This is a genomic window from Bradyrhizobium sp. th-b2 (assembly GCF_000426785.1).
Lineage (GTDB): Bacteria > Pseudomonadota > Alphaproteobacteria > Rhizobiales > Xanthobacteraceae > Bradyrhizobium > Bradyrhizobium septentrionale.
This window is the reverse complement of record NZ_AUGA01000015.1, coordinates 1-56,538: the sequence shown is the minus strand read 5'-3', so window position 1 is coordinate 56,538 and position 56,538 is coordinate 1. Positions and strand designations below refer to the sequence as shown.

The following is a 56,538-nucleotide window of genomic DNA, read 5'->3' as shown; positions in this document are numbered from 1 at the left end:
GTCGGCGAGAACGGCGCCGGCAAGAGCACGCTGATGAAGATCATCGCCGGCGTGCATCCGGAGTTCTCCGGCCGCTTCATGCTGGACGGCAAGGAGACCCGCTTCCGCTCGACCCGCGACGCGCACGCCGCCGGCATCGGCATGGTGCATCAGGAGCTCAGCGTCGCGCCCGATCTCACGGTCGCCGAGAACGTCTTCCTCGGCAACCAGCCGACCAACCGCCTCGGCGTCGTGCAATGGCGACGGATGGCGCGCGAGGCCGGCGAGCAGCTGTCGCGGTTTGGCATCGACGTCGATCCGATGACGCGGCTCGGCGACCTGCCGATCGGCCTCCAGCAACTGATCGAGATCGCCCGCGTGCTGTTTTCCGGCGCGCGCATCATCATCCTGGACGAGCCGACCTCCGCCCTCTCTCCGCCCGAGGTCGAACGCCTGTTCACGACGCTGCATAGGCTCCGCGACGAAGGCACCAGCATCGTCTTCATCTCGCATTTCATCGAGGACATCCTGCGCGTCTCCGACGTCGTGACCGTGTTCCGCAATGGACGGAAGATCGCCGAGACCGCGTCTGCCGACACCACCAAGGGCGCCCTGATCGAGGCCATGATCGGCCGCGGCGGCGAGGCGCTGGAGCACAGCTACACTGACGACCTGATGCTCCCGCAATCGAATGGCGGCGCAGTGGTGCTGAAGGTCGATCAACTCTCGCTCGGCCGCAGCCTGAATGACGTCTCGTTCGAGGTCCGCTCCGGCGAGGTGCTCGGCATCTACGGCTTCATGGGCTGCGGACAATTGGAGCTGTCGCGCATCCTGTTCGGCAAGCTGAGGCCGGACGGCGGCACGCTTGCGGTTGATGGCTCGGCCAAAACCTTCCGCAGCACCGCGGCGGCGCGGCGCGCCGGCGTCGCGCTGGTGCCGGAAAGCCGCCGCGCCATGCTGTTCCACCAGGAGCCGGTCTACAAGAACATCTCGATCAGCGTCCTCGAGCGGATCTCGGCGCTGCTGCTCAGGCCGATGCGTGAGCGTGCGATCGCGCAGCGCCAGGTCGAGCAATTGCAGATCCGGCCGCCGGTCGTCGGCCTCGACCTCGGCATGCTCTCGGGCGGCAACCAGCAGAAGGTGGCGCTGGCGAAGTGGCTGACCTATCCGCCGCGTTTGCTGGTGCTGTGCGAGCCGACCCGCGGCATGGATGTCGGCGCCAAGAACGACGTGATCAACATCGTGCGCGATCTCCGCGCCAAGGGACTGGCGATCATCGTGCTGTCGACCGAGCCGGAGACGGTGCTGTCGCTGGCCGACCGGATCCTGGTGCTGAAGCGCGGCGCGGTGGTGCGCGAATTCGCTGGCGAGGCGGTCAGCAAGGACCGCCTGCTGGAAGCGGCTTAGAGCATGGTCCGGAAAAGTGCGAAGCGATTTTCCGATTAGACCATGCTCAAATAACTGGAGAAAGCGCGATGACCAAGTCATCGCGCTTGATGGAGTGGGATAATGGCAAGCAGCGATAGCGCGACGAGCCCCGCCGATCACAAGCGGCCGCGCGGGCTGGGGCCGTTCCTGCGCTCGCAGATGCGCAACATCGCACCGTTCCTGACGCTGATCTTCCTCAGCGCCTTCTTCGCGATCGCGAGCCCGTCGTTTGCGACCATCGACAATCTCGGCAACATCCTCACCCAGGTGTCCGTCACCGGCATCATCGCCGTCGGCCTCACCTTCGTGATCCTGTGCGCCGAGATCGATCTGTCGATCGCCAGCATCGCCAATGTCACCGGCATTGCGGTGGCGTACTTCACGCTGCAGGAATCCTACGTCAACATCGCCAACGTCCCGATGCCCGGCTTCGCCGCGATCCTGCTGGCGCTGGTGCTGTGCGCGCTGCTCGGCCTCGTCAACGCGCTCGGGCTGACGGTGATTGGCATACCCTCCTTCATCATGACGCTGGCCATGATGCAGATCGCGGCCGGCGTCTCCGCGCTGCTGGTGCGCGGACAGATCGCCTACAAGGTGCCGGGCCTGATCACGACGCTTGGCTCGGGCTCGATCGGCGGCATCCCCTGGATCGTGATCGTCGCCGCCGTGATGCTGCTCGGCGGCCATCTGGTGCTGACCTACACCCGGTTCGGCCGCTACGTCTACATGGTCGGCGGCAACCGCGAGGCCGCGGAATTTGCCGGCCTCAACGTCAAGCTCATCCTCGGCAGCGTGATGGTGATCTCGGCGGTGTGCTCGGGGATCGGCGGCATGCTCGGCGTCGCGCATTTCGGCAGCGCGCAGCAGAACGAGTTCGACACCTATCTCTTGGATTCGATCGCAGCCGTGGTGGTCGGTGGCACCAGCCTGTTCGGCGGCCGCGGCGGCATCGGCAACACCATCGTCGGCCTGTTCGTGCTCGGCGTGCTCAACAACGGCCTCGACCATGTCAATATCGACAGCTTCCTGAAGATCCTGATCCGCGGCCTGATCCTGCTCGCCGCGCTGATCATCAACGTCTATGCGCAGCGGCTGCGGGAGCGGACGGCGGAGTAGGCGCGCGGCGTCGGTTTGTCCGACTTCGTCAGTGCATGCGCGATGAGGTTGCACGCGCCCTCTCCGCTTGTCGTCCCTGCGAAAGCAGGGACCCATAACCACAGGCTCGTGTTGTTGAAGCGAGTTGTGGCCGCAGCCCTGCAAGCCAAATCGCATTTGTGGTTATGGGTCCCGGCTCAAGGCCGGGACGACACTGAATTTGTTGCACGGTCAGTGAGACATACGTCTTCATTCTCGCGGCGCCTTTCGCCCGAGTTTTGCATCTCGTTCCGCCCTCTCCTTGAACGGAGGGCGCAGGGAAAGCCGGGTGCCGATCGCACTCATGGGCCCCGAGCAAAAGGTAGAAAGCTCGGGGGTAGGACCACAGGTGTAACCGGAGCAATCCGGCTTTCCCTGCGCGATGGTTTTACGGCTTACTTCGTGCTCTCCCCGGCGAGACTGGGCTTGTTTGTCACCGCCTGCGCAACACGCGTTCGCATCTTGCGAGAGGACACCTGCCGCTAGCTAGGGCGTCAGGACCACACGACTTCGCCGTCCGCTTCATGCGCACTCGTCAGTTGCGCACCAAAGCGTCCACCGCATCTCACCGCACACCCGTGACGATCGCGAAGCGCCCCTCGATCGGGTGAAACGGCTGGATTCATAGCACTGAGTTGCGCTTCTGATAAAGCGAAATATTTTTGCTGCGGGGGCTTGCGCCGTCGGGCAACTCAGTGGCATGGGCACCTTCGGCGTACCAGGGCCCGGACGCCATAAAAACGTGCGGTGCCGACGGCTCGCCCGAGTCCGCTGTCCCCTCTAAAGCCGACGGATTGTTGCATAGCACCGAAACGACGCGATGGGGCCACAAGCGGCCATCAGCGACCTCCAAAGATGCAATGCTTTCGCCTCTGACAATTACCACTCCGGAGGCCGTATCGTCGGCCCGATGTCCCCAGGACCCGGCAGGCCCGGAGTCGGCGGTTGCGGCCCGTTCGGAGGCGGAAGCAAATTACCCCAGTCCGTTCGCGCACGCATCTGGTCAACCGTTGCCGTGCTGACGAAGTTGCCACCCTCACGTATCTGCCACCCGCCCCCGAGCGCCCGAAACACCGCAGTGAGGCCAAGCGGAACGTTGGCCGAGGCGCCGGCCAGGCTGTTCTGCGCTTGAAGGAGATTCTGTTCAGCGGTCAGTACGGTGGTAAATGACGTCGCGCCCTGCTCATACTGCTCAAGTGCGATCCTGAGGGCACCATTTGCCGCCTCAACGCTGCGGCGGAGATACGCGGCCTGGTTCCGGGATTGCAGATATGTTGCAAGACCGTTGTCCACCTCCTGCTGGGCACTCAACACGATGTTCTGATAGTCGATCAGCAATTGCTGGAGCTTGGCATCCTGCAAACGAATGTTGTTGGTGATTTGCCCGTAGTTGAGGAGATTCCATTGAAACGACGGGCCCGCAGCATACGCCACGCCCTTCCAACTGACGACCTGACCAAGGTTATGGCCATTGGCGGTGCTGGCCGAGCCGCCGAATGTGCCCGTAATGCTGATTGCCGGATAGAGTTGCGTCGTGGCGATTCCAATCTGCGCACTCTGCGCCAGCGCGGCGAGTTCGGCGGCGCGGACGTCCGGTCTCCGGCGCAGCAGATCCGCAGGTATGCCAACAACGACGGAGGCGGGCGGCAACGGTATCCTGCCGACTGATCGTGAAAGCAACATGCCGAGCGACTGCGGCGGAACGCCGAGCAGGACGCAGAGCGCGTTTTGTCCCTGCCGCAATTGTATCGTCAACTGGGGTATTGCCGCACGAGTCTGTTCGAGGACGTTCGTCGCCTGGAAAACATCAAGCTCCGACGTCCCGCCGCCCGTGAACTTTGCCTTTGCGATACTAAGGGCCTGCTCCTGCCTGCGGACATTTGCCCGTGCAATTCCGATCAGCTGCTCTGTGGTGCGGATACCGATATAGGTTGCGGTCACATCGGCCAGGAGCGAGACCAGAACGCCGTCGTAGTTCGCAATCGACGCCAGATACGCACCGTCGGCGGATTCGACACCGCGGCGAAACTTGCCCCAAAAATCCAGCTCCCAGGCTGCTTGCGCAGCCAACGCATCGGTCCAGAAGTACTGAGGTGTCGCATTTGGACCCGCCAGCGGTGTCGCGGCGCTGGTTCGGTTGTAGATGACCGAACCGACGCCCTGCTGCACCTGCGGATAGGTTATGCCGACGGCTATTCCCAGCACCGCACGTGCTTGCAGCACCCGAGTCCCTGCGCTCTCCAACGTCAGATTCTGGGCGTACGCAATCTGGATCAGCCTGTTGAGGGACGGGTCACGGAAGGTCGTCCACCAATGTTCGTACTCACGCGGGCCGGACTTAACCGAGCGATTGTCTGCGCCACGAAACTTTTCGGCAACCGGAGCGACAGGCGCTGTAAAATCCGGCCCGATCGTACATGCCATGGTCGGCAGGAGAAGCGTAGCAACAAGCAACCAATCAGTTGACCAACCAAGCGCGGCGCCGACATTGTGCCGCACAAACGGTGATTGGTACTGCGTCTCCAAGGCTTTCGCTCCCAACGCACGTACTCCCAACTGGATTGTATCCCTTCGTCCTTGATCTGCACGCTACGATGGCGGCTTTTCCACAGAGGGCATGACGTACAACAACCATTTCTTCATCCGGATCGTGACCTTCGAAATAACGTGCGTGGCCTTGCCCTTCTGCGTGTAGATCGCCGCCGATCCGCCTGACCCGATGGACAGCTTGCGGGCTACGGCATCGTCGGTGAAATTGATCCGTACTGCATAAAGCCCGTCAGATCCGATCCGGGCCGCGTTCGGGATTGTGCCGCTGGTTGTGAATTGCCCTCCCCCGGTTGCCGGGATCACATAGTCCACTTTTCCAAAGAACAGGCGGCCGGGATATGGGTTAAGCACCATTTCCACATCATCGCCCGGCTCCACATTCGAGAGCCAATTCTGGGGAAACACAGCGGCGACGGCGGTATCGGACACGTTGACGAATGTTCCCGCCGCAGCAAGCGGCATCGGCACAAGCATGGTGCCGATCTGCACCTGCCAATTCGTGACGTATCCATCAGCCGGCGCCGTCATCTTGCACTGTGCGAGGTTAAAGCGCGCGTCGTCCAATTGAGCTTCGATGGCAGGAACATTGCTCTGGGCCGTCTGCAAGGCCGCGGCCGCCTGTTGAGCCGAGGCTTGCGCTTGCGCGAGACCCGCTTCAGCCTGCTGAACGGCGGCGTCCGCCTCCTGACGTTCTTGCGCCGCCTTGGCTACATTGAGCTGGCTAATGGCAGCTTTGTCCGCACGCTGAATGTTGAGGGCGATTTGTTCCTGGGTCTTGGCCAGTTCGTCCGCGGCCTTCGCCTTCGCGAGGATGGCCTGCGCATTCGGTATGGCCGTTTTTGCGGTCGTCAGCGCGGCTTCGGCCTGCAATACGTTCGCCTTCGACGCGGCCAACTGCGCCTCGACCTGGTTCACCGTGTACTGGTACGGCGCCGGGTCAATTTCCAGCAGCAAGTCACCTTTCTTCACCCGTTGATTTGCCTCGGCGTGGATCGTCTTGACCTGCCCTTTGACATAAGGAACGAGCTGCACCACGTACTGGCTGGTCACCATCTTGTCCGTAATCGGTGCCGACTGCGTCCAGACCACCACGACGCCACCGATCATGAATACGCCCGCGACGATCAAGGCCGCGATGATATAGGCCGTGGGCTTGATGCGCAGGACCTTGAACAGCACGAGAACGATCGCAACGTAGACGATGATCAGCATTGCGATCACGGTCGCATCTCCTTGTCCCCTGAGAGCTGACGCGATGCGGTCGCACCGTCACCCGTGTCGGGTGCTACGCCGTGGGGCTGGAAATCGCTTTTTGCTGATTTAACTCCGAACGGCGTAGTGAACGCCCATATGAACGCAACCGGCCATAGCAAGCCGCCTGTCGCGATCCCGACCCAGCTCATGGCATTGATTGCACTGGCCTGCGGATGATTCCATTTGCGCGCGAGTTGACCCGGAAGTTTGCCCAGATTGACGACAATGATGACGCCAGCAAAAATCAGAACCGCGAACACGACAAACGCGAACGCATCCAAAGCGCCGAATGAAGAATCCACTGCCGACACTCCCTTCTATGCGCGATGATATTTCGCGCAGGGCTTTCGAAGCGGGCCGGAACGATTTCTTAGCGAAGAAGAATAAGTCGTGGCGTTGGGTCCGACACGAATCGCCACGACTTATCGCGCTCAGTCTCTCGCTTTTTCAAGCGCGTGCCGCATCAGCTTTTGTTCATCACTTGACATCTGTACGGGACCAAGTTTGTAAGTGAGCTTGTCGATCTTGCCGGTGAAGCGGAAAGGAAGTTTGTAACTGTCGTCCACCGTCGTGCGGGTGTCGCTCCCGATGTCAAACGTTTCGTCGATGGCCATAAGAAACGGAATCGTGTGCGGGATCGTCTTTGCGGCCACCAGCTTGCCATCGGCCGTCAGTACACCGGTGCCACCCTTGCCCGGGCCGGGTCCGTTGTACTTGAAGTCGAATACTATCGTGTGCTTGCCGGGTTTGAGGGCATCGCTAAACAAGTCGCGACCACCAATGCCGCCTTCCCAGCGGTACCGTTCGAGATCGAGCAGGTTATAGACGAAGACTGGTTTGCCTTTGAGCAAGTAGAGGGCGTATCCGCCAAAGCGACCGCCAAGAGTGGCGATCATTCCCTCCGCGCCGCCTTGAGGAACAGTAACCTCAGCGGTGATGGTGTAATCCTTATTGAGGATGCTCGGAGCGCTACTGTCGGGGATTCCAGCAATCTCACCAGAATAGGTGAAAACCGTTCGCCCTGCAGTCGCGCTCGGGCGCGGTGTCACAATGCGGGGCAGCACCGAGTTGTCCAGCGGAAAGACCTGGTATTTCGCCGCCTCCGACAGGAACAACGCTTGCAACTCCTTTAGCTTGTCGGGATTCTTGGCTGCGAGGTCGTTGTTTTGCGAGTAGTCGTCAGCGATGTTGTAGAGTTCCCATTTGTAGTCGTTAATCTCAGGCAGCTTGGCCGTTCCCAAGAGCCAAGGCGGCTCGGGGGGCGTTGTGCAAGCGTACCAACCATCGTGGTAGATTCCACGGTTCGCGAACATTTCGAAATACTGCGTGTCGCGCTTCGAGAGTGCGTTGGCGTTGGCCTTGTCGAACGTATAGGCCATGCTCACGCCTTCGATGGGCTTTTGCGTGATGCCATTGACCGTGGCGGGAGCCTGGATGCCCGCGGCTTCGAGGATCGTCGGCACGATGTCGATCATGTGATGGAATTGGGTGCGGATGCCACCAGCGTCCGTGATGTGGCCGGGCCATGAGATGACCATGCCTTGCCGGGTGCCGCCGAAGTGCGATGCCACCTGCTTGGTCCATTTGAACGGGGTATCGAAGGCCCACGACCACGCCACCGACATATGCGGGTAAGTCTTGTCGGAGCCCCAATTCTCGTAATGCAGCATCAGCTCGGCTTCGGGCAGCTGCAAAATGCCGTTGTAGGCGGTCATCTGGTTCGGCGTGCCCTCAAGCGTGCCTTCGGCGCTCGTGCCGTTGTCGCCGCTGATGTAGATGATCAGCGTGTTGTCGAGTTTGCCCATGTCCTCGACCGCCTGGATGACGCGGCCGATTTCGTAGTCGGTATACGCCGCATAGCCGGCAAACACCTCGGCTTCGCGCGCGTATAATTTCTTTCGGATGAATGAGAGCGAGTCCCACTTCGGCAGGGTATCCGGCCAAGCGGTGAGCTGGGTGTTCGCCGGGATCACCCCGAGGCGCTTCTGGTTGGCGAAGATCTGCTCGCGCAACTTCTCCCAGCCCATGTCGAACTTGCCCTTGAACTTGTCGATCCATTCCTTCTTCGGCTGATGCGGCGAATGCGTGCCGCCGGGCACGTAGTAGAGGAAGAACGGCTTGTCGGGTGCGGCCGCGTTCAGTCCGTTCATGTAGTTGATGGCATCATCCGCCATGTCGGTTATGAGGTTGTAGCCGGTCTTGCCGATCCACGGAAAAATCTGGGTCGTGTTCTTATAAAGATACGGCGTCCACTGGTCGGTCTCGCCGCCCATGAAGCCGTAGAAGTATTGGAAGCCCATGCCGACCGGCCATTGGTCGAATGGCCCCGCCGCGCTGTAAAGATAGGTGGGAGTGTTGTGGTTCTTGCCAAACCACGACGTGGCATATCCGTTGTCGCGAAGAATAGTTCCGATCGTGGCGCTCTCGGGGCCGATTACGGAATCGTAGCCCGGATAGCCGGTGGACATTTCACCGATGACACCGTAGCCGACCGAATGGTGGTTGCGGCCAGTGATGAGCGCTGCCCGCGTCGGCGAGCAGAGCGCTGTCGAATGAAACTGCGTATAACGCAGACCCGCCTTGGCGACGCGATCCATGTTCGGCGTCGGGATCACCCCACCGAAGGTGCCGGACACGCCATAACCCTGGTCGTCAGTCATGATCAACAGGACGTTCGGCGCACCCTTGGGCGGCACGACGGACGGTGGCCAGTATGGCTTGGAGGCCGTGGCATCTTCCTTGATCACGCCGCCGAACTTAGGTGGCTCCGGCGGAAGCTGCTTGCCATCGATGGTTGTCGTGGCGCTCGGCGAACCCGGCGCGCCGGTGGTTTGCTGCGCGAGGCTGGTTGTCCCCAGCGCGCACAGCAAATAAGCGGCGGTGAGGGTGGTGCCGCAAAGCAGCAAGTTGCGGCGGTTTTGTAAGCGGCCTTCCGGCTTTGAACTATCGTCATCGTGACGAGTACCGGTCATTGAAAGCTCCCTCTTGGAGACGACAGAACCCATGGACGCCTATCCGAGACACAAAGCCGCAACGCTTAAGTTGATCTAGATCAACCTACCGCCCACGGGTCCGAAACGTCGGGTTCGGGTCTTGAGCGGAAGTTGTGCCCCTCCCCGCCCGCGTCCGTTCGTACCCTGAAAGCAGACGTCGAGGCGGCCGGGCCGAAGGTCCGCACATGGCCACTTCCGAACTCATGCGCCGTAGCAGTTGCGCTAAAATTTCCGAAGAAGCCCGGCCGAGTCAGCGCTATCCTCTGGTGGACGGCGGAGGGTTACTCTTTTGTCAGCGTCTACGGCACATCGCGAGATAACTGGGAGGATTGGCTGGAAAATCGCCGTTGCAGTCGGACTTGCTCTCAGTCAGGCCGCGGTAGCAGCACCGCCCGATAGCCCAAATCCCGCGCTTGCCCCATGGTTTGAGAGCCTGAAGCAACCAGGCACCGGTGCGTCGTGCTGCTCGATTGCGGATTGCCGAACGGTAGAGTTCCGACAGGACCGCGACGGCTACGAGGTATTGATCGATGATCGCTGGAAGATGTCGGCTCCATTCTGGCTGCGGGTCCCACCGAACAGGATCATCGACAGAACCGACAACCCGACGAACCGCGCCGTGGTCTGCTTCACGCCTGAGGCCGGCATTCTCTGTTTCGTGCGTCCGGCCGAAAGTTAGGTCTCTCCTCCGCGCAAGTCCCTGTGGGACGGAGATGGTGGGTTACGCTTCGCTAACCCACCCTACGCGCTATCTGGCAAAAGCGGGCTGCCAGTGGCGCAGTTCGCGTGCTGCGTAAGTGACTGCGCCGATCGTCGTGTAGGACCCGGCCTCCAGCATCATGCCGCGTGCGAGCTTGAGGGCCCGTGCCTCGCAGATCGCGCGCTGCTTCTCGTCCGCGATCCACTCGAAATCGATGTTGTGCGCGAGGCCGAGGATTCGCCGGATGGTCTTGGCCGCGGCGAAGCCGACCGTGTCCCGGAACAGCCGCGCCATGTAGGCCTGCCGCTCGGCCTCCAGCCGCGCGGCGCCCGCCTCGCCCGTAAACAGCGACAACGGATAGCCGTCGCCATCAGCCTCGCTGCCCCACAGCGCGAGAAATTTTCGGGAGAACCCGGTCCAGACGCCCTCGATGGTTTCCAGCAGCCACGCTTCGAACGAGGCGCGCTCGCCTTGTGTGCGCTCGTGCCCTGCGGAGGCCAGATAGGCCATCAGGAGGTTACCGATGACGGCGCCGATGTCGAACCCCATCGGGCCGTAGAAGGCGAACTCGGGGTCGATCACCTTGGTCTCGCTCTCGGTGACCATGATCGAGCCGGTGTGCAGGTCGCCGTGCAGCAGCGCCTCCGGGCTCGCCATGAATTTCAGCTTGAGCCTGGAGATCGCGACATGCAGGTCGAGATCCTCGCGGAACGCCGCGGCGGTCGCGTCGAGATAAGGCGCGGTCCAGCGGTTCTGCTCGGCGATCCGGTAGGGATCGGTGAAGATCAGATCCTCGGTGATCTTGCAGAGCGCATGGTTGCCGGCGAAATCGGCGATCCCCTGCTTCTTCGCCGCGGCCGACAACGCCAGATCGGACGAGAAGAACAGCGTCTGCGCCAGATATCATCGACAAAGCGCGGATAGCGCGTGGCCTCGATCAAGCCCTTGCGCATGATGATGTGCGGCTCGAGCAGCTCCATCGCGGTGAGCGCAAGCTCCGCATCGTGATGCAGCACGGCCGGCACAAGCTCCGACGCCAGCCGCGCCTGATGCACCAGCGCCATGTGTTCGTAGTGCGCGCGCGAGAGCGGCAGCGGCCAGCTCTCGCCGACCAGCCGTACATAGGGCAGCGCCTGCTTGACGGCGATGCCGCCGGTCCTGCCCTTGACGATGAAGACGAGGTTGAGATTGCCGTCGCCGACCTCGCTGATCGACCAGTCGGCCGGGGCGCCGCCAAGTTGCGTGACGATGGCAGGAACTCCGGCCAGATAGTCCCGGAGGTCAGCTTCCCGCAGGATTCGATACTGGCTGGCCCCGGAGGAGCCTGGTTGCGCCTGCAGGTTCATCTGGTCGCCTCCTCCCACATCGGCCTTTTTGAGCATAATCTTTTCGGAAAACCGCTACGCACTTTTCCGGATCATGCTTTGGGGCGAGGTTGATCCTCACTCCCGTTCCAGGAAGCTCGAGCCGATGTCGGCCTTCTTCCTGATCGGATCATAGTCGCAATAGACGCTGTCGGCGACCAGCGTGTAACTCGCGCTGACGGCGCTCTTCTCGACCTTCACCGAATGCAGTCCGATCACCGCGGTGGACTGTCCGCCGTTCCACTTGAACGGTGTCGTGCTCTGGGTCCTCTCGCAGGCCGCCACCGCGTCCGCGAATACCGAACTTTCGACGAAGGCCTGCACCGTCTGCAGCCGTTTCAACGTCTTCCAGTTGAGATAGAACGATCCGGCGAGGCCGGCGGCGAGCAACACGAAAAGTACGATCGCGATCCGCTGGAAATTCATTCGCCTCCCCTAACTGGCTCTTTGTTTGGAGCATGATCTTTTCGGAAAACCGCTGGGCACTCTTCCGGATCATGCTCCAGCTTCTAGAACGGCATCCCCATCAATTTCGACAGCCGCTCGATCGAGAGATAGCCGGCGTAATAGGCCCACATCGCGATCGCGAAGATCACGGCCGAGATCACCGTGGTCCACAACAGCTTGCGGCCCATCCGCGCCATGATCGGCGCGCCGGGATCGGTGCCGGGCGCGCCGACGCCGTCCTCATGCTGGCTGCGCACGCCGAAAGGCAGCGTCAGGAACAGCACGAGCCACCAAAGGACGAAGTAGATCGCAAGCCCGGTGGAGATCTGGTACGCCATTTGGCCTCAAGCCTGTTCGATCTCGACCAAGGCGCCGGAAAAGTCCTTGGGGTGGAAGAACAGCACCGGCTTGCCGTGCGCGCCGATCTTCGGCTGGCCGTCGCCGAGCACCCGTGCGCCCTCGGCAATCATGCGGTCGCGGGCCGCGATGATGTCGGGCACGTCGTAGCAGACATGGTGGATGCCGCCGTCGACGTTGCGCTCGACAAATTTTGCGATCGGCGAGGCCTCGCCGAGCGGCTCGATGAACTCGATCTTGGTGTTGGGCAGCGTCACGAACACGGTGATGACGCCATGCTCCGGCAGCGGCACCGCATCGGAAATCTCGGCATTGAAGGCGGTGCCGTAGATCTTCGCGGCCTGTTTGGCGTCCTTGACCGCGATCGCGACATGATTGAGCCGGCCCAGCATGATCCTCTCCCTTGTCGTTACGCGCGCCTCGAAAGGATGCTGCGCGTCAAACCGTCAGAACGTGCACGATGCAGATCGGCTTCTTGCCCCACTGCTCGTTCAGCGCGGCCCGCACCGCGCGGCGCACCGATTCCCCGAGCGCGTCCGGATCGCGCCGCCGCGGCTTCGGCAGGCCCTCGATCGTCGATACCACCACATCGAACACGATGTCGTCGAGCAGCTCGCCCGCGGCATTGTTCTCCGGCATGCCGACGAGATCAACCTCGGGATCGTCGACGAGCTCGCCCTGCGCCGTCATGGCAATGGCGACGAAGGCGCAGCCGGCAAAGCCCATCCGCCGCCGCTCCACCACGGCACGCGACTTGGAATCCTCAAGGATGGTTCCATCCTTGTAGAGCCGCCCGGCCGGCACTTCGCCGATGATGCCGGGGTCGCCGGGCCCGAGCTTGACCAGGTCGCCGTTGCGGCAGGTCAGGACCTTGGGGACGCCGGCGGCGCGCGCCAGCTTGGCGTGCTCGGCGAGATGCAGCGCCTCGCCATGCACGGGGATCAAAAGCTGCGGCCGCACCCAGGAGATCATGTCGCGCAACTCGTCGCGGCGCGGATGGCCGGAGACATGCACCAGATGCTCGCGGTCGGTGATGACCTCGACGCCTTGCGTCACCAGCCCGTTGATGATGCCGCCGACCGCCTTCTCGTTGCCGGGAATGGTGCGGGAGGAGAAGATCACGGTGTCGCCTTTGTTCAGGGTCACCTGCGGATGGTCGTCATTGGCGATCCGTGCCAGCGCCGCGCGCGGCTCGCCCTGGCTGCCGGTGCACAGCGCCAGCACCTTGTCGGCCGGGAAATGGCCGTAGACGTCGGTGCTGCGGAACTTGTGCGAGCCGTCGAGATAGCCGCATTCGCGCGCGACCTGCACCACACGCTCCATCGCGCGGCCGACCACCACGACCTCGCGATCGGCGGCGATTGCGGCGTCCACCACGGCCCGGACGCGAGCGACATTGGAGGCGAAGGTCGTGACGGCGACCCGGCCCTTGGCCGCCTTGACCAGCTTCTTGATCGTGGCGGCCACCTCGGTCTCCGACGGCGAACGCCCGTCGCGCACCGCGTTGGTGGAATCGCCGACCAGCGCCAGCACGCCTTCGTCGCCGAGCTCGCGCAGCCGCCGCTCGTCGGTCGGCAGGCCGATCACCGGGGTCGGATCGATCTTCCAGTCGCCGGTGTGCAGCACGGTGCCGACATCTGTCCTGATCGCCAGCGCGTGCGATTCCGGAATCGAATGCGCGACCGGGATGAACTCGACATTGAACGGGCCGATATCGACCTTGCCGCCCGACGGGATCACAGTGATCGGGATTTTGGGCGGATTGCGCTCGGCTGCGCATTTGGCTTCGAATAGCGCAGCGCTGAACTGCGTCGCGTAGATCTTGCAGCCGAGTTTTGGCCAGAGATCGATGATCGCGCCGAAATGGTCCTCATGCGCGTGCGTCAGCACGAGCCCCATCAGATTGTTGCGCTCTTTCTCGAGGAAGCGGACATCCGGCATGATCAGGTCGATGCCCGGCAGATGCTCCTCATCACCGAAGGAGACGCCGAGATCGACCGCGAGGAATGAGCGCTGCTGGCGGTTGCCGAGGCCATAGACCGACAGGTTCATGCCGATCTCGCCGACGCCGCCGAGCGGCGCAAAGGTGAGTTCGTCCGGACGCGCCATCAGTTAACCCTCACCGAGGCCGCTGTGCCGAAATAGACCTCGCCGGCGGTCACCGGCATGCGCTCGCCATCAGCGGTGCGGACGATCAAGCAGCCGGTCTCGTCGATGGTGTCGAAGATGCCCTCGACCGTCGCGGTGCCGGTCTGCACCGCGACCCTCTCGCCGAGGCCGGCGGCACGCTCCAGCCACAGCCGGCGGATTTCAGGGAAGCCGCGGCCGTCATCCCAGATGCCGCGATACTCGACCCAGGCGTCCGACAATGCGGCAAACAGCTCTTCCGCACCGATCTGGATGCCGAGCGCGGCAAGCGAGACTGCAGGTGTCGGCGTCCCCTCGGGCGCGGCGACGACATTGGTACCGATGCCGACGACGACCGCCAGCCGGTGACCGACCGCCTCGGCTTCCAGCAGGATGCCCGACAGCTTCTTGCCGTTGGCCAGGACGTCGTTCGGCCATTTCAGGGTGTATTTCGGGCTGTCCGGCCCAAGCCGCAGCGCCGCCTCGATACTGACCTTCTGCAGCGCGGCTTCGAGCGACAGGCCGGCGGCGAAGCCAAGCGTGGCAGCGACGGCCGGCTGAACGTCGGTCACCTCGAGGATGCTGCTGGCGAGATTGCCGCGCGGCGCGACCCAGACCCGCTGGCGCCGGCCGCGGCCCGCGGTCTGCTCAGGCGTCACGAACCACATCGGCCCGCGCTCGCCGTCACGGGCGCGCAGCATCGCCTCGGCATTGGTCGAGCCGATCTGGTCGAAGGCGGCGAGCCGGTAGCCCGCCGCTATGGCTCGGGGTCCGAGCGTGAATGTCATGTCGGAGTTATGCGCAGGATTGGTTCCGAAAGCCAGCATCCTGTTTTCGGAACCATGCGCGCTAGAACAACGACTTCGCCGCCGCCGTTGCCACGCTGACCAGCGGGCCCGGATAGGCGAAGAAGAAGATGTTGAAGATGCCTGCGACCGCCAGCACGGTGCGCAGCTCGACGCGGACCGGGTCGAGCTTGCCGAGCGGCTGGTCGAAATACATCACCTTGACGATCGACAGATAGTAGAAGGCGCCCACCACGCTGGTCAGCACGCCGATCACCGCGAGCGTGAACAGATTGGCCTTGATGGCTGCGACGAACACGTACCATTTGCCGAAGAAGCCCGCGAGCGGCGGAACGCCGGCCAGCGAGAACAGCAGCATCGCGAAGACGAAAGCGATCAGCGGGTTGGTGCGGGACAGGCCGGCAAAATCGCTGATCTGCTCCAGCGCCTGGCCATTCCGCTTCATGGCCAGGATGATCGAGAAGGTGCCGAGCGTCATCGCGACATAAATCGCGATGTAGATCAGGACGCCCTGCGCCCCCTCGACCGTGCCGGAGGCCAGGCCAACCAGCGCAAACCCCATATGGCCGATCGAGGAATAGGCCATCAGCCGCTTGATGTTGCTCTGTCCGATCGCCGCAAACGAACCCAGCGCCATCGAGGCGATCGCCACGAACACCAGGATCTGCTGCCACTGGGTGACGATGCCGGGGAACGCGGTCAGCGTCGCCCGGGTGAACACGGCGAGTGCTGCGACCTTCGGGGCGGAGGCGAAGAAGGCGGTCACCGGGGTCGGCGCGCCCTCATAGACGTCGGGCGTCCACATGTGGAACGGCACCGCCGAGACCTTGAAGCAGAGGCCGGCGAGCAGGAACACCAGGCCGAACACGATGCCGATGCTCCCCGTGGTCGCAGCCGCCGCGATGCCGGCGAAGCTGACGGTCCCGGTGAAGCCGTAGATCAGCGAGGCGCCATAGAGCAGCATGCCGGACGACAGCGCGCCGAGCACGAAATACTTCAGGCCGGCCTCGCTCGACTTGGCATTGTCGCGCTGGCTGGCGGCGACGACGTAGAGCGCAAGGCTCATCAGCTCGAGGCCGAGATAGAGCGAGATCAGGTCGCCGGCCGAGATCAGCACCATCATGCCGAGCGTCGACAGCAGCACCAGGATCGAGAACTCGAAGTTGCGGCTCGACGGCTGGGACAGGTACTCGGTCGACAGGATCAGCGTCGCTGCGGAAGCGATTAAAGCGAGGATCTTCAGGAAGCGGGCGAAGTCGTCGACGATGAAGCTGCCGCCGAAGGTCACGAGCTTGCCGGCCGGCAGCCAGAGCTCCAGCACGCCGGTCAGGACCAAGAGGCACACTGCAAGCGCCGTGATCAGCCGCGTCGTCCCCTGCCCGCGATAGGCTCCGATCATCAACAGCACCATGGCGCCGACTGCGAGCACCAGCTCGGGCAGCACCGGCTGCAACTGATAACCTGCACTGGAAAAGCTCATGGGCTAAGGCCTTACTGCGTAACCAGCGCGGCTGCCTTCACGGCAGTCACTGCGGTGTTGTAATTGTTGACGAGCTGCTGCACCGAGGCCGCCGACATGTCGAGCACAGGCTTCGGATAGACGCCGAACAGGATGGTCAGCGCGATCAGCGGGAACAGCGTCACGCATTCGCGGAAGGTCAGATCCTTGATCGACATCAGCGACGGCTTGACCAGCGCGCCGAACACCACCTTGCGGTAGAGCCAGAGCGCATAGCAGGCCGACAGGATCACGCCGGTGGTGGCGAAGAACGCGGTCGGCAGCGATATCTTGAAGGTGCCGAGCAGCGTCATGAACTCGCCGACGAATCCGCTCGTGCCGGGCAGACCGACATTGGCCATGGTGAAGACCATGAATGTCATCGCATAGAGCGGCATCCGGTTGACGAGGCCGCCATAGGCGGCGATCTCGCGGGTGTGCATGCGGTCGTAGACGATGCCGACGCAGAGGAACAGCGCGCCGGAGACGATGCCGTGCGAGATCATCTGGAACATGCCGCCGGCGACGCCCTGCGTCGTCACCGCGAAGATGCCCATGGTGACGAAGCCCATATGCGCGACCGAGGAGTACGCGATCAGCTTCTTCATGTCCTCCTGCATCATCGCCACCAGCGAGGTGTAGATGATGGCGATAACGGACAGTGTGAACACGAACGGCGCGAAGTCGTGCGAGGCCAACGGGAACATCGGCAGCGAGAAGCGCAGGAAGCCGTAGCCGCCCATCTTCAGGAGGATCGCGGCCAGGATCACCGAGCCTGCCGTCGGCGCCTCGACATGCGCGTCAGGCAGCCAGGTGTGCACCGGCCACATCGGCATCTTCACCGCGAACGAGGCGAAGAATGCCAGCCACGCCCAGGTCTGCAGCGACCGCGGCACCGCGGTGTGCATCAGGGTCGGGATGTCGGTGGTGCCGGCGTTCCAGTACAGCGCCATGATGGCGAGCAGCATCAGCACTGAGCCGAGGAAGGTGTAGAGGAAGAACTTGAACGAGGCGTAGACCCGGCGCGGGCCGCCCCAGACGCCGATGATCAGGAACATCGGGATCAGGCCGCCCTCGAAGAACAGGTAGAACAGCACGAGGTCGAGCGCCGAGAAGGTACCGACCATCAGCGTTTCCAGGATCAGGAACGCCATCATGTATTCGCCGACGCGGCTTGTGATCGCCCTCCAGCTCGCGATGATGCACAGCGGCATGATCGCCGTGGTGAGGATCAGGAGCGGCAGCGAGATGCCGTCGATACCCATGTGATAGGTGATGCCGGTGGCGAGCCAGGACGCCTTCTCGACGAACTGGAAGTCGGTCTGCGCCGGATCGAAGCGCGCCACCAGGATCATCGACATCGCGAAGGTGATCAGCGTGGTCCAAAGCGCGATCCAGCGCGCCGTGCGGCCCGCGGTCTCGTCGCCGCCGCGCGCCAACAGATAGACCAGGATCGCGCCGACCGCCGGCAGGAAGGTCGTGACGGAAAGGATAGGCCAGGTTGTCATTTTACTGGCCTCCCAAGCCGAACATGAACCAGGTGATCAATCCGGCGGCACCGATCAGCATCGCAAAAGCGTAGTGATAGAGATAGCCGGTCTGCAATTTGACGACGTTGCGGGTGACGTCGAGCACACGGGCCGAGACGCCGTCCGGACCGAAGCCGTCGATGACGAGGCCGTCGCCTTTCTTCCAGAGCGTGTAACCGAGCCACTTGGCCGGGCGCACGAGGATCCAGTCGTACAGCTCGTCAAAATACCATTTGTTGAGCAGGAACTGGTACAGCATCGGCTGCTGACGAGCGAGCTCGACCGGCAGATAGGGCCGGCGGATGTAGAACATGTAGGAGACGAACAGGCCGAGGGCCATCATGACGGTCGGCAGCGGCGCGAGCCAGCCCGGCATGTGCTCCATATCCTCGAGGATGTGCGGGTTCATCTTCACCGATTCGCGGAAGAACTCCTCGACGCCGTGCGGACTGGCGAACACTTCCTTGAACGGCAGACCCGCCAGGATCGAGCCTGCGGCGAGCACGCCGATCGGCACCAGCATCCACACCGGGCTCTCATGCGCCGCCTCGTAGTGCTTCTGGTCGTGCGGCTCGCCGAAGAAGGTCTTGAAGATCAGACGCCAGGAGTAGAACGAGGTCAGGCCGGCGGCCGCGATCGTCAGCCCGTAGGCATACGTCGCGAACGGGTTGTGCGCTGCATAGGCCGCTTCGATGATCGCATCCTTGGAGAAGTAGCCGGCGAACAGCGGGAAGCCGGTCAGGGCCAGGGTGCCGATGCACATCACCGCGAACGTGTACGGAATCTTGCGCCACAGGCCGCCCATGTTGCGGATGTCCTGCTCGTGATGCATCGCGTAGATCACCGAGCCGGAGCCTAGGAACAGCAGCGCCTTGAAGAAGGCGTGCGTGAACAAATGGAACATGCCGACTGAATAGGCCCCTGCTCCCATCGCTACGAACATGTAGCCGAGCTGCGAACAGGTCGAGTAGGCGACGATGCGCTTGATGTCGTTCTGCACCAGGCCGATGGTGGCGGCGAAGAACGCCGTGGTGGCGCCGAAGAACATCACCACCGCCTGCGCATTCGGCGCCAGCTCGAACAAGGGCGACAGCCGCGCCACCATGAAGACGCCGGCGGTAACCATGGTCGCGGCGTGGATCAGCGCCGACACCGGGGTCGGGCCTTCCATGGCGTCCGGCAACCAGGTGTGCAGCAGAAACTGCGCCGATTTGCCCATCGCACCCATGAACAGGAATATGCAGGTCAGTGTCAGCGCGTCGGCGTGCCAGCCGAAGAAGTTGATGGTCTTGCCGGTCAACCCCGGCGCGGCATGGAAGATGGTCTCGAAATCGATCGAGCCGACCAGCATGAAGATCGAGAAGATGCCGAGCAGGAACCCGAAATCGCCGACCCGGTTGACCACAAAGGCCTTGATCGCCGCCGCGTTCGCCGACGGCTTCTGGTACCAGAAGCCGATCAGGAGGTAGCTCGCCAGACCGACGCCTTCCCAGCCGAAGAACATCTGCACCAGATTGTCCGCGGTCACCAGCATCAGCATCGCGAAGGTGAACAGCGACAGATAGGCAAAGAACCGCGGCCGGTACGGATCCTCGTCCATGTAGCCGATGGAATAGAGGTGCACGAGCGCGGACACCGTGTTGACCACGACCAGCATCACCGCCGTCAGCGTATCGATCCGCAGCGACCAGGCGACCTGCAGATCGCCCGAGGTGATCCAGGGCAACAGCGCGATCCGCGCGTCGTGATGCATGAATCCGACATCGACCAGCGCGAACCAGGACAGCGCCGCCGAGACGAACAGCAGGCCGGTGGTGATCAGTTCGGCCAGCCGGGAGCCCGCCGCCGCCGGCTCGGAGACGTGGTGGTCGTCATGGCCATGGTCGTCCTGGCCGTGATCGTCGTGCGCAGCGGAGGCATGGGCGTCGCCATGCGCATCGTCGTGATGCTCGACGGTGTCACCGCTCGGATTGCGGGCATGCGCGCCGAATATCGAGATCAGCCCCGCGAGAATGGCGCCCAGCAGCGGCAGAAAGACAATTGCCTGGTACATCTGCGCGCTAGCCCTTCATCAGATTGACGTCTTCAACCGCGATCGAACCGCGGTTGCGGAAATACACCACCAGCACGGCAAGCCCGATCGCGGCCTCGGCCGCCGCCACCGTCAGCACCAGCAGCGCGAACACCTGGCCGACGATGTCGCCGAGAAAGGTCGAGAACGCCACCAGATTGATGTTGACCGACAGCAGGATCAGCTCGATCGACATCAGGATGACGATGATGTTCTTGCGGTTGAGGAAGATGCCGAGGATCCCGAGCGTGAACAGGATCGCGCCGACCGCGAGATAGTGCCCGAGCCCGATGGTCATTTCACCCACTCCGCCGCGTCGGCATCCTGCAGGCCCTGCCCCGACGCCACCTTGCGCATCGCCATCGCCATCTCCGGCGTGCGCGCGTTCTGCACGTTGATGTTCTGCCGCTTGACGTTCGCCTTGTGGCGCAGCGTCAGCACGATGGCGCCGATCATCGCGACCAAGAGCACCATGCCGGCGAGCTGGAAGTAATGGATGTACTTCGTATAGAGCACGAGGCCGAGCGCCTCGGTGTTGCTGATATTGGTCGGGATCGCCGCGGTGATCGTCTTGGTCACGGACGGGTTGATCACCCAGGCGCCGACGACAAGCAGTAGCTCGAACAGGAAGATGCCACCGATCACGATGCCGATCGGGAGGTACTGGATGAAGCCCTCGCGCAGTTCGACGAAATCGACGTCGAGCATCATGATGACAAACAGGAACAGCACCGCGACCGCGCCGACATAGACCACGATCAGCATCATCCCGAGGAACTCGGCGCCCATCAGGATGAACAGCCCCGAGGCGTTGACGAAGGCCAGGATCAGATACAGCACGGAGTGCACGGGATTGCGCGAGACAATCACCATGACCGCCGAGGCCACGCAGGCAGCAGCAAACAGATAGAAGAACAACGCCGGAAGGATCATGCCCTCACCTCACCGGTACGGCGCGTCGAGCGCCATCGACTTCGCAATCTCGCGCTCCCAGCGGTCGCCATTGGCGAGCAGCTTCGCCTTGTCATAGTAGAGTTCCTCGCGTGTCTCGGTCGCGAATTCGAAATTCGGTCCCTCGACGATGGCGTCCACCGGGCATGCCTCCTGGCACAGGCCGCAATAGATGCACTTCACCATGTCGATGTCGTAGCGCACCGTGCGGCGGGTGCCGTCGTTGCGGCGCGGGCCGGCCTCGATCGTGATCGCCTGCGCCGGGCAGATCGCCTCGCACAGCTTGCAGGCGATGCAGCGCTCCTCGCCGTTCGGATAGCGGCGCAGCGCGTGCTCGCCACGGAAGCGGGGCGAGATCGGGCCCTTCTCGAAGGGATAGTTCAGCGTCGGCTTCGGCTTGAAGAAATAACGCATGGCGAGAACGAACGCCGAGACGAATTCCGACAAGAGGAGCGAACGGGCGGTTGCGTTGATGTTGACACTCATGACGGCCTCACTTCGGCGCGATGCCGGCGAACTGCAGCACACCGGCCACGATCACCACCATCGCCAGCGACAGCGGCAGGAACACCTTCCAGCCGAGCCGCATCAGTTGATCGTAGCGGTAGCGCGGCACGATCGCCTTCGCCATCGCGAACATGAAGAACATGAAGAACACTTTGAGGGCGAACCAGATGATGCCCGGAATCCAGGTGAACGGCGGCAGGTTGACTGGCGGCAGCCAGCCGCCCAGGAACAGGATCGACGCCAGCGCGCACATCGTGGTGATCGCGACATACTCGCCGAGCATGAACAAGAGATACGGGGTCGAGCCGTATTCGGTCATGAAACCCGCGACCAGCTCGGATTCCGCTTCCACGAGGTCGAACGGCGGGCGATTGGTTTCCGCCAGCGCCGAGACGTAGAACACCACGAACATCGGAAACAGCGGCCACACATACCAGTTCAGGATGGTGAGCTGCGGCAGACCGATCAAATGCGCGAGCCCGCGAGAGTTCTGCGCCTCGACCACCGCCGACAAGTTCAGCGAGCCGACGCAGAGCAGCACGGTGATGATGACGAAGCCGATCGAGACCTCATAGGACACCATCTGCGCCGCCGAGCGCAGCGCCGCCAGGAACGGGTACTTCGAGTTCGACGACCAGCCGGCCATGATGATGCCGTAGATCGACAGCGACGAGATCGCGAAGATATAGAGCACGCCGACATTGATGTCGGAAATCACCCAGCCGAGATTGAACGGGATCACGGCCCACGCGGCCAGCGCCAGCACGCAGGAGACCAGCGGCGCCAGCAGGAACACGCCCTTGTTCGAGCCGGACGGAATCACCGGTTCCTTGAGCACGAATTTCAGCAAGTCCGCGAAGGATTGCAGCAGGCCGAACGGCCCGACCACGTTGGGGCCGCGGCGGATCTGCACCGCCGCCCAGATCTTGCGGTCGGCGAGCAGGATGTAGGCGATCGCGATCAGGAGCACGACGAGCAGCAACAGGCTCTCTGCGACCATGATGATCAGCGGCCAGAGGAAGCCGGTCCAGAACGAGCTTGCGAAGAAATCAGCCATCAGGTCACGCTCACTCCGCTGCCGTCAGCATTCGGCCCGACGCCAACCGCGAGCATTCCGCCATCACGGCAGAGGCCCGCGCGATCGGGTTGGTCAGATAGAAATCCTCGACGGTCGGCTTGAACGCCGCCTTGTCGACGCTGCCGCCCTTGCCCGCTAGCGCCTTGACGTCATCAGCCTTGCCGGCCTCGATCTGGTCCAGCCGCATCAGATGCGGATAGGTCTTGAACATCGCCTGGCGGAGCGCCTGCAGCGAGTCGAACGGCAGCTTCTTGCCGAGCACGTCGGACAGCGCGCGGATGATCGCCCAGTCCTCGCGGGCCTCGCCCGGCGGGAATGCGGCGCGGTTGGCGATCTGCGCCCGGCCCTCGGTGTTGACGTAGATGCCGGATTTCTCGGTGTAGGCCGCGCCCGGCAGGATGACGTCGGCGCGATGCGCGCCCTTGTCGCCATGGGTGCCGATATAGACCACGAAGGTGCCGTCCGGCGCCTTGATCTCGTCGGCGCCGAGCAGGAACAGCACGTCGAGCGTGCCGAAGGTGGTCATCTGCGCCGTGGTCAGGCCGCCGGTCGCCGGCGAGAAGCCGATATCGAGCGCACCGGCGCGCGAGGCGGTATCCTGCAGCACGGCAAAACCGTTCCAGCCGTCCTTCAGCGCGCCGACATCGACGGCGAGCTTGGCGGCCTGCGTCAGCACCGCGGCGCCGTCATGCCTGGTGTAGGCACCGGCGCCGACCAGGATGATCGGGTGCGTGGCGTTCTTCAGCACATCGGCAAAGGAGTGCTTGCCGGCCACGAGATCGGCCAGCGTGTCGGTGCCCGCACCGAGATAGTCGTGGTCATAGGTGAAATCGGCCTTGGCGCCGATCATGCCGACCTTGAGGGCGCCGGTGCGCCAGCGCTTGCGGATCCGCGCGTTCAGCACCGCGGCCTCCTTGCGCGGATGCGAGCCGATGATCAGGATCGCGTCGGCCTGGTCGATGCCTGCAATGGTCGGGTTGAAGATGTAGGAGCCGCGGCCGGCCTTGGCGTCGAACGCGTCGCCGCCCTGCACCGCCAGATTGACCGAGCCGAACTTCGCCAGCAGTTCCTTCAGCGCATACATTTCATCGACCGCGGCGAGATCGCCCGCGATCGCGCCGATCCGCTTGCCGTCAATGCGGCCGGCCTTGGCAGCAATGGCCGCAAAGGCTTCCTGCCAGGTCGCCGGCCTGAGCTGGCCGTTCTCGCGGACATAGGGCCGATCGAGCCGCTGGGTGCGCAGGCCGTCGACGACGTGGCGGGTCTTGTCGGAAATCCACTCCTCGTTCACCGCCTCGTTGATGCGCGGCAGGATGCGCATCACCTCGCGGCCGCGGGTGTCGACGCGGATCGCGGAGCCAACGCCGTCCATGACGTCGACCGACTGCGTCTTGCCGAGCTCCCAAGGCCGCGCCGCGAACGCATAGGGCTTCGAGGTCAGCGCGCCGACCGGGCAGATGTCGACGAGATTGCCCTGCAGCTCCGAGCTCAGCGCCTGCTCCAGATAGGTGGTGATCTCCATGTCCTCGCCGCGCCCGGTCGCGCCCATTTCCGGCGCGCCGCAAACTTCGGCGGAGAAGCGGACGCAGCGCGTGCACTGGATGCAGCGGTTCATCGAGGTCTTGACCAGCGCGCCGAGATATTTGTCCTCGACCGCGCGCTTGTTCTCGGCGAAACGGCTGGTGTCGACGCCGTAGCCCATCGCCTGGTCCTGCAGGTCGCACTCGCCGCCCTGGTCGCAGATCGGGCAGTCCAGCGGATGGTTGATCAGCAGGAACTCCATCACGCCTTCGCGCGCCTTCTTGACCATCGGCGAGCGGGTCGTGATCTCCGGTGGCTCGCCCTTCGGACCCGGACGGCAGTCGCGCACGGCCCAAGCGCAGCTTGCGACCGGCTTCGGGCCGCCCTTCACCTCGACCAGGCACATCCGGCAATTGCCGGCGATCGACAGCCGCTCGTGGTAGCAGAAGCGCGGAATCTCGGCACCGGCCGCCTCACACGCCTGCAGCAGCGTGTACTCCGGCGGCACATCGATCTCTTTGCCATCGATGATGATCTTGCTCATGTCTGTCTCAGGTCTTTCCGAGCTTGCAGTCGGGCGGTGCGACGCTGGCGGTTTTCAGTGAGGTCTTCACCCATTGCTGGGTGTCGGTGCCGTAGGTCGCGAGATAGGCGGGCTGCGCCTGGTTCTTCTCGCAAAGAAACGGCAAATGCGGCTTCAGATCGTAGTCACAGGACGCCTGCCATTCGCGCTTGTCCGCGAATGCAGCAAAGGTCTCCTCGCAGGCATAGAGGAAGTACGAGACGAAGCTCTCATACTGCGACCGCTCTTCGCGACCGCCGGCCTTGATAGCCTCGTAATCGGGCTGCGCGAATTTCGGGTTCTTGAAGGCGAGATCGGTGTAACCCAGAAACGCCGTGCGCGCAGCGGAGGCGCGGCTCGACCAACGGATCTCGTTGATCTGCAGCAGGACGGCGCAAAAGCCGAGCAGCGCCACGGTCGCGTGCGCCATCTGCGCAAACGTCCCGTATCTCTGCCACCATGCGGCCTTTTGCGTCATCGCCGTCATTACTCCGCAGCTACCATGTGCACGGGATCGCGAACGCCCTGATCGTCGAGATCGGCCTTGTGCGAATACTGATCGATCCGCTCTTCAATCTCATGACGGAAATGCGCGATCAGGCCCTGGATCGGCCAGGCGGCGGCGTCACCGAGCGCGCAGATGGTGTGGCCCTCGACCTGCTTGGTGACCTCGAGCAGCATGTCGATCTCGCGCTTGTGGGCGCGGCCGTCGGCCATGCGGGTCAGGACGCGCCACATCCACCCTGTGCCCTCGCGGCACGGCGTGCACTGGCCGCAGCTCTCATGCTTGTAGAAATAGGAAATGCGCGCGATCGCCCGGATCAGGTCGGTCGACTTGTCCATCACGATCACGGCCGCGGTGCCGAGGCCCGAGCGCAGCTTGCTCAAGCTGTCGAAATCCATCGGCGTGTCGATGATCTGCTCGGCCGGCACCATGCGCACCGACGAGCCGCCGGGGATCACGGCCTTCAGATTGTCCCAGCCGCCGCGGATCCCGCCGCAATGCTTCTCGATCAGTTCGCGGAACGGAATCCCCATCGCCTCTTCGACGTTGCAGGGCCGCTCGACATGGCCGGAGATGCAGAACAGCTTGGTGCCGACATTGTTCGGACGGCCGATGGCGGCGAACCAGGCGGCGCCGCGGCGCAGGATGTCGGGCGCGACCGCGATCGACTCGACGTTGTTGACCGTGGTCGGGCAGCCATAGAGGCCGACATTGGCCGGGAACGGCGGCTTCAGCCGCGGCTGGCCCTTCTTGCCCTCGAGGCTCTCGAGCAGCGCGGTTTCCTCGCCGCAGATATAGGCGCCGGCACCGTGGGCGACATAGATGTCGAACGGCCAGCCGTTGATGTTGTCCTTGCCGACCAGCTTGGCCTCATAGGCCTGGTCGATCGCCGCCTGCAGGTGTTCGCGCTCGCGGATGAATTCGCCGCGGATATAGACGTAACAGGCGTGCGCGCCCATCGCGAAGCTCGCGAGCAGGCAGCCCTCGACCAACAGATGCGGATCGTGCCGCATGATCTCGCGGTCCTTGCAGGTGCCGGGCTCCGACTCGTCCGCGTTGACGACGAGATAGCTCGGACGGCCGTCCTTGGACTCCTTCGGCATGAAGGACCACTTCATGCCGGTCGGGAAGCCCGCGCCGCCGCGGCCGCGCAGACCCGAGGCCTTCATCTCGTTGATGATCCAGTCGCGGCCCTTGTCGATGATCCCCTTGGTACCATCCCAGGCGCCTCTGCGGCGCGCGCCCTCCAGGCCCCAATCATGCAGGCCGTAGAGGTTCTTGAAGATGCGGTCCTTGTCGTCGAGCATGCTCAAAACTTTCCGAACATCACCGATTGGCTTGGGAGTAAGCGAGCCCGGCGGCGCAGCCGCCGAACACGATGGCCCACAACAGGCTGGATTCCAGCGTCGCGCTCAGGCCGTAACGTTGCAGCAGGAACATGAAGCCGGCCGCGACAGAAGTATGGAGGGCGATCGTGCGCCAAGCCTTCATCGCAGCCCTCCCCGTCCCGTTTGCCTGCACCTGAGTGGCCGCCATCAGGTCGTTTCCTTCAGCGTGGTCGGACCGCCCGCGGGGGCCGAGAACTGACGGTCGACCTGCGGGCCCGGCTTCGGCGGATTGCCGGCGGCAAAACCGTCGAGCACCTTGCCGAAGCTTTCCTTGGTCAGGTCCTCATAGGTGTCCTTCCAGATCAGCACCATCGGCGCGTTCACGCAGGCGCCGAGACACTCGACCTCTTCCCAGGAGAAGTTGCCGTCCTTCGACAGCTGGAACGGATCATGATGGATGCGATGCTGGCAGACCTCGATCAGGTCGGCGGCGCCGCGCAGCCGGCACGGCGTGGTGCCGCACACCTGCACATGCGCCTTCTTGCCGACCGGCGAGAGCTGGAACATGGTGTAGAAGGTCGCGATCTCCAGCATGCGGATATGCGGCATCTCGAGCAGGTCGGCGACGGCGCGGATCGCGGCTTCCGACACCCAGCCGTCATGCTGCTCCTGGACGCGCCACAGGATCGCGATCGCAGCCGAAGCCTGGCGGCCCGGCGGATATTTCTCGATCTGCTTCTTGGCCCAGGCGAGATTCTCGTCCGTGAACGTGAAGCTCGCGGGCTGCAATTCCTTCGGGGCAAGGCGGCGGACGGACATCGATCAAACTCTCATTGCGGGCGGTGCGGATGCGGACATCATCACCGGTCGACTTCGCCGAACACGATGTCCAGCGAGCCAAGGATGGCGGAAACGTCGGCCAGCAGATGGCCCTTGCAGATGTGATCCATCGCCTGCAGATGGGCGAAGCCCGGCGCGCGGATCTTGCACTTGTAGGGCTTGTTGGTGCCGTCGGCGACCAGATAGACGCCGAACTCGCCCTTCGGCGCCTCGACCGCGGCATAAACCTCGCCGGCCGGCACGTGCACGCCTTCAGTGTAGAGCTTGAAGTGATGGATCAGCGCTTCCATCGAGCGCTTCATGTCTCCGCGGCGCGGCGGCGCGATCTTGTTGTCCTCGACCACGACCGGGCCCTGCCCGTCCGGCGCCTTCAGCTTCTGGACGCACTGCTTCATGATGCGCACCGACTGACGCATCTCTTCCATGCGGATCAGATAGCGGTCGTAGCAGTCGCCGTTCTTGCCGATCGGAATGTCGAAATCCATCTCGGCGTAGCACTCGTAAGGCTGCGATTTGCGCAGGTCCCAGGCCGCGCCCGAACCGCGCACCATCACGCCGGAGAAACCCCACTCCCAGGATTCCTTCAGCGGCACCACGCCGATGTCGACGTTGCGCTGCTTGAAGATGCGGTTGCCGGTCAGCAGCGTATCGAGATCGTCGACGACTTTCAGGAACGGATCGCACCATGCATCGATATCGTCGATCAGCTTCGGCGGCAGGTCCTGGTGCACGCCGCCGACGCGGAAGAACGCCGCGTGCATGCGCGAGCCCGAGGCGCGCTCATAGAACACCATCAGCTTTTCGCGCTCTTCGAAACCCCACAGCGGCGGGGTCAGCGCGCCGACGTCCATCGCCTGGGTGGTGACGTTGAGCAGATGCGACAGGATGCGGCCGATCTCGCAATACAGCACGCGGATCAACTGGCCGCGACGCGGCACCGTGATGCCGAGCAGCTTTTCCGCCGCGAGGCAGAACGCATGCTCCTGATTCATCGGCGCGACGTAGTCGAGCCGGTCGAAATACGGAATCGCCTGCAGATAGGTCTTGTGCTCGATCAGCTTCTCGGTGCCGCGATGAAGCAGGCCGATATGCGGATCGACGCGCTCGACAACTTCGCCGTCGAGCTCCAGCACGAGGCGCAACACGCCGTGCGCCGCCGGATGCTGCGGACCGAAATTGATGGTGAAGTTGCGAAGATTTTGCGGTTGCTCGTTCATGGCTTCGGCTCCGCCTTGGCCTTCTCGTCACCGGGCAGCGGATAGTCCGCGCCTTCCCAGGGCGAAAGGAAATCGAACTTGCGGAATTCCTGGTTGAGCCGGACAGGCTCGTACAGCACCCGCTTCTCCTGGTCGTCGTAGCGGACCTCGACGAAGCCGGTGAGCGGGAAGTCCTTGCGCAGCGGATGGCCGTCGAAGCCGTAATCCGTCAGCAGGCGGCGCATGTCCGGATGACCGGTGAAGATCACGCCGTAGAGATCGTAGGTCTCGCGCTCGAACCAGTCGGCGCCCGGGAACACGCCGATGATCGACGGCACCTGCGTGGTCTCGTCGGCCTGCCCGCGCAGCCGGATGCGGGCGTTCAGTGTCGGCGATAGCAGATGGTACACGACGTCGAAGCGCTTTTCGCGGCTCGGATAGTCGACCGCGGTCGCGTCGGTGAAGTTGACGAAGCGGCAGTTCGGATCGTCACGCAGAAAAGTGACGACGTCCACGATTCTGCCAATCTCGACGTCGATAGTGAGTTGATTGAAGGCGACCGAGTGCGCGGTGGCGGCGCCCGGAAGCGCGCTCACGATCGTCTGCCCAAGGGCGTCGAGCTTGCCGTCGTCCATGCCTGAAACCTTAGCGTTCGATGGTGCCGATACGGCGAATCTTCTTCTGCAGCAGCAGCACGCCGTAAAGCAGCGCTTCCGCCGTGGGCGGGCAGCCCGGCACGTAGATGTCGATCGGCACGATGCGGTCGCAGCCGCGCACCACCGAGTAGGAATAGTGGTAGTAGCCGCCGCCATTGGCGCAGGAGCCCATCGAGATGACGTAGCGCGGCTCCGGCATCTGGTCGTAGACCTTGCGCAGCGCGGGCGCCATCTTGTTGGTCAGGGTGCCCGCGACGATCATCACGTCGGACTGCCGCGGCGAGGCACGCGGCGCAAAGCCGAAGCGCTCGACGTCGTAGCGCGGCATCGAGACCTGCATCATCTCGACTGCGCAGCACGCGAGACCGAAGGTCATCCACATCAACGAGCCGGTACGCGCCCAGGTGATGAGGTCGTCGGCCGCGGCGACGAAGAAGCCCTTGTCGGACAGCTCGTGATTGACCTCAAGGAAGAACGGATCATTGGCGCCGACCGGCCTGCCGGTCGACGGATCGATGATTCCTTTCGGAGCCTGCGCGATCGCCGGCTGCGAGGATGCGGCGGTGGGGCTCAATCCCATTCGAGCGCGCCTTTCTTCCATTCATATGCAAACCCGACCGTCAGCACGGCCAAGAAGACCATCATCGACCAGAAGCCGGTCGCGCCGAGCTTTCCGAACGCCACCGCCCAGGGGAACAGGAACGCCACTTCGAGGTCGAAGATGATGAAGAGGATCGCCACCAGATAGAAGCGGACGTCGAACTTCATGCGGGCGTCGTCAAAAGCGTTGAATCCGCATTCATAGGCGGACAGCTTTTCCGGGTCGGGCGACTGGAACGCGACCAGGAACGGCGCGATCAGAAGCGCCAGACCGATCAGGCTGGCGACTCCGATAAAGACCACAAGTGGGAGGTAATTCTGCAGGATGCCGGTCATCGGCGAGGCCTTCTTGCTGCGGTTTCGGACGCGCCGCAGATTCGTTGATTGGAATTGTTCTTGAGGCTTTAGCGCAGCGCAACAGGGGGCGCAAGACAAGCTATTTTGACGCTTTTACCGTCCTTCCCGCGGGCCCTCGGCCCGATCAGGCGGCAGCACTTGCCTCAATCGACAACGCTGCGTCGGCCATCTGGTGCCCTGCGCGCTCGCCATATCAGCCCAGCTCGCGCTCGGCGGTGAGCATCTCGGCGGCGATCTCCGTCAGCCGGTCGACATGTCCGAGCAGCAGCGCAAGTTCCTGTGGGGTAAGCTGTTCCAGCAGGAGCCGGTTTCGCTCCTGCGCACCGGCCACGATCGCGTCATGGGCGGCGAGGCCCGACTTGGTCAGCGAGACCAGGGTTTCGCGGTTGTCGCGCGGGTTGGCCGCCTTGGCCACCAGCTTGCGCGCGACGAGCTCGGCGAGCGCCCGGCTGATCTGCCCCTTGTCCATGCCGACCGCTTCGGCCAACCGCACCACGCTCATCGGCGGCCGCCGGCCGAGCGAGGCGACCAGACCGAACTCGACCGAGGACAGCCCCGCGAGCCGCTTGTAACGCAGCATCGCACCGCGCTTGAGCAAATTCGCCAGCACCATCAGCCGCGACGACATCATCGCGGTGATCGGCGCCAGCTCGGCGTCGACCACGGCTTCCGGCGGCAACGCCCTCTCCGTCCTGAGCTTCTCGGTCATCGCCAACCTCTGCCAACAAAGCCGCGCGCTGCCAAGCTAGTCGAGATCGTTGACATTGTCATCGATATATCGTTGACTTCATCAACGACAGCACGACCGCGGGCACCAGACCAGCGGCGGGAGGAACAACATGACGATCACCCAGCGGGACCGCGATCTCGGCACGGCCTATGCGATGAAGCCGCCCACCACCCGGACCGAGCTCACCTCGGTCGTCCGCGGCACGCCGATGGGTGAGCTGCTGCGGCGCTACTGGCATCCGGTCGGCCTCGCCGGCGACGCCACCGATATCCCCAGAAAAGTCCGTGCGCTCGGTGAGGATTTGATCCTGTTCCGCGACCGGCATGACCGGATCGGACTGCTGCATGGCCGTTGCTGCCATCGCGGCACCACTCTCTATTACGGCAAGGTCGAGGAAGACGGCATTCGCTGCTGCTATCACGGCTGGAAGTTCGACACCGAAGGCCGCTGCCTCGAGCAGCCCTGCGAGCCCGAAGGCGGCCTGTTCAAGGACAAGGTGCGCCAACCCTGGTATCCGGTGCAGGAACGCTACGGCCTGATCTTCGCCTATATGGGACCGGCCGAGAAGAAGCCGGTGCTGCCGCGCTACGAATGCCTCGAGACCATGGATGATGGCGAGTTCGTCGAGGCCGACGATTCCTCGATCGGCGGCGGCGGCCCGGCCGTGATCCCCTGCAACTGGTTGCAGCATTTCGAGAACGTCGCCGACCCCTACCACGTGCCGGTGCTGCACGGCTCGTTCTCAGGGCCGCAGTTCACCACCATGATGGCCTCGATGCCCGAGGTGAAGTTCGAGATGTCGCCGCGCGGCGTCGCGGTGCGCTCGATCCGCCGGCAGGACGACGGCAGGGTGTTTTATCGCGTCACCGAGGTCGCCCTCCCCACGCTGCGCGTCGTGCCCAATCCGCGGGTCGCGCAATTCGCCCGCGTCGAATCGATCGGCTGGACCTTGCCGATCGACGACACCTCGTTCCGCATCTATGTCGCCGGCCGGGTCAAGAACGCGGGCGATATCAGCCGCATGCGCTCGAGGTTCAACGACAAGTTCTGGTGGGACATGACCGAGCAGGAGCACCAGCAATTCCCCGGCGACTACGAGGCGCAGGTCGGCCAGGGAGCGGTGACGGTCCATTCGGAGGAGCATTTCGGCCAGAGCGACCGCGGCATCCTGATGATCCGGCGGATGCTTGGCGAGCAGCTCGAGGCGCTCGCCGCCGGCCGCGACCCGATCGGCGTGTCGTTCGACGCCGAGGCCGGGCCGGTCGAATTCGAAGCGGGGAATTACATCCGAGAGGCGTAAGGGCCGCGTGCGACCAAGCAACAACAAAGTTCATCAGGGGGAAGCATGGTCGATCTCGCACCGCAGGCGGCTGCGCAAGCGCAAGCCGGCGCCAGGCCTGCCGGGCGCCGCTACTACGTCCTCGCTCTGCTGACGATCATCTACGCCCTCAACTTCCTCGACCGCACGATCTTCAACGTGCTGATCGAGCCGATCAAGAAGGAGTTTTTCCTCAGCGACACCACGATGGGCCTGCTCGCCGGGTTCGGTTTCGTGCTGTTCTACTCGCTGCTCGGCATTCCCATCGCGCGGATGGCCGATCGCCTCAACCGCCGTAACATCGTCGCTTGCGCCTTCGCGTTCTGGAGCGCGATGACCTATCTGTGCGGCCTCGCCTCCAGCGTCACGACGCTGGCGCTGGCGCGGATCGGCGTCGGCATCGGGGAATCCGCGGGCACGCCGGCCTCGCAATCGATGATCGCCGATCTGTTCGACAAGAACGAACGGCCGCGCGCGCTCGGCATCTATGCGATCGGCACCTATCTGGGCGTCTTCCTCGGCTATTTCATCGGCGGCTATGTCAACCAGCACTATGGCTGGCGGATGGCCTTTTTCACCGCGGGCCTGCCGGGCATCGCGCTCGCCGCCGTGCTGTGGCTGACGATTTCAGAGCCTGCGCGCGGCGCGATGGCCGAGACCTTCAAGGCCGAGCCGATCGGGCCGACGCTGCGTTTCCTGATATCGCAGCCGAGCTTCGTCATCGTCTTGGTCGGCTTTTGTCTCACGACCTACACCAACTACGCCACCGCAGTGTGGATCCCGCCGTTCCTGGCGCGTATCCATCATCTCACCAGCGCCGAGATCGGCACCTATGCCGGCACCTTCAAGGGTCTTTCCGGCATGGCGGGCACCTCGTGGTGGCGCAGATCAGCCGCCGCGACGACCGCTGGAAACTGTGGGCGCCTGCGATCATGTCCGGCCTCGCCGGCCCGGTGTTCGCGCTGTGCATGCTGACGCCGAGCTTCGCGCTGATGGTCGCTACGCTGGCGCTGACCTCGTTCCTGGTCGGCTTCCATCTCGGCCCGATCTTCGCCATTGCCCAGACCGTGGCAAAGCCCAGCATGCGCGCGCTGGCCTCCGCGATCGTGCTGCTCACCGCGACCTGCTTCGGCCAGGGCATAGGCCCCCTCGCCGTCGGCATGATCAACGACGCCCTGAAGGGCGCGTACGGCGCGGACGCCGTTCGCTACTCGCTGCTGTCGGCGGCGGTGACGACGACGCTCGGCGCGCTGCTGTTCGTCTTGGCCGCGCGCTCGATCCGATCGGACATCGCGCGCGCCAGTTAAGCAGCCATGAAGGCCAGCAGGTCGGACATCAGGCGTGCGCTGTGCGTCAACGGCAGAGCGTGCGGCGCGCCTTCGTAGACGGAAAGCCTGCTGCCCTTGATCAGCGCCGCGGTCCTCGCGCCGGTCAGTTCGAGCGGCGCGCTGGCATCCTTGTCGCCGTGCACGATCAGCGTCGGGCGATCGATCGCCCTCGCCGCCGCGCGCAGATCGGCAAAGGAGATGGTCTTGCGGCAGGCCAGCGCCACCGGCAGCGGCACGCTCAGCATCATCTCCCTGATCCAGGCCCGCGTGACCTCGGGCGTATCGGGCATGAAGAACGGCGCTTCGTTCTCTCCCATCCATCTCGGGAAGTCCTGCGCGATGGCGGCATTCTGGGCGTCGATCATCGGCTTCGGAACCGCGTCGAGATTGTCCTCCGTCTGCACCAGGAACGGCGTGGTCGACGCCACCAGGACCAGCCGCGCGATGCGATCCGCGCCGTGGCGCGCCAGATAGTTCACCGCCTCGATCGATCCCATCGAATGCGCGACCAGTGTCACGTCGCGCAGGTCGCGCTGCTCGATCACGGCGGCGACGTCGTCGGTCAGCGTGTCGAGATCGTAGCCCGTCATCGGCATGTCGGAGCGGCCGTGCCCGCGCCGGTCAGGCGCGACGCAGCGATACCCCTTCGCATTGAGCGCCACGATGTGACTGCCCCAGACGCTGGAATTGAATGTCCAGGCGGCGAGGAACAGCACCGGCCGGCCTGCACCCCAATCCTGGACGAACAGCGAGGTCCCATCCCTCGCCGTCACGCGCGACGGGCGCACCGGCTGCGGCGGCGTGGTTTGCGCGTCGGCAGGCGCTGCCGCGGCGAGAGCGGTGCCAAGCAAAGTTGCTTCGAGGACTGTTCGACGATTCATCTCAGATCTCCCTTGCGGATCGGCCGTGACGTGGACGCCACCCATAGACCGATCATCGCAAAGCGAGGTCGTGCCCGCGATTACGCGCGAGGTAATTCGGGCTGGCGACGCCAGTCCTACGCGGGTTTTACCTGTTCGTATTTTCTGTGAAGGCCGCCACGACGTTCCGATAGCGCTTGCTGCCGGCGAACGTCTCGCCATTGTCCATGCGCAGGACAAAGTCCCCCGCCGGGCGATGCTCGACTGCCACGACCCGCGCTGGATTCACCAGTCTCGCCCGATGCACGCGGACAAGGCCGAACGGCTGGAGCCGATCCTGCTCGCGCGCCAGCGTGCTGCGGATGAGACGGCGTCCGCTGGGAAGACTGAATTCGACATAGTTGCCGGCGGACGTCACGGCCACGATGTCGCGGGGATCGATCCGAAAGCTCGTCGCGCCATCCCGCAGCCAGAGGCTGGGGTTGGCGGCGTCGACGGGCGGCTCGGCCACCGGCCGTGCCGCCACCTCGGCCGGCAGCGCCGGCGCCCCTGGTATCACCGCCCCCCTGCGATCCATCAACCAGATCACCACAGCCACCATCACCGACGAGACAATGTCCTTCCGGAACTCATGCGGAAATGCCGTCATCCAGTGAAACGCATAGACATCGGCCAGCAACAGCTTGCGCAACCCGACCATGGTGACGAGATGCGCGAACGCGTAGAGCAGCGTCGCCGCCCCCGCCAGCGTGACCGCCATCACGCGGCTGCGCCCAAGACGCAATTGTGCGACGCCGCTTCGCAGCAGCGGCAGAAACAGGATCCATGCAACGGCACTCGTCACCTCGAGCAGCACGGGCACGCGCAATGGCGCGAACCCCGCGGACGGCTTGAACTCGTTCACCGAGGAGAAGACGTTGACCATGCCGCTCGCCACGATCAGCAGCGCCACCCAGCCATAGGCCAGCATCGATGCGCGCCCCGCCCCGCTCCATCGCGTCGCCGTCACATCGGGTCGATTTTCGTCCCTGGAATCGGGTTGCTCGTCCCAAGCCCGCTCGACGCGACGACCTGTCACCGGTTCAATGGAATTCTCTGGCTGCGTCGTGGGCATGTCGGGATGGAATAGATGGTGCAACTCGTCAGGTCATCTGCCCCGGTGGTTAGGTCGGGGACCCAATTGCGATCCGTCACTCAAGCCGGTCTTTATCACAGGCAAGCGAACGTCGTCCCGCAAAGCAGGATGGCGAGCCGTCCGGACGGCGTGAAAATCGGCTCTGCTCACGGACCGGTGACCGGCCGATGAATCGTCGCAAACTCCTGATCGGCGCGGCCCTGACGCCGGTGGCGCACTGGATGGTGCCGAGGCCGGTTGCCGCAGCGCAAGGCGCGAGCATTTCGTCGCAAATGCTTCGGCGAACGCGCCCCTCGGATGCTGAATGGCCGTCGGCAGCCAGTTGGAACCGGCTCAACGAGCAAACCAAGGGGCGGCTCATGGCGGTAAAGTCGCCGCTCGTGGCGTGTCAGGACAATCCTGCCGGCGCGGCTTGCCGCGATGTGTTCAAGGGGCTCAAAAATCCCTACTACATCGGCGATGACGCGGCGCTGACCCAGACCACGGGCTATCTCGACGCCTGGGCGTCGCAGCCGAGTGTCTACGCGGTCGCAGCGCGCAAGACCGCCGATGTCGTCGCTGCCGTCAATTTCGCCCGCGACAACAATCTGCGGCTGGTCGTCAGAGGCGGCGGCCACTCCTATCTCGGCACATCGAGTGCACCGGACTCGCTGATGATCTGGACGCGGGCGATGAACGACATCACGCTGCACGAGAGCTTCGTCGCGCAAGGCTCTGAGGATCCGCCGCAGCCGGCCGTCACCGTCGGTGCCGGCGCGATCTGGATGCATGTCTACAACGAGGTGACGACCCGGAGTGGCCGCTATGTCCAAGGCGGCGGCTGCGGAACCGTCGGCGTCGCGGGGCTGGTGCAGGGCGGCGGCTTCGGCAGCTATTCGAAGAACTACGGCACCGCCGCGGCGAGCCTGCTGGAAGCCGAAATCGTCACCGCGGACGGTGTCGTCCGGATCGCAAATGCCCGCAGCAACCCGGACCTGTTCTGGGCCTTGCGCGGCGGCGGCGGCGGCACCTTCGGTGTCGTCACCCGCCTGACGCTGCGGACCCATGAACTACCCGATGTGTTTGGCTTCGCCTCCATGACGATCCAGGCCGCTTCCGGCTCATCATTCCGCAAGCTCGTCGGCGCGTTCGTCGATCTCTACGCCGACCGCCTGCATGACCGCCATTGGGGCGAGATCGTCAACATCAAGCCCGGCAATGTGCTCGACATCCAGCTCTCGTTCCAGGGGCTAAGTAAGCAGCAGGCCGACGAACTGTGGCAGGCCTTCATTCGCCTCGTGAGCGAAGCCGGGGGCGAATTCGCCTTCACCCGTTCGCCGTCGATCCGCACAGGTCCGGCAGCGCGCCGCTGGGACGCCGCCTATATCAGGCAGCGCGCGCCGCAGGCGATCCTGTCCGACGACCGTCCCGGCGCGCCGGCGGAGAACGTGTTCTGGGCCGCCAATCTGAGCGAAGCCGGGCATTTCATTCATGGCTTTGAATCGCTCTGGCTTCCGGCCTCGCTGCTGGGCGGTGTGGAGCGCCCGCGCCTGGTCGAAGCCCTGCTCGCGGCCGCACAGCATGCGACAGTCGAACTGCACTTCCAGAAAGGGCTGGCCGGCGGATCGGAGGCTGCAATCGCCTCGGCGAAAGAGACCGCGACGAACCCCGCTGTGATCGACGCGTTCGTGCTCGCAATCATCGCGAGCGAGGGCCCGCCGGCCTATTCCGGCCTCAGCGGCCACGAGCCTGATCCGGCCGACGCGCGCAAGAATGCCGCGGGGATCGCGAAGGCCGTCGGAGAACTCAGAAAGGTCGCGCCGGATGGCGGTGCCTATCTTGCGGAAAGCAGCTTCTTCGAACCGAAATGGCAGCAGGCCTATTGGGGGGCGAACTACACGCGGCTTCTGCAGATCAAGCAGCAGTACGATCCGGGCGGCCTGTTCTTCGTGCGGCACGGCGTCGGCAGCGAGGATTGGAGCGACGATGGATTTGCGCGGCTAGCGGCACATCAATGAGAGATCGCCGCGCTCACTCCGTCACGTCAGCTTGCCGGTATATTTCTCCAGCGCCGCCCAGGCGTCCGCGCCATAGGTCTTCTGCCACTGCGTGTAGAAGCCGGCCTTCACCAAGGCTGCCCTGAACTGCACCGGATCGGGCTTGTTGAACGTCATGCCCTTCTCGGTCAGCTCGGCCTGCAACGAGCGGTCCATCGCGACCAGGTCGGCCCGCTCCTTCACGGCGGCCGCATCGAACGCAGTGTTGATCATCTCGAGCAGATCGGGCGGCAGGCTCGCCATCGCGCGGCGGTTGCCGATGATCCAGTAGCCGCTCCAGCAATGGTTCGACAGCGCGCAGTATTTCTGCACCTCGTAGAGCTTTCCGGTCGAGACCTGCGCTAGCGGATTCTCCTGCCCCTCGACGATGTGGGTCTGCAGCGCCGAGTAGAGCTCGCTGTAGGAGATGCTCGACGGCAGCGCGCCGAGCCCGGAGAACAGCGAGGTCAGCAATGCCGTCACCGGCACGCGGATCTTAAAACCCTTGAGATCGTCGACGCTGCCGAGCTGCCGGCTCGACGATGACGTGATCTGGCGGAAGCCGTTGTCCCAGACCTTCTTCATCGGCACCAGGCCGGTCTTGCCGATCGCCTCGCGCACGGTCTCGCCGACGCCGCCATCCATCGCGGCCCAGACCTGGTCGTAGGACTGGAAGGCGAAGCCGATGCTCGGCAGGCCCGACAGCGGCACCAGGATCGACAGGGTCAGGCTCGGCGCCGCCATCAACTCGATACCGCCGGCGCGGACCTGCGACAGCATTTCGGGGTCGCCGCCGAGCTGGCTGTTGGAAAACACCGTGATGTTGACCTGGCCGGCCGACTGCTCGGCCACTGCCGTGGCGGCCTCGACGAGACGGATTGTCAACGGGTGGGTTTCCGGGGTGTCAACGCCGAGCTTAAAATCGAACTCGGCGGCGGCAACGGCTCGTTTGCCAAACATCGCCGCAGCGACCGCACCAGAGCCAGTTCCCAACAGGCCCCTGCGGGTCATCTTCATTGTTTTCATTATTGTTTTTCTCCGGGGCGCTGTCCCGCGCCTGTGGCCAGTTTCAGCCCTCCGCCTGTGTGATGCAAGGCACGGTGAAACCAATCCTCCGGTGGCACGAAACCATTTCAGGGAACTCACGAAACGATCCGGAAACAGATCGGCCTTACCAGTAGCTGCCATAGACGGCGCACAGACGCCCGGAGGCGACCATGAACCACTCGATCCATTCAGCTGATCGCTCGACCCATCTGAAGATTGTGGTCGTTGCCCTCGTTGCCGGCATCGCAGTTGCGGCTTTCGGCATTTCGGCCCGGAACAACGCGGATTTCACCCAGACCGCCCAGACGACCCAGGTCATCAAGGCCGGTAAGCCAGTGGCGATCACCTCCTCGGGCACCTCGGCCGTCCGCTAGGATTTCCTCAGGCTTCGGCAAACAGAACGGCCGCCTTCGGGCGGCTTTTTGTTGTGCGCTGCCGAATTGAAACAGCTGTCCCATTCCAGCGCAGACCACCGAAAGGTGGTCGCGGAAACCCGACAGCGGCGCGCGAGCTGACCAAACGAAATGCCGGCCGAGCCGGCCGGAAACCGCGCCAAGCCCTTCCTCCACTACCGGCGTTAACCGCGTTGCACGCCTGACGCCGCGACCGGCAGCCGGTCGTCGCGCCGCGGCACGATCGCTGCCCCTTTCAACACGTCTTGCCCCGCCGGCGCCCCGACGCGGGACAGGCAGAGTTTGGAGGATTGCGATGTCCGTCACCAACCACGCCCAGCCGGCCGCCGGCATCACCGATTACATTGCGATCGCGAGGCCCGACCACTGGATCAAGCATGTGCTGATCATCCCGGGCGTCGCGTTTGCGCTGATCATGTCGCAGACCGGACCGATCGAGCTTGCGACGTTCGCCGAGCGCCTCGCCATCTGCCTGTTCGTCGCGATGGCGCTGTCGTCGGCGAACTACACCATCAATGAGTGGCTCGATGCGCCGTTCGACGCCATGCACCCGACCAAGCGTGCACGACCCGCGGTGCAGACCGCGATGTCGCCGACCATCGTCCTGGCCCAATACGTGCTGCTCACCGCCATCGGCATCTTTGCCGCCAACCGGCTCGGTTACGCCTTCGCCGCGACCGTGTTCGCGGTGTTCGGCGTGATCTACAACGTGCGTCCGATCCGCGCCAAGGACCGTGCCTTCATCGACGTCATCGTCGAGTCCCTCAACAATCCGCTGCGCTTCCTGTTCGGCTGGTTCGCGGTGGTGCCGAGCATCGCGCCGCCGGTGTCGATCCTGCTCGCCTACTGGTTCGGCGGCGCCTTCCTGATGGCCGCCAAGCGCGTCTCCGAGCATCGTGCCATCGTCGAAGCCGGCGGCACTGCCAACCTCGCCGCCTACCGGCCCTCCTTCGCGGTCTATACCCATTCGAGCCTGGTCACGAGCTGCCTCGTCTATGCCCAGGGCTTCGCCTTCATGATGGCGATCTTCCTGTTGAAGTACCGCATCGAATATCTCGTCGTCGTGCCGATGCTGATCGCGCTGTTCGCGGCCTATATGCGGCTCGCGCTGACGCCGGATTCCGCCGCGGCGCGGCCGGAGGAATTGATGCGGCAGCCGGCGATGCTGATCGCGGCCGCCGTCACCATGGCGCTGTTCGGCGGGCTGACCTTCGTCGATCTGCCCTGGCTGAACAGCCTCACGAGTTCGGACCTGATCCGTCTCGGCGGGATCCGCTAACATGTCGATCGCAACTCCGTTCGAGACGCCGAAGGCCGATCTCGGTGTCGTTGCCGCAGCGCTGCTGTTCGCAGGGCTGCTCGTGCTGCTGGATGGTCCGATCTGGCTGGTCAAACTGGTGCCGACCCAGGACGGGCCGGTGCATCTGGCACAAGCCGATTTGATCGCCCGGTTCGGCTGGGGCGGCGCGCTGCAAGAGCCCGCGGCGTCGTTCTATCAATGGAATCCGCGGATCGAGCCGAACTCGGCGATCTATCTGCTGCTCGCCGGATTGATCCGGCTGACCGGCGATGCGCTGGTCGCCAATAGCCTTTTCCTCAGCCTCTATGGCCTGGTCTGGATCGTTGCGGCCTTCGCGGCGAGCCGCGCCGAGACCGAGCGGCCGCTGCTGCCGGCGCTGCTGTTGCTGCCGGTCGCCTTCGGCGTCTTCATCCATTGGGGTTTTTACAATTTCGCGCTCGGCATCCCGCTTTTCCTGCTGTTCGCGAGTTTTTGGCGTGGCCTCGGCGGGCGCCGCGATGCGCTGGCCTTCGTCGCCACCGCGCTGTTGCTGGCCGCGCTCTACCTGACCCACATCACCTCGGTCGTCGCGGCCTGCCTGCTGCTCGCCGCCGACGGCATCGCGCGCGCGGTCGCGACATTCGAGCGGCAGGGCGCCAGGGCCGCGGCGCAACGCCTGCTGCGCGACGGCGTGTGGGCTGCTGCGGCGGCGCTGCCGGTCCTGCTTTTGATCGCAAGCTTCCTGTTCACCTACCAGAACATTGCCGGCGAGACGGCGAGCGCCGCGGGCGGCGTTGCCCAGATCATCCGGCGCATCGTGGCCGCGACCTATCTCTTCACTTTCACCTGGTGGGAGGTGATCGCGCTCGCGCCGGTGCTCGGCGCGATCGTGCTGGCGAGCTTCGTCGCGCTGCGGCGCTTCGGTTCGGGCGACCTGCTGTGGCCGGTCTTCTTCGTTCTGGTGCTGGCGCTGTCGCTGCTCAATCTCAAGACCGGCTCGGCGCTGCTGTCGGAACGGCTCGCCCCCTTTAGCGGGATCGCGATCGTGCTGGCGATCGCAAGCCGCCAGCCTGCACCGGCACTCTCCCGCGCGCTCTGCCTGGCCGCGCTGTCGGGCCTGATCGGACAGACCGCGGTGCGCGCCGTCGCCTACCAGAGCTGGGCGCCGACGCTGGAGAGCGAGCTCGCCGCCGGCCACGACAATCCCGGCCAGAGCTTTGCCAATGCCGACCTGATCACTGAGCGAGACAGCCATCTGTTCGCCTGGCGCATTCGTCCGACCCTGCACGCCGCGCAGACCGCAGCACTTGCGAGCCGCGGCGTCGGCCTGTCCTCGCCGCTGCCCTCGACGCGCTATTTCGGCTACTTCCCGCTGCAATATGTCGAGGCGCGCGATTTCATGCGCGCCACGCCGGATTGGCAGGATGCACCCGATGTCGCCTCGGTCGCCAGGTTCCGCGCCGCCAATCATGGCGCGCCACAGGTCCTGATCGTCTCGAGCTCCGACCGGGATGGTGTGGCCTTTGCCGACAAGTTCGGCTACCCCGACTGCAAGACCACCGAGACCGGGGCACGCGAGATCGACGTGTGCAAGGTCGCAACCCGGCTGAGCGCCGCGAATGACTGAGCATCGCCTCGCCGGTGAAAGCATTGCGAAGCCAAAGGACGGTCCCTCCACCGACGGTGCGGACGCGCTGCTCGGCCTGCCCGTGGCGCTGCCACTGGTGCTCGACCTCGACGGCACGCTGATCAAGGGCGACCTGCTCTATCTCAGCTTCTTCTCGATCCTGCGCCGCAATCCGCTGATCGTCGCGTCATGCGCCGCATGGCTGGTGCGCGGCCGTGCCGCGCTGAAGCGCGAGCTCGCCCTGCGCCAGAGCATCGACTGGAGCCGGATCGAACTCCGCCAGGACGTCGCAGCACTGGCCGAGCGCGAGAAGGCCGCCGGCCGCCGCATCGTGCTGGCGACCGCGGCCGACGCGCTGCTCGCGCAGAAGCTGGCATCGCGGCTTTCATTTATCGACCAGGTCCTCGCCTCCGACGGCGAACACAATCTCAAGGGCGCCAACAAGGCCGACCTGTTGCTGAAGACCTTTCCCGAGGGCTTCATCTATGCCGGCGACAGCGCCTCCGACCTCGCGGTCTGGGCCCACGCCGCCGGAATCATCACCGTCAATGCGTCCGAGGCCGTGCGCGCCGCCGCAGCCGCGCTCGACAAACCGACGCTTCAGCTGCAGGGCCACGCGGCTGCGGTGAAATCTTAACCGCATCCTAACGCGGTCGTTCGATTGCAATCCGCTCCGCGATCCCAGTTTTAAAAATTGTTCGGTTAAGGTCGGCGTCAACAGAGGCGCAGGCCCACAATGAATTTGCAGCAGCAAGTAATTTCGACCGGCTTCAAGATCATCTGCACCGATTGCGGCAGCCTGGCGATCAAGGTCGCCGATCCGGCGCACGCGTCCGGCGACACCATCATCGAATGCCGCCGCTGCAACGCGGTGCGCGGCACGGTGGCGGACCTGCACGTGCTGGCGCGGCGCGGCCGCGACCTGTTCGAATTCTAACCCGGGCCGCGCCGATGCTGTCAGACCCGAAAACCGCCACGCAGAACGACGCGCCCCTCGATGTTCCTCTTGAAACAGTGTGGACGATCCTCGAAGCCGCCAACGAACTGGGCGACACAAACACGGTCGACGCCTGCCGCCGCGTCATCGACGCCAATTTGCGCGGCGACGCGCCCGGACAGCCCGACCTCGCCGCGATCGCCGCATTCTTTGCCTGATTGAGGCAGCGTGTTGCTGTCTGTAAATTCAATACGGCACCGCCGTGACAAAGCGCTGCGCGGAAACACAACAACACAGACCGGGACGTTGCCTGGCCTTGGCTTAACTTTGCGTAACTTGCTTCGTCCAGGGACGACCGGCTAGCTGTCTCGCAGCTTTCGGATTCGGACGGGCCGATGAAATTGACGCGCGACGACCTGGTTGTCGGGGTCGCGATCCCCGCCTTCTTCATCCTCAGCATCGCCTCGATGATCGCCTGCGCGCGCGCGTTTCCGGGGATGCATGTCTGGCAATCCGACATCACCGCGCAGGCCATCCTCGGCACCGCCATCATGGCCGTCTTCGTCCCGGCCTTCGTCGCGGGACGATTCAGCTTCGGCTACCTGGTGGGCTTCTCGCTGCTGTCGGCCGTGTTCGGCTTCGTCTGGCTCAGCTTCTTCAGCGCGTTCGATTATCCGCACGCCATCGCGCGCTGGGCCATGATCGCCGCGCTGACTGCGGCCATCATCCCTCTCCTGTTCCAGAATATCCCGCTTTGGCGGCCCGACCTGTCCGAGACGGCGATCAGGCGCATCGTGGTCCTGCTGCTCGGGGCATCCTTCGCCGTGCTGATTGCAGACATCTCCCACGGAGCCAATGTGGGCGATCCCTATGGAGAAGCCCGCAACGCCGTCACGCGTCCGGTGCCGTTGAACTATCTGACCGGAATCATCATCGGCGCGGTTCTGCCCTATGTGTTCGCGCATCTTGCGTCGCGCCGGCACTGGCTGGCGGCGGCGGCCGTGTTGCTGTTTGCCCTGTGCTTCTATCCGGTCCTCAACAACAAGACCATTCTGCTGCTGCCGGTCTGGCTGCCGTTTCTGTTCTGGCTGTTCGGCCGGTTCAGCCCGCGGCTGGCGACCGTGCTCGCATTCCTGATCCCGATGATCATCGGTCTGACAGCGTTCTTCGTTCTCGTTGCCGACAAGGGCTACATCGTATTCGGCACCATCAATTTGCGCTTCGCCGCGATCCCGTCACTCGCCCTTGATCAATACGCCGACTTCTTTGCACACCGCGAGCCGACCCGCTTCTGCCAGATATCCATCCTGCGGCACATCACCGCCTGCCCCTACGACGCGCTCGGCCCGACGCTGGGAGCGGTCTATCAGGATGGCAATTTCAATGCATCGTTCCTCGCCACGGAGGGCATCGCATCGGTCGGTCTTGCGCTCGCCCCGGTTTCGGCGCTGGTGTGCGGCCTGATCCTGTCGGTGGGATCGATGGTCTCGCGGCACCTGTCGCCGCGCTTCATCGCGGTTTCCTCAGGCATTGCCGTTCCGACGATCATGAACGTGCCACTGACGACAAGCCTGCTGTCGAACGGGATCGCGCTGCTGTTCCTGCTGTGGTGGCTGACGCCCGAATGGCGCGAGGAGTTATCCGCACCGCCCTGGCGGCCCGATCCGCCGACCGGCGTCGCAGGCCTTGCGGCGTCCTGATCCGGGCGAGCATCCCGCTTTATGTGATCACTGCCCGGCCGTCGTCACCCAGCCGCTCTTGCGACAGGGCCGAGGTAGACGACGACACCGGGAGACGATACGCTCACCATTTTTCAGCGCCTTTTTTTCATTGGAGCTTGAAGTGGTTCAGAGCGCGCAAGGAGGTCCGGCCGCGTTAGGTCCCGGAAGTGCCGCACCGTGGTTTTCGCAGCAAACGCTTTCGCTTCCGAATTATTCATTCTCAAGTGCCGGCGGCCGCTATCTTGCGCTGAGCTTTCTCGGCAGTGCCGGAGACGACAGCGCGCGCGAAGTGATCCAGCAGGTCACGGACGCAACAGATGTTTTCGACGGACAGCGCGCGGCGTTCTTTGGCGTGACGATCGATGCGAGGGACAAGGCTAACGAGACGCTGTCCGAGCGGAACGGTATCCGATATTTCCTGGATTTTGACGGGGCCGTCAGCCGCCTCTACGGCGCACTTCCGCAGGCCTCGGCACCAGGCGAGCAATCCCGCTACAAGCGGATGTGGATTCTGATCGATCCAACCCTGCGTGTGATGGGTATGGCTCCGCTCGGGCAAACCGCCGCGCTGATCTCGCGCCTGCGCACCCTGCCGTCGCCGGATCGCTTCGCCGGGATTCGTCTGCAGGCCCCGATCCTGTACTTGCCGCAGGTGTTCGAGCCGGCCTTTTGCAAGCATCTGATCGGCCTCTACGAAAGCAACGGCGGCGAAATGTCCGGCGTCATGCGCGAGATCGATGGCAAGACGGTCGGCGTCAGGGACGTCCGGTTCAAGGCGCGCAGGGACTTTTTGCTTGAAGACGCCGAGCTCAGACGTCAGGTCGATCTGAGGATTGAGCGCGCGATCGTTCCCGAGATCGCCAAGGTTCACCAATTCAAGGCGACGCATATCGAGCGTTACATGGTCGGCTGTTACGACGCGGCCGACAACGCGCACTTTGCACCGCATCGAGACAACACGACCAAGGGCACGGCGCACCGCCGGTTCGCGGTTTCAATCAATCTGAACGACGATTTTGACGGCGGCGAAATTTGCTTCCCGGAATACGGGCCGCAGTCGTTCAAGCCACCCACCGGATGCGCCGTCGTATTCTCCTGCTCGCTGCTACACGCCGTCAGCCTCGTCACGCGCGGCAAGCGCTACGCGTTCCTGCCGTTCCTCTACGACCAGACAGCGGCAGATATCAGGGACGAAAACCGCAGGTTCATTTCAAGGGAGGAAGGCTGACGGCGCCGGTTCGACCAAGCCCACATCCTGGTGCTGACCAGCGAGGGCGAGAAGCTCGCGGGTAACCCGGATGCTCCGCCGTCGACCGCGGCGCTGCATGCAGCGGTGCGAGAACCACCCCGATCAACCTTGGACCGGTCCACACGCCTGCACGTGTTGCGGAGCCGGAGCGCCCTGCCCGAACTGCAATAAGCCGGACGACGGCGAAGTCCCCCGGACACCCAAGGGATCCACCGAAGAAGGCTGAAACGGGACAAGCTGCCTAGTTTACCGCCACTTCATTTCGGCCCGCGCCTGCTGATCGCGCTGACGTAGCATCGAGTAGAGCTTGGCCCAAATCCGAAAGAAGCGGACACGAGGTCGGGTGTACCGGATCGTCGGCCGCTGCGGAGCGAAGACCCCGCCCTGCTCCTCATGCCAGCGTCGAATATGCCATTGCATGTACCGCTTGTGGGCAACGCGGTAATAGTGCCTGAAGAGCGGATACATAGTCGACACGGGAACGTTGTGAACGCGCAGGCTTTCGGACAGCGCTATCTGCTCCAGCGTGAGCAGCTTCTTACCCTGGTCGAGCACGGCGTCAATCAGCGCGATCGCATCTTCGATCACCGGCACGTGCTTCGCCGGGTCGACTGCGGCCAACCCGCTGTTGTATTCAACGGACGCTTTCGGGTCGTAGCGATATGGGCCAATGTTCGGCAGATCAGCCGTGAAGCCGGCCAGGGCCGGGAAGGGATTCCGCCCGTGAAACCGGTCAACGGCGATCGATCCCGCGCACACCATCGACCATAGCTTTTCGAAGAACCCGTCTTGGAAAAACGTATCCGTGTCTGTCATGACGCAGAAGTTCAGGTTGCTCTTCATCTCCTCGAGGAGAACGCACGGCTTGATGCGGTGATGATAAAGACCGCCGCGTGAAAACTCTGCGATCTTTGGCGTGATATCGACAATTCGGACCGGCAAATCTCGATAGAGATCAGGCTTGTCGGTGTAGACGACAACATCGACGGGGACATGGAATTTCCAATGCAGCAGCGTCGCCAGGCTGTATCGCAACTCCAAATATAGACGCTCAAGATTCCCGTACTCGACGTAAATGAAAGTAAGTCCCCGCGAAACCATTTCCGGAAGCACCCCGCAACCTTAAGCTGACTAATTTCGCACCCATACCGCAGTTTGCGAGTGTTGCCAAATGTTGCTGCCCAATACCTTCGGCGGCCCTCCCCTGCCCGCGCACAAAAGGCAAAAAATACCGGCGGTTTGCTCGAGCCCGCCGGTGGGGGTGATGTGCTGAAAATTCTACGGTAAGGGCAATCTCAACCGATCTCGTTAGCGGTTTACATCATCGAGCGCATCGGCGATTTCATTGAGCCGCTGCTGGATCAACTGACGTGTTGCCGGGTCGGCCGTCACCTGCACCTGCTGTTCGCGGTTGAACTTGTCATTCCGGAGTGTGTCCCGGCGCACCTGGTTGATCTGCGGGAGGGCAAAATGGCCAACTCGATCGACACCAATCGCGAGCTGCAGGCGACCTATCGGCCCAACCACGCGGCCGTCGTCAGGCTCGCAGACGAGGCCAAGTTGCGCGGGCGCGCGGCGCATCGGGGAAACCGGAAATTCGAACGGAAAAAGTACCCAGAGTCGAAAATGACCCCTCGCAGGCAGTCGAAAGTCAAATACAGAGCTATTAAGTGATTGATATTATTGGCGCGAGAGACGGGACTCGAACCCGCGGCCTCCGCCGTGACAGGGCGGACAAAATTCAAGAAAAACAACGTTGGGGCAAACTCTTAGGCTCTACTATTGAACTTATTACGAGAAAACTATTTCAGCGTAAGAACTAGCTAAAGCGAAGAGCCAGCCTCTCTCTTCACGACGCTTTCTTGGTCTTTTTCTTTTTGGATTTGATTACGTCAGCTTGCGCCCGGTAGGCCCGCGCCATTGCCTGCAATCCTTCCGCCAAGTCGCGGTCGAGAGTGGAGAGTGACGCGCGCTCTGCCTTGTCAGCCTGCTTGCGAAGGGACTTTATCATCTTGGCCATGGGTTGGTCCTAATGAGGTACGTACTCATAGGCTACGAGTGCCCGAGTCCGATCATGGCAACTAAGCCTGCTATTGCGAGAACGGATTGCAGGCGCATGGCTGCTTCCCCTCAGTTCCCAAAGACGACGCCCGATGCTAATCCAATTCGGGCCGGCTAGGAACTGAGGATGTTCCTCTCCAAGAACAGATCGCGACCCACAGGAAGGTATGGGGACTACAAATAGGGCTTCATCCGAACAGAAGCCACGTCACGCTGCGATGAAGGTCCCAAAAGACCCCGCCGCAGCGCAAACAAAGGCAACCTCCACGCCGTCGATATGATGGTGGTCCGCGTGCATTGTCGGCCTTCCATGCGCTCCATCGCAAGTTCCATGTTCCGCCGTTCTACGCCTCGATGGATGCATGTGGGCAACTGAGGGGAACGCGGTATCTGTGCGTTGACGCTGGGGGCGAATCATTGACATCGTTCGGATAGTCGGGTCTGCGTGCCACGGGGCCACCCTTCTAGCCACCCTCGAAGCCACGCAAAGTGCGAAGCGTTGTCTAGACCGATGCGCTGGAGCGGCCAGCGAAGTCACCCTCGTAGCCATTCTGTGCTCGGGCTTGGCGGACGGGACAGAAAAAGGTCTGTTCACGAACGGCGTATTGCGTGTCGAGTTCAAAACAGGTGTAGGGCACGCCGCAGTGAGCCGCCCCGTGTCTAGATCGAAGAGATTACGTTTCAGCGGCCCGCCATTGCGGGATACCCACCTCTGGTCTCTTTCGGCAGCAGGCTTGCCTGCTCACTAAGGCACCGGCGCGCGATCCATCTGCCTTCGGTTCACTTGCCCGTTAGAAGAATTGCCCCGCACGCCCGGCCTTCGCGCCGGGCTTTTTCATGTGCGGGGTAAGGAGCCGCCAAACCACGAAATCGGCGAACTCCCAAGCCCTCAAAATCAGTTCGAGGCCGCAATGGCGCTCGGTCCCTCAGTGGCCGAATGCGCCGTCGCGCGTGTGCGTCTGCGTTCCCTGAAACCATCAAAAAGGAACTACAGCATGCAACGACCCGGCCATATCTGGATTGAAACCTACGAGCGCGTTCGCGATGGGAAGATCCAGCAGGTGACTAGTCACTGGCGACGTTTGCCGCACCGTCGCGCGTCGGTCAGAGCGACCTATCCTCTCGTCGCGTAGTCCAGACAACTCACCGAAACGACGACCCGCCGGGTGAGAAAATCTCGCCCGGCGGATGTTCGGACCGACTGCATCCGAGCCTCAGAAGGTGAAATTGCGCGTGAACTTGAGTGCTGCGAGAGCACCTTCAAAGGTGGTCGGCTGGATCTCATCGACCTCGTATCGCGCCCTTTGCTCGTCAACCTCGGCCGCGGCAACGGCCGCCAGCAACGGATTGAGCCGTGCATCTCGACGCGCGATTGCGGCTGACAACGTCGCGTGCTCCCGTCGATTGCGATCGGGGTACATGTCCGCTGGCGTGTATAGATCGATATCCCGATGCGAGGTCGAACGGATCGGCGGCAGCCCATTGTCGGGATTGCCGACGCTCTCGACGGACGGCTCAAGGTCGCCCGCCTTCTTCAACTCCCGCTCGGCCGCCTCAAGCGCGTCGCCCGCAACTGCCAGGATATGATCGGCCTTCTCGTGATCCGCGATCGCCGCGAAAATGGGGTCGGGTTCGGCGGCCAAAACTGAAGTGGTGGTTGACACCGCAGCCAGCGCGCCCCCGCCGGCGAGCACTTGAAGAAGCTTTCGGCGTGATGTGATAGAATTTGGTTTAGCCTGTGCCATGGTCCAGATCCTTGGTGCTGGTTAGAGCCGGGCCAGTGCTTCAACCACTTGCTCGGCTCGTATTTTTATGCCATCATAAATTCATGACGTCAACAATAAATAACATTAAAAAATCGCGAGGCCGCCCTCCGATCGAGAGCGAGCCGGTAACCGTGCGCATGACGACCGATGCACTAAAGGCGCTCGACAACTGGCGGCGAGTACAAGATGACCTTCCCGGCCGCCCCGAGGCCATTCGCCGGCTTGTAGAGCAAGCCCTGAAGAGCCAATCGAAGCAGTCATGAGTGACAGACCGTCCCGCTTCGCTCGGCCCGAGTTGACCGAAGAAACGCCGATTACTCTCCAAGAGGCTTGCGACCTCTATTTTCGTGGCATCATCACCGAAGTCAGCCTGCGCGCCGAGCACGCCCGCGGGATGCTCACTATCTTCCGGGTCGGCCGCCAAGACTTCACGACGTTGCGTTTTGTCCGGGAGATGCAAGAAAGAAAATGCCGCGCCAACCCTGAGGCGCCGGCCGCGCGCTCGCCGTCGGCGGCTGAACGCGAAGCCGCCTGCGCCGCGCTGAGAGCAACCATCCAACGGATGAAGAACTCCGCCCCCCGGATCAGGCCCCGGAAAATCAAACTTCAGCCCCGCAGCACCCAATCCAGCGAATGACGCTTATCCTTCCCCGTGTTCTCTCCAAGAGCGAAGCCGCTGAATACTGCGGCTGCAAAACCCTCGCCGCATTCGACCAATGGCGCGCAAAGGGCATTGTCCCCGGCCCCATCCCAGGCACCACGAAGTGGGACCGCAAGGCAATAAATGCGGCTCTAGACCGCGCGTCGGGCCTCGAGGCAAAGCCCGCCAAGGAATTGAGCCCCTTTCAGCGCTGGCGCGCCGCGGAAAAGGCAGCGGGGCGCCTTCCATAAGGTCGCCTGCGGCAAAGCAAGCCGCCGCCGGCGCCAGTTGAGCTTGGGGCTGATTTGATGGAGACTAGCCCTCGACGCAGAGCGAGGAGCCAATGCCTACCGAAAATTTAATATCTGACTTCCAGATCAGGCTTAGCCCTGACGGAAAGATCGTCGTGCTGTCGGCGACCAAAGACAATAAGCCAGTGACGCTGAATTTCCCCGCCGAGGTCATCGGCGAAATCGTTATCGGCCTCCTGGGTGCCGCCGCCGCGCGAGCTACCACGCCGCCGCCCATCAAGGTCGGACAAATGCCTGCGGACCACTGTGTGATGGCAGGTGGCGTCGGTCTGAGCGACATTCCGGAACGGCCCGATGCGTTTGCCATCACCTTCGGCTTTGGGCAGACGCTTCTATCGATCGGTCTGAGCCGCAAAGCTCTGGGTCCGGTCGGAAAAGGAATGATGGCCGCAAGCGCCGATCACGGGTCGAAGCCGTCATAAGCTATTTCGCAAACTCGGGACCGAACCACCATCTTTCCGTCATGCCCGTCACCCGAAAGCCGATCGAGATCCCGCCGGCGATCGGCCGCCGGTTCGCCGCCCAGCTCGAGGCTTACCACACCGAGCAGGACGCCAACCGGCGCGATGAGATCGCGGCCGAGACCCGCCATATGCTGATGCAGCACATGCCGGCCGGCTCGAAACTGCGGATGAGCGAGGTCAAGGAGCTATTCGCGTTGATGCGATTCGCGGCCCGCGCTGTACTCCCTGCGACGATACCGGCTGGGTTTGCTAGAACCATCAGGACCAGCCTTGGACCGGTCCCCATGCCTGCGGCGGCGCTGGGGCGCCCTGCCCGGCCTGCAACGGGCCGGACGACGGCGAGGTTCCGCAGCTTCCGAATGGGTTTGGACCGGGATAAGTCGTTCTACCAATTGATTTCACCCGTAGATTGAGACAGTTTACCACTACATCTTTTTATTTTGCAGGTTTGGAATTTGAAAATTGAAGTGTGCGGGGCGCCAATTGGCGACGCCGCGAAGCAGTTTCGATTCGACATCAACGCACTGCGTGCCCTCTCGGTAATGGCCGTTCTTGGCTATCACTTGAAGATTCCCGGTTTCGCTGGCGGCTTCATCGGCGTGGACGCCTTTTTCGTCGTCACGGGATACCTGATGATCGGCAAGGTAGTAGCCGGCCTGATTTCGGGCCGCTTCTCCTACGCCGACTTTGCGATGATGCGGCTGCGCCGCATCTATCCAGCTCTGCTTTTGGTTGTCGTGGCAACCGCTGCGGCGGGATGGTTCTTGACTCTGCCCGGAGAATACTTCCGACATATCCGGCAGGCCTGCTACGCGCTCTTTTTCCTGTCGAATTTCGCATTCGACAACGACAACGGTTACTTCGCGATGGCCGCCCAGACCAAGCCACTCCTCCACACCTGGTCTCTCGCGGTGGAGTGGCAGTTCTACATCTGGATGCCGCTCGTGGTGCGGCTCGTGTGGTCCCGCTGCCTGCGATCGAATGCTCTAGCCGCGACAATGACCGCGCTAACCGCCGTCGCGGTCGCGTCCTTGGCCTGGTGCCTTTGGGAAAACCAGCATGACGCGATGGGCTCCGCTTTCTTCTCGCTACGCGCTCGAGCTTGGGAGCCGTTGGCCGGAGGCATCATCGCCGTCGCCGAGGTCTGGCGCCGTGAAAACGGCCGCGCGGCCCTTTCCAAGTCATCCGGCTTCGCCGCCGCAAGCGTCGGCTGGATCCTGACGGCGATCTGCGTCGCCTATCCGTTGCCGGAAACGCGCTGGCCCGGCGCCTTGACCATCTTGCCCATCTTGGGCGCGACCCTTGTCGTCGCCGGCGGCCTACAGACCTTGAAACTCATTCAATCGCCGATTGTGCAGCACATCGGTGACTGGTCTTACTCGATCTACCTCTGGCACTGGCCGATCTGGGTTTTGGCCGGCGGATGGCTCACCGTGCGAGGCTACGACGTCGACCCGGTTTCGAAAGCCCTAATGGTCGCAGCCTCGATCGCAATCGGTGCCACATCCTATTATCTTGTGGAGCAACCGGTCCGGCTGCGGCGTGATGTCTGGACGCCGCGGCGGCTTCTGGCTGGCACCGGCGCCATAGTTGCGACGTTCGTTGCCTTTACGATCGGCGCACTCCTCACGACCGGCTTCCCGGGGCGGCTGCCGGTCTATCTCTTACCGGCCGAGATGGCTCGCAAGACGGACACACCGCGCGATGAATGCTTCCGGAACGCGAACTCGGTGAAGGCCGCCGGCGAGACCTATTGCACGTTCGGCGGCGGCAAAGCCGCTGATCACGCGGCCGTCATGTTGTGGGGTGATTCCTTCGCAAACCAGTATCTCGAGCCGATCTCGACGGCCGCGACCAAGCTCGGCCTCGCCGGTCTCATTGCGACACAGAGCGCCTGCCGGCCCTTCGTCGACGATCCAGATCGCAACGCCGCTGATAGCCCGCCGTGCCGCCAGTTCAACAGCAGCACGCTGCAGTTTCTCAGCAAGCGCGCCGAGCCGAGCATCGTCGTCCTGGCAGGCAACTGGAGCAGCGCCGCCGAGATCTCGCCGCTGGTCGAGACGCTGCTATCCAGCGGCAAGACCGTCGTGCTCGTCATGCCGCTTCTCAGGATCGGCTTCGACGTGCCGCAGAAATGGATTGAGAGCCAGATCAGGGCAGGAAAATCCATCCCTGAATGGAAGGTTCCGGCCGATCCGACATTGACGATGCAAGCCTTACGGAGAGAGGTGACAGAGATCCTGGCGCCGCATAAAGACGACGGCCGCCTTATTCTCATCGACCCTCAAAAGGAGGTGTGCGACGCCTCCTATTGTTATCTAGTCCAAGCCGGCCAAGCCAACTTCCGCGACACGGCTCACATCTCGAACGTCAACGCGCAGAAGTATGAGCGAGAGTTTGCCGCAGCGCTCGGTTTGGCTGGGCGTTTGTCTCACCTCGAATGATAGGCTTACCGTAGGTTACCCGGCGCCTCCGACACTCCTCGCCTCACGGTCGAGACGGGTTAAAAGGTCGGTCATATCGTCCGCGTCGTCCATCTGCATGGCTGTTTGCCAGCGGCCGTCCACCGCAGCCGGCGCGTTCGTCTTGGTGTCCCAAACAGCCCAGCCATTGTCCAAAAGACGAAGATCATAGCGATTGGGATCCGGCATGAGCCTCCTCCACATCGATAAAAAGCGACCGCCGATCGTACCAGATCGGCGGCCAGTTTCACCAGGAGGTTTCGCCGAATTAAGCGGCCGGCGCCGCGTCGTGCTTCTTGGCCTGCCCGACCTGATAGGGCATCCATTCGGCATAGCGACCATAGCCCGGCTTGCTGTCCTCGTCCTGAATGAGCGTGACGGACGTTTCGCCGACGACGCCCGAGCCGTTCGGCAGGATCACCATCAGGTTGACGCAGCGCGGGCCCCACACATAGGCGACATGGGCCGCGAATGGTGCCGCGTAGCCATCGAAACGGATATCGCCATGCGCCGGGGTAAACCAGACGACACGGCCAACGGTCGGATTGATCATCGAAAGTACCTTTTCATAGAGGGATTGCCGGCGTCCGGCCGGCGCGGGTTGTCAGACGATGCCGGCGGCGAGCTTGGACCGGAGCAAATAGCCCTCAAGGGCCCAAATCTTGTTGCGGGCATTGTCGCGGGCGATCCGGCGGCCGATCGCAGCATCAAAGTTTTCGGGCGACGCCGCCGCACTCTCGCCGATCACAATGAACCCGTTGCGCAGCGTCAGCGCGCAAACCGTCATCGTGGTACCCGGGAAAACGTGGTAGCTCTCGCCGGTAATCGTGGCGTCGATCGCGTCCGGCGTCAGCCGCGGCGCATTCAGGCCCTTGGTTTTCAGCTCCGCTTCAATCGCGGCTTCGCTCGCATTCAACGGCATGTTTCTTCCTCTATGGGATTACCGGGAGCCGCCCGGCGCGGAGATCGTTGGAGGCGACGCCGCAGCGCTCACCTTGAACCCAGCCCAGAACGCCCACACAGCGCCGCTCACGATCGCGCCGACCACGCCCGCAATGATGACGTTGCGCAGATGCCGGGCCGCGTAATGCATGTTCCGGAGGAAAGAAAACTGCCCCTGCACCGAGATCACCGAAGCCGGGTTTGAAACGTCCATTCCGAGCGAGAGAAACGTTTCTGAAACGGCCTCTTTCGCCGCCATCTTCGCGATTTTCTCGAGATCGGTGTGCGCGGGTGTCATCAGCGCGCCCCGTAGCTCTTGCGCACGCCGTCATACCAGGCGGGCACCGCGCCGAGCCGCGCTTGCAACTCGATCGCGTACGAAGTCGTTAGTTCGAGCATGGCCCGCGCGTCCTTGTCCTTGCAGCCGGCGACGCCGCGCCAGGGAAACCGGCATTGCGTATCGAGGTACGGCACCGGCGGGACTTTCGCGAGCTTATCGGGCGCCGCTGGCAGCTGGCGCTGCACTTCCCGCGGGGGTGGAAGATCCTCGCGCGGCACGCTCGCGCACCCGGCCAAAAGGATCAAACTTGCAACGGTCGTCAGCCTCAAGTTGCCCGATATAATCAACGTCCGCTTCATATTGTGCCCGTGCCCCTTCGGCGATTGCATCCGCGCGCGCGGCCTCATCAGCGCGTGATTTCCGTGAATTTTCCAAGTCGGTTTGCTGCGCGGCGATCGTTGCCCGCAGGCTTTTTGCCTCTTCCCGCTCATCCGAGACGCGAAAGCCGATCATGAAGAACAGGAGCGCGGCGACCAGGACGGACACCAGCCGGGCGACCGCGACATAGGGCGCGAGCTGCGCGGAGTACCGCAGCAGCGGGAAATGACCGATGACGAACGCAACGACGAAAACGAAGCCGTCGAGCCCGAGCGCGAAATAGGACGTTGCAACGTTCCAGAAGAAATCACCGAGCACGGATCAATCCTCCCGGAGACACCAGGGACGTTCGCCCCACATGGCATCGGTCCGGCGGTTGTAGAGGCCCTGCAGGAATTTGCCGTTGGCGTTGACGTACTTCACCATCGCGTTGCAGGCGTCCGCGACGCGGCCCGCGTTGAGATCCCGCGCGATGGACGTTGCGCAGACCTTTTCAGGCCCGAGATTGACCGCAAACGAAGCGATAGCCGCCTGACGGTGCGGCGGCATGGTCGGCAGCGACGGGACGCAAACCACGACCTTATCGGCGTAGCGCTCCGCGACGTGCGAAAGCTCTTCTTGGCATTGCTCCTTGGTGAATTTCATCCCCACCTTGAGCCACGGCCAATCGTAAGTCGTGATCCCGCCGCAAACCGTGATGACGCCCGGCGGATCGAACGGCAGATGTTCGGCCACAAGGTTCATGCCCTCCCAATGGGAGACCAGAACGCCGGCGAGCGCGGCGCCGGCGACAGATAATCCGACATGCTTTCGCGTAACAGCCATTATTGAGCCCCCGGGCGCTTGAGGTAGACCGCAACGCCATTGGCGACGGACAGCAGGACGCCGCCGACGATGTAGGTTCCGGATGGAAGGCTTTCGGTACGCATACGACGAGGACCGCGTGATGGACGCATGCGCGCGGGTACGGCGAGCTCTATGATGGCGTTTGCGTGAAGGTCAGGCGGCCTGCTGATCGGCGGGCTTGTCGGCTTGGCGCAGGAGCTTCCATTCCCAGGGCAGCAATTCGTGCAGACGCGATGCGGGAAGATCGGCGATACGGGCGAGGACGTCGGCGAGCCAGGCTTTCGGATCGACGTCGTTGAGACGACAGGTCGTGATCATCGTCAGCATGATGGCGGCACGGTCGGCACCACGCTGGCTGCCGGCGAAGGTCCAGTTGCGCCTTCCCAAGGCG

At 63.3% G+C, this 56,538-nt stretch carries 58 protein-coding genes and 2 pseudogenes (1 of these 60 only partly in view); 17 read left to right on the top strand and 43 right to left on the bottom strand.

Annotated features, from left to right (window positions below; genetic code table 11):
- Positions 1-1,386, top strand: the 3' portion of a protein-coding gene (locus K359_RS0119045; protein WP_029080778.1) for a sugar ABC transporter ATP-binding protein. It extends 117 nt beyond the left edge of the window; the window shows 1,386 of its 1,503 coding nt (coding positions 118-1,503); the start codon falls outside the window, past its left edge; its stop codon occupies positions 1,384-1,386.
- Between the two features lie 102 nt (positions 1,387-1,488).
- The gene (locus K359_RS0119040) at positions 1,489-2,523 is read left to right on the top strand and encodes an ABC transporter permease (RefSeq protein ID WP_029080777.1); all 1,035 of its coding nucleotides are present in this window, start codon (positions 1,489-1,491) and stop codon (positions 2,521-2,523) included.
- 897 nt (positions 2,524-3,420) lie between these two features.
- On the opposite strand, the gene K359_RS0119035 is transcribed toward K359_RS0119040, so the two are convergent.
- The 28 genes and pseudogenes from K359_RS0119035 to K359_RS0118895 form a co-directional block, all read right to left on the bottom strand.
- A complete protein-coding gene (locus tag K359_RS0119035; RefSeq protein ID WP_245284661.1) occupies positions 3,421-5,067 on the bottom strand; it encodes an efflux transporter outer membrane subunit in 1,647 nt (548 codons plus the stop codon).
- A gap of 63 nt (positions 5,068-5,130) precedes the next feature.
- On the bottom strand, positions 5,131-6,303 hold the full coding sequence (locus tag K359_RS0119030; RefSeq protein WP_051346208.1) for an HlyD family secretion protein: 1,173 nt from the start codon (positions 6,301-6,303) through the stop codon (positions 5,131-5,133).
- A 5-nt stretch (positions 6,304-6,308) separates the two neighbouring features.
- Positions 6,309-6,647 carry a DUF3302 domain-containing protein gene (locus tag K359_RS58900; protein ID WP_165123826.1) on the bottom strand — a complete coding sequence of 113 codons (339 nt, stop codon included), beginning with the start codon at positions 6,645-6,647 and terminating at the stop codon, positions 6,309-6,311.
- A 129-nt stretch (positions 6,648-6,776) separates the two neighbouring features.
- Complete coding sequence (locus K359_RS0119015; RefSeq protein ID WP_084518448.1) at positions 6,777-9,317, bottom strand: arylsulfatase; 2,541 nt, start codon at positions 9,315-9,317, stop codon at positions 6,777-6,779.
- 534 nt (positions 9,318-9,851) lie between these two features.
- Entirely contained in the window at positions 9,852-9,986 is a 135-nt protein-coding gene (locus K359_RS65810; protein ID WP_256375165.1) for a hypothetical protein, read from the bottom strand.
- Between the two features lie 100 nt (positions 9,987-10,086).
- Positions 10,087-11,384: pseudogene (mtnK, locus tag K359_RS52385) on the bottom strand (S-methyl-5-thioribose kinase).
- Between the two features lie 96 nt (positions 11,385-11,480).
- Complete coding sequence (locus K359_RS0119000; RefSeq protein ID WP_029080773.1) at positions 11,481-11,828, bottom strand: hypothetical protein; 348 nt, start codon at positions 11,826-11,828, stop codon at positions 11,481-11,483.
- Between the two features lie 83 nt (positions 11,829-11,911).
- Positions 11,912-12,187, bottom strand: a complete 276-nt coding sequence (locus K359_RS0118995; RefSeq protein WP_029080772.1) for a DUF1467 family protein — start codon at positions 12,185-12,187, stop codon at positions 11,912-11,914.
- Positions 12,188-12,193: 6 nt separating this feature from the next.
- Positions 12,194-12,598 (bottom strand): methylmalonyl-CoA epimerase, encoded by a 405-nt coding sequence (gene mce, locus K359_RS0118990; RefSeq protein ID WP_029080771.1) that lies wholly within the window; start codon positions 12,596-12,598, stop codon positions 12,194-12,196.
- Positions 12,599-12,644: 46 nt separating this feature from the next.
- On the bottom strand, positions 12,645-14,315 hold the full coding sequence (locus K359_RS0118985; protein WP_029080770.1) for a ribonuclease J: 1,671 nt from the start codon (positions 14,313-14,315) through the stop codon (positions 12,645-12,647).
- Positions 14,315-15,121, bottom strand: coding sequence for a biotin--[acetyl-CoA-carboxylase] ligase (locus K359_RS0118980; protein ID WP_029080769.1), 807 nt, complete (start codon positions 15,119-15,121; stop codon positions 14,315-14,317). The genes K359_RS0118985 and K359_RS0118980 overlap by 1 nt, the downstream gene beginning before the upstream one ends.
- Before the next feature lie 61 nt (positions 15,122-15,182).
- Positions 15,183-16,619 (bottom strand): NADH-quinone oxidoreductase subunit NuoN, encoded by a 1,437-nt coding sequence (gene nuoN / locus K359_RS0118975; RefSeq protein WP_029080768.1) that lies wholly within the window; start codon positions 16,617-16,619, stop codon positions 15,183-15,185.
- 11 nt (positions 16,620-16,630) lie between these two features.
- Entirely contained in the window at positions 16,631-18,145 is a 1,515-nt protein-coding gene (locus K359_RS0118970; protein WP_029080767.1) for an NADH-quinone oxidoreductase subunit M, read from the bottom strand.
- Position 18,146: 1 nt separating this feature from the next.
- The gene (gene nuoL, locus K359_RS0118965; RefSeq protein ID WP_029080766.1) at positions 18,147-20,219 is read right to left on the bottom strand and encodes an NADH-quinone oxidoreductase subunit L; all 2,073 of its coding nucleotides are present in this window, start codon (positions 20,217-20,219) and stop codon (positions 18,147-18,149) included.
- 7 nt (positions 20,220-20,226) lie between these two features.
- The gene (nuoK, locus tag K359_RS0118960) at positions 20,227-20,535 is read right to left on the bottom strand and encodes an NADH-quinone oxidoreductase subunit NuoK (protein ID WP_027537255.1); all 309 of its coding nucleotides are present in this window, start codon (positions 20,533-20,535) and stop codon (positions 20,227-20,229) included.
- Positions 20,532-21,170, bottom strand: a complete 639-nt coding sequence (locus tag K359_RS0118955; RefSeq protein WP_029080765.1) for an NADH-quinone oxidoreductase subunit J — start codon at positions 21,168-21,170, stop codon at positions 20,532-20,534. The genes nuoK and K359_RS0118955 overlap by 4 nt, the downstream gene beginning before the upstream one ends.
- 9 nt (positions 21,171-21,179) lie before the next feature.
- The gene (nuoI, locus tag K359_RS0118950) at positions 21,180-21,674 is read right to left on the bottom strand and encodes an NADH-quinone oxidoreductase subunit NuoI (protein WP_029080764.1); all 495 of its coding nucleotides are present in this window, start codon (positions 21,672-21,674) and stop codon (positions 21,180-21,182) included.
- A 7-nt stretch (positions 21,675-21,681) separates the two neighbouring features.
- Entirely contained in the window at positions 21,682-22,752 is a 1,071-nt protein-coding gene (gene nuoH / locus K359_RS0118945; protein WP_029080763.1) for an NADH-quinone oxidoreductase subunit NuoH, read from the bottom strand.
- A 10-nt stretch (positions 22,753-22,762) separates the two neighbouring features.
- Positions 22,763-24,838 (bottom strand): NADH-quinone oxidoreductase subunit NuoG, encoded by a 2,076-nt coding sequence (nuoG, locus tag K359_RS0118940; protein ID WP_029080762.1) that lies wholly within the window; start codon positions 24,836-24,838, stop codon positions 22,763-22,765.
- Between the two features lie 7 nt (positions 24,839-24,845).
- Positions 24,846-25,334, bottom strand: a complete 489-nt coding sequence (locus tag K359_RS0118935; protein ID WP_156928563.1) for a hypothetical protein — start codon at positions 25,332-25,334, stop codon at positions 24,846-24,848.
- Between the two features lie 8 nt (positions 25,335-25,342).
- On the bottom strand, positions 25,343-26,668 hold the full coding sequence (nuoF, locus tag K359_RS0118930) for an NADH-quinone oxidoreductase subunit NuoF (RefSeq protein ID WP_029080760.1): 1,326 nt from the start codon (positions 26,666-26,668) through the stop codon (positions 25,343-25,345).
- A 19-nt stretch (positions 26,669-26,687) separates the two neighbouring features.
- Positions 26,688-26,897 (bottom strand): hypothetical protein, encoded by a 210-nt coding sequence (locus K359_RS0118925; protein WP_029080759.1) that lies wholly within the window; start codon positions 26,895-26,897, stop codon positions 26,688-26,690.
- Positions 26,897-27,508: an NADH-quinone oxidoreductase subunit NuoE gene (gene nuoE, locus K359_RS0118920; protein WP_029080758.1), complete on the bottom strand. Its 612-nt coding sequence runs from the start codon at positions 27,506-27,508 to the stop codon at positions 26,897-26,899. Before nuoE ends, K359_RS0118925 begins: the two co-directional genes overlap by 1 nt.
- A 41-nt stretch (positions 27,509-27,549) precedes the next feature.
- The gene (locus K359_RS0118915) at positions 27,550-28,746 is read right to left on the bottom strand and encodes an NADH-quinone oxidoreductase subunit D (protein WP_029080757.1); all 1,197 of its coding nucleotides are present in this window, start codon (positions 28,744-28,746) and stop codon (positions 27,550-27,552) included.
- Entirely contained in the window at positions 28,743-29,360 is a 618-nt protein-coding gene (locus K359_RS0118910) for an NADH-quinone oxidoreductase subunit C (protein WP_029080756.1), read from the bottom strand. Before K359_RS0118910 ends, K359_RS0118915 begins: the two co-directional genes overlap by 4 nt.
- Before the next feature lie 10 nt (positions 29,361-29,370).
- Positions 29,371-29,961 carry an NADH-quinone oxidoreductase subunit B family protein gene (locus K359_RS0118905; protein ID WP_029080755.1) on the bottom strand — a complete coding sequence of 197 codons (591 nt, stop codon included), beginning with the start codon at positions 29,959-29,961 and terminating at the stop codon, positions 29,371-29,373.
- Complete coding sequence (locus K359_RS0118900; RefSeq protein ID WP_018271860.1) at positions 29,952-30,317, bottom strand: NADH-quinone oxidoreductase subunit A; 366 nt, start codon at positions 30,315-30,317, stop codon at positions 29,952-29,954. Before K359_RS0118900 ends, K359_RS0118905 begins: the two co-directional genes overlap by 10 nt.
- 214 nt (positions 30,318-30,531) lie before the next feature.
- On the bottom strand, positions 30,532-31,047 hold the full coding sequence (locus K359_RS0118895) for a MarR family winged helix-turn-helix transcriptional regulator (RefSeq protein WP_051346207.1): 516 nt from the start codon (positions 31,045-31,047) through the stop codon (positions 30,532-30,534).
- Between the two features lie 130 nt (positions 31,048-31,177).
- On the opposite strand from K359_RS0118895, the gene K359_RS0118890 reads away from it, so the two are divergent.
- Positions 31,178-32,368 carry an aromatic ring-hydroxylating dioxygenase subunit alpha gene (locus K359_RS0118890; RefSeq protein WP_029080753.1) on the top strand — a complete coding sequence of 397 codons (1,191 nt, stop codon included), beginning with the start codon at positions 31,178-31,180 and terminating at the stop codon, positions 32,366-32,368.
- A 45-nt stretch (positions 32,369-32,413) separates the two neighbouring features.
- Positions 32,414-33,693, top strand: a pseudogene (locus K359_RS52380) (spinster family MFS transporter).
- Here the strand turns inward: K359_RS52380 and K359_RS0118880 are convergent.
- Both K359_RS0118880 and K359_RS52375 read right to left on the bottom strand, forming a co-directional pair.
- The gene (locus tag K359_RS0118880) at positions 33,690-34,595 is read right to left on the bottom strand and encodes an alpha/beta fold hydrolase (RefSeq protein WP_029080752.1); all 906 of its coding nucleotides are present in this window, start codon (positions 34,593-34,595) and stop codon (positions 33,690-33,692) included. The pseudogene K359_RS52380 and the gene K359_RS0118880 sit on opposite strands and share 4 nt — an antisense overlap.
- 127 nt (positions 34,596-34,722) lie before the next feature.
- Positions 34,723-35,688: a LytTR family DNA-binding domain-containing protein gene (locus K359_RS52375; protein WP_084518447.1), complete on the bottom strand. Its 966-nt coding sequence runs from the start codon at positions 35,686-35,688 to the stop codon at positions 34,723-34,725.
- A gap of 188 nt (positions 35,689-35,876) precedes the next feature.
- On the opposite strand from K359_RS52375, the gene K359_RS0118870 reads away from it, so the two are divergent.
- Positions 35,877-37,706 (top strand): FAD-binding oxidoreductase, encoded by a 1,830-nt coding sequence (locus K359_RS0118870; RefSeq protein ID WP_029080751.1) that lies wholly within the window; start codon positions 35,877-35,879, stop codon positions 37,704-37,706.
- Positions 37,707-37,727: 21 nt separating this feature from the next.
- Here K359_RS0118870 and K359_RS0118865 read toward each other — a convergent pair whose 3' ends face one another.
- Positions 37,728-38,741 carry a TRAP transporter substrate-binding protein gene (locus K359_RS0118865; protein WP_029080750.1) on the bottom strand — a complete coding sequence of 338 codons (1,014 nt, stop codon included), beginning with the start codon at positions 38,739-38,741 and terminating at the stop codon, positions 37,728-37,730.
- A gap of 200 nt (positions 38,742-38,941) precedes the next feature.
- On the opposite strand from K359_RS0118865, the gene K359_RS0118860 reads away from it, so the two are divergent.
- From K359_RS0118860 to K359_RS0118825, 8 genes are all read left to right on the top strand, one after another.
- Positions 38,942-39,145 (top strand): hypothetical protein, encoded by a 204-nt coding sequence (locus tag K359_RS0118860; RefSeq protein ID WP_029080749.1) that lies wholly within the window; start codon positions 38,942-38,944, stop codon positions 39,143-39,145.
- 334 nt (positions 39,146-39,479) lie between these two features.
- Positions 39,480-40,463 carry a UbiA family prenyltransferase gene (locus tag K359_RS52370; RefSeq protein ID WP_051346205.1) on the top strand — a complete coding sequence of 328 codons (984 nt, stop codon included), beginning with the start codon at positions 39,480-39,482 and terminating at the stop codon, positions 40,461-40,463.
- A 1-nt stretch (position 40,464) separates the two neighbouring features.
- A complete protein-coding gene (locus K359_RS0118850; protein ID WP_029080748.1) occupies positions 40,465-42,090 on the top strand; it encodes a hypothetical protein in 1,626 nt (541 codons plus the stop codon).
- Complete coding sequence (locus K359_RS0118845) at positions 42,083-42,727, top strand: haloacid dehalogenase-like hydrolase (protein WP_029080747.1); 645 nt, start codon at positions 42,083-42,085, stop codon at positions 42,725-42,727. The genes K359_RS0118850 and K359_RS0118845 overlap by 8 nt, the downstream gene beginning before the upstream one ends.
- A gap of 99 nt (positions 42,728-42,826) precedes the next feature.
- On the top strand, positions 42,827-43,027 hold the full coding sequence (locus tag K359_RS0118840; RefSeq protein ID WP_029080746.1) for a hypothetical protein: 201 nt from the start codon (positions 42,827-42,829) through the stop codon (positions 43,025-43,027).
- Positions 43,028-43,041: 14 nt separating this feature from the next.
- Positions 43,042-43,245 (top strand): hypothetical protein, encoded by a 204-nt coding sequence (locus tag K359_RS0118835; RefSeq protein ID WP_029080745.1) that lies wholly within the window; start codon positions 43,042-43,044, stop codon positions 43,243-43,245.
- A 177-nt stretch (positions 43,246-43,422) separates the two neighbouring features.
- Positions 43,423-44,727 (top strand): hypothetical protein, encoded by a 1,305-nt coding sequence (locus K359_RS0118830; RefSeq protein ID WP_029080744.1) that lies wholly within the window; start codon positions 43,423-43,425, stop codon positions 44,725-44,727.
- Positions 44,714-45,976: a 2OG-Fe(II) oxygenase gene (locus tag K359_RS0118825; RefSeq protein WP_245284658.1), complete on the top strand. Its 1,263-nt coding sequence runs from the start codon at positions 44,714-44,716 to the stop codon at positions 45,974-45,976. The genes K359_RS0118830 and K359_RS0118825 overlap by 14 nt, the downstream gene beginning before the upstream one ends.
- 267 nt (positions 45,977-46,243) lie before the next feature.
- Here K359_RS0118825 and K359_RS0118820 read toward each other — a convergent pair whose 3' ends face one another.
- The 4 genes from K359_RS0118820 to K359_RS0118800 all read right to left on the bottom strand — a co-directional run bounded on the left by K359_RS0118820 (position 46,244) and on the right by K359_RS0118800 (position 49,803).
- On the bottom strand, positions 46,244-47,038 hold the full coding sequence (locus K359_RS0118820) for a hypothetical protein (RefSeq protein ID WP_156928562.1): 795 nt from the start codon (positions 47,036-47,038) through the stop codon (positions 46,244-46,246).
- 267 nt (positions 47,039-47,305) lie between these two features.
- A complete protein-coding gene (locus tag K359_RS0118815) occupies positions 47,306-47,578 on the bottom strand; it encodes a hypothetical protein (RefSeq protein WP_029080741.1) in 273 nt (90 codons plus the stop codon).
- A 268-nt stretch (positions 47,579-47,846) separates the two neighbouring features.
- On the bottom strand, positions 47,847-48,017 hold the full coding sequence (locus K359_RS61315; RefSeq protein WP_156928561.1) for a hypothetical protein: 171 nt from the start codon (positions 48,015-48,017) through the stop codon (positions 47,847-47,849).
- Between the two features lie 1,255 nt (positions 48,018-49,272).
- Complete coding sequence (locus K359_RS0118800; RefSeq protein WP_156928560.1) at positions 49,273-49,803, bottom strand: hypothetical protein; 531 nt, start codon at positions 49,801-49,803, stop codon at positions 49,273-49,275.
- A 280-nt stretch (positions 49,804-50,083) separates the two neighbouring features.
- Here K359_RS0118800 and K359_RS52365 point away from each other — a divergent pair, with 280 nt between their 5' ends.
- From K359_RS52365 to K359_RS0118770, 4 genes are all read left to right on the top strand, one after another.
- Complete coding sequence (locus K359_RS52365) at positions 50,084-50,461, top strand: hypothetical protein (RefSeq protein WP_051346204.1); 378 nt, start codon at positions 50,084-50,086, stop codon at positions 50,459-50,461.
- Positions 50,462-50,807: 346 nt separating this feature from the next.
- Positions 50,808-51,197, top strand: a complete 390-nt coding sequence (locus K359_RS0118780; protein WP_156928559.1) for a hypothetical protein — start codon at positions 50,808-50,810, stop codon at positions 51,195-51,197.
- 41 nt (positions 51,198-51,238) lie between these two features.
- A complete protein-coding gene (locus K359_RS0118775; protein ID WP_029080736.1) occupies positions 51,239-51,652 on the top strand; it encodes a hypothetical protein in 414 nt (137 codons plus the stop codon).
- 42 nt (positions 51,653-51,694) lie between these two features.
- Positions 51,695-53,683 carry an acyltransferase family protein gene (locus K359_RS0118770; protein WP_156928558.1) on the top strand — a complete coding sequence of 663 codons (1,989 nt, stop codon included), beginning with the start codon at positions 51,695-51,697 and terminating at the stop codon, positions 53,681-53,683.
- A gap of 15 nt (positions 53,684-53,698) precedes the next feature.
- Here K359_RS0118770 and K359_RS52360 read toward each other — a convergent pair whose 3' ends face one another.
- The 8 genes from K359_RS52360 to K359_RS0118725 all read right to left on the bottom strand — a co-directional run.
- Positions 53,699-53,890 (bottom strand): hypothetical protein, encoded by a 192-nt coding sequence (locus tag K359_RS52360; protein WP_156928557.1) that lies wholly within the window; start codon positions 53,888-53,890, stop codon positions 53,699-53,701.
- A gap of 79 nt (positions 53,891-53,969) precedes the next feature.
- Complete coding sequence (locus tag K359_RS0118760; RefSeq protein WP_029080734.1) at positions 53,970-54,254, bottom strand: hypothetical protein; 285 nt, start codon at positions 54,252-54,254, stop codon at positions 53,970-53,972.
- A 51-nt stretch (positions 54,255-54,305) separates the two neighbouring features.
- On the bottom strand, positions 54,306-54,623 hold the full coding sequence (locus K359_RS0118755) for a Gp49 family protein (protein WP_035976764.1): 318 nt from the start codon (positions 54,621-54,623) through the stop codon (positions 54,306-54,308).
- 18 nt (positions 54,624-54,641) lie between these two features.
- Positions 54,642-54,941, bottom strand: coding sequence for a hypothetical protein (locus tag K359_RS0118750; RefSeq protein ID WP_029080732.1), 300 nt, complete (start codon positions 54,939-54,941; stop codon positions 54,642-54,644).
- Positions 54,941-55,117, bottom strand: coding sequence for a hypothetical protein (locus K359_RS0118745; RefSeq protein WP_156928556.1), 177 nt, complete (start codon positions 55,115-55,117; stop codon positions 54,941-54,943). The genes K359_RS0118750 and K359_RS0118745 overlap by 1 nt, the downstream gene beginning before the upstream one ends.
- A gap of 19 nt (positions 55,118-55,136) precedes the next feature.
- On the bottom strand, positions 55,137-55,619 hold the full coding sequence (locus K359_RS57295) for a hypothetical protein (protein ID WP_051346203.1): 483 nt from the start codon (positions 55,617-55,619) through the stop codon (positions 55,137-55,139).
- A gap of 3 nt (positions 55,620-55,622) precedes the next feature.
- A complete protein-coding gene (locus K359_RS0118735; protein WP_245284657.1) occupies positions 55,623-56,126 on the bottom strand; it encodes a lysozyme in 504 nt (167 codons plus the stop codon).
- A 174-nt stretch (positions 56,127-56,300) separates the two neighbouring features.
- On the bottom strand, positions 56,301-56,538 hold a 238-nt coding region (locus K359_RS0118725; RefSeq protein ID WP_029080729.1), incomplete at its 5' end, for a transposase domain-containing protein.

Bases quoted from the DNA above. Each gene is read 5' to 3' on its own strand.
- K359_RS0118935 (WP_156928563.1), bottom strand. From the start codon at position 25,334: ATGACGCAAAAGGCCGCATGGTGGCAGAGATACGGGACGTTTGCGCAG.
- nuoL (WP_029080766.1), bottom strand. From the start codon at position 20,219: ATGTACCAGGCAATTGTCTTTCTGCCGCTGCTGGGCGCCATTCTCGCG.
- nuoF (WP_029080760.1), bottom strand. From the start codon at position 26,668: ATGCTCGACGACAAGGACCGCATCTTCAAGAACCTCTACGGCCTGCAT.
- K359_RS0118890 (WP_029080753.1), top strand. From the start codon at position 31,178: ATGACGATCACCCAGCGGGACCGCGATCTCGGCACGGCCTATGCGATG.
- K359_RS0118925 (WP_029080759.1), bottom strand. From the start codon at position 26,897: ATGGCGGCCACTCAGGTGCAGGCAAACGGGACGGGGAGGGCTGCGATG.
- K359_RS0118735 (WP_245284657.1), bottom strand. From the start codon at position 56,126: ATGGCTGTTACGCGAAAGCATGTCGGATTATCTGTCGCCGGCGCCGCG.
- K359_RS0118980 (WP_029080769.1), bottom strand. From the start codon at position 15,121: ATGACATTCACGCTCGGACCCCGAGCCATAGCGGCGGGCTACCGGCTC.
- K359_RS0118880 (WP_029080752.1), bottom strand. From the start codon at position 34,595: ATGAATCGTCGAACAGTCCTCGAAGCAACTTTGCTTGGCACCGCTCTC.
- nuoH (WP_029080763.1), bottom strand. From the start codon at position 22,752: ATGGCTGATTTCTTCGCAAGCTCGTTCTGGACCGGCTTCCTCTGGCCG.
- nuoK (WP_027537255.1), bottom strand. From the start codon at position 20,535: ATGACCATCGGGCTCGGGCACTATCTCGCGGTCGGCGCGATCCTGTTC.
- K359_RS0118800 (WP_156928560.1), bottom strand. From the start codon at position 49,803: ATGGCACAGGCTAAACCAAATTCTATCACATCACGCCGAAAGCTTCTT.
- K359_RS0118900 (WP_018271860.1), bottom strand. From the start codon at position 30,317: ATGACCGGCATCCTGCAGAATTACCTCCCACTTGTGGTCTTTATCGGA.
- K359_RS0118830 (WP_029080744.1), top strand. From the start codon at position 43,423: ATGAAATTGACGCGCGACGACCTGGTTGTCGGGGTCGCGATCCCCGCC.
- K359_RS52365 (WP_051346204.1), top strand. From the start codon at position 50,084: ATGAGTGACAGACCGTCCCGCTTCGCTCGGCCCGAGTTGACCGAAGAA.
- K359_RS0118905 (WP_029080755.1), bottom strand. From the start codon at position 29,961: ATGGGATTGAGCCCCACCGCCGCATCCTCGCAGCCGGCGATCGCGCAG.
- K359_RS0118840 (WP_029080746.1), top strand. From the start codon at position 42,827: ATGAATTTGCAGCAGCAAGTAATTTCGACCGGCTTCAAGATCATCTGC.
- K359_RS0118955 (WP_029080765.1), bottom strand. From the start codon at position 21,170: ATGATCCTTCCGGCGTTGTTCTTCTATCTGTTTGCTGCTGCCTGCGTG.
- K359_RS0118915 (WP_029080757.1), bottom strand. From the start codon at position 28,746: ATGAACGAGCAACCGCAAAATCTTCGCAACTTCACCATCAATTTCGGT.
- K359_RS0118780 (WP_156928559.1), top strand. From the start codon at position 50,808: ATGCCTACCGAAAATTTAATATCTGACTTCCAGATCAGGCTTAGCCCT.
- nuoN (WP_029080768.1), bottom strand. From the start codon at position 16,619: ATGAGCTTTTCCAGTGCAGGTTATCAGTTGCAGCCGGTGCTGCCCGAG.
- K359_RS0118835 (WP_029080745.1), top strand. From the start codon at position 43,042: ATGCTGTCAGACCCGAAAACCGCCACGCAGAACGACGCGCCCCTCGAT.
- K359_RS0118995 (WP_029080772.1), bottom strand. From the start codon at position 12,187: ATGGCGTACCAGATCTCCACCGGGCTTGCGATCTACTTCGTCCTTTGG.
- K359_RS0118845 (WP_029080747.1), top strand. From the start codon at position 42,083: ATGACTGAGCATCGCCTCGCCGGTGAAAGCATTGCGAAGCCAAAGGAC.
- K359_RS0118895 (WP_051346207.1), bottom strand. From the start codon at position 31,047: ATGACCGAGAAGCTCAGGACGGAGAGGGCGTTGCCGCCGGAAGCCGTG.
- K359_RS0118910 (WP_029080756.1), bottom strand. From the start codon at position 29,360: ATGGACGACGGCAAGCTCGACGCCCTTGGGCAGACGATCGTGAGCGCG.
- K359_RS0119000 (WP_029080773.1), bottom strand. From the start codon at position 11,828: ATGAATTTCCAGCGGATCGCGATCGTACTTTTCGTGTTGCTCGCCGCC.
- K359_RS52370 (WP_051346205.1), top strand. From the start codon at position 39,480: ATGTCCGTCACCAACCACGCCCAGCCGGCCGCCGGCATCACCGATTAC.
- K359_RS0118860 (WP_029080749.1), top strand. From the start codon at position 38,942: ATGAACCACTCGATCCATTCAGCTGATCGCTCGACCCATCTGAAGATT.
- K359_RS0118815 (WP_029080741.1), bottom strand. From the start codon at position 47,578: ATGCGCCGCGCGCCCGCGCAACTTGGCCTCGTCTGCGAGCCTGACGAC.
- K359_RS52360 (WP_156928557.1), bottom strand. From the start codon at position 53,890: ATGCCGGATCCCAATCGCTATGATCTTCGTCTTTTGGACAATGGCTGG.
- K359_RS52375 (WP_084518447.1), bottom strand. From the start codon at position 35,688: ATGCCCACGACGCAGCCAGAGAATTCCATTGAACCGGTGACAGGTCGT.
- K359_RS0118760 (WP_029080734.1), bottom strand. From the start codon at position 54,254: ATGATCAATCCGACCGTTGGCCGTGTCGTCTGGTTTACCCCGGCGCAT.
- K359_RS0118865 (WP_029080750.1), bottom strand. From the start codon at position 38,741: ATGAAGATGACCCGCAGGGGCCTGTTGGGAACTGGCTCTGGTGCGGTC.
- K359_RS0118775 (WP_029080736.1), top strand. From the start codon at position 51,239: ATGCCCGTCACCCGAAAGCCGATCGAGATCCCGCCGGCGATCGGCCGC.
- nuoE (WP_029080758.1), bottom strand. From the start codon at position 27,508: ATGTCCGTCCGCCGCCTTGCCCCGAAGGAATTGCAGCCCGCGAGCTTC.
- K359_RS0118850 (WP_029080748.1), top strand. From the start codon at position 40,465: ATGTCGATCGCAACTCCGTTCGAGACGCCGAAGGCCGATCTCGGTGTC.
- nuoG (WP_029080762.1), bottom strand. From the start codon at position 24,838: ATGAGCAAGATCATCATCGATGGCAAAGAGATCGATGTGCCGCCGGAG.
- mce (WP_029080771.1), bottom strand. From the start codon at position 12,598: ATGCTGGGCCGGCTCAATCATGTCGCGATCGCGGTCAAGGACGCCAAA.
- K359_RS0119040 (WP_029080777.1), top strand. From the start codon at position 1,489: ATGGCAAGCAGCGATAGCGCGACGAGCCCCGCCGATCACAAGCGGCCG.
- nuoI (WP_029080764.1), bottom strand. From the start codon at position 21,674: ATGAGTGTCAACATCAACGCAACCGCCCGTTCGCTCCTCTTGTCGGAA.
- K359_RS65810 (WP_256375165.1), bottom strand. From the start codon at position 9,986: ATGCCGGCCTCAGGCGTGAAGCAGACCACGGCGCGGTTCGTCGGGTTG.
- K359_RS0119015 (WP_084518448.1), bottom strand. From the start codon at position 9,317: ATGACCGGTACTCGTCACGATGACGATAGTTCAAAGCCGGAAGGCCGC.
- K359_RS61315 (WP_156928561.1), bottom strand. From the start codon at position 48,017: ATGGCCAAGATGATAAAGTCCCTTCGCAAGCAGGCTGACAAGGCAGAG.
- K359_RS0119030 (WP_051346208.1), bottom strand. From the start codon at position 6,303: ATGCTGATCATCGTCTACGTTGCGATCGTTCTCGTGCTGTTCAAGGTC.
- K359_RS0118870 (WP_029080751.1), top strand. From the start codon at position 35,877: ATGAATCGTCGCAAACTCCTGATCGGCGCGGCCCTGACGCCGGTGGCG.
- K359_RS0118985 (WP_029080770.1), bottom strand. From the start codon at position 14,315: ATGGCGCGTCCGGACGAACTCACCTTTGCGCCGCTCGGCGGCGTCGGC.
- K359_RS0118755 (WP_035976764.1), bottom strand. From the start codon at position 54,623: ATGCCGTTGAATGCGAGCGAAGCCGCGATTGAAGCGGAGCTGAAAACC.
- K359_RS0118970 (WP_029080767.1), bottom strand. From the start codon at position 18,145: ATGACAACCTGGCCTATCCTTTCCGTCACGACCTTCCTGCCGGCGGTC.
- K359_RS0118750 (WP_029080732.1), bottom strand. From the start codon at position 54,941: ATGACACCCGCGCACACCGATCTCGAGAAAATCGCGAAGATGGCGGCG.